Origin of the sequence: Auritidibacter sp. NML100628 (genome assembly GCF_003185985.1) — a bacterium.
In the GTDB taxonomy this organism is placed as follows: domain Bacteria; phylum Actinomycetota; class Actinomycetes; order Actinomycetales; family Micrococcaceae; genus Auritidibacter; species Auritidibacter ignavus.
The window spans coordinates 1-57,671 of the sequence record NZ_QHLP01000012.1 but is presented as its reverse complement, the minus strand read 5'-3'; the positions used below and the strand labels follow the sequence as shown (position 1 = coordinate 57,671).

Here is a 57,671-nt window from a genome sequence, read left to right as displayed (position 1 = left end):
CCAGGTCGAACTTGCCCAACTCGAATACCTCCTCCCGCGTCTTCGCGGTTGGGGCGAGTCGATGTCCCGGCAGGCCGGTGGTCGTGCCGCATCCGGTGAAGGGATCGGCTCCCGTGGTCCCGGTGAAACCAAGATCGAGTTGGACCGTCGCCGCATTCGCGACCGGATGGCTAAACTACGGCGTGAAATCAAAGCCATGAAACCTGCCCGGGACACCAAGCGTGCCCGCCGGCAAGCCCGCCGGGTGCCCTCAGTGGCCATCGCCGGCTACACCAATGCTGGTAAATCCTCCTTGCTCAACCGACTCACCCGCGCCGGTGTTCTGGTCGAAAATGCCCTGTTTGCAACCCTAGACCCCACCGTACGGCAGGCCGAAACTCCCGATGGCATCGGCTACACCCTCTCAGACACCGTCGGGTTTGTCCGGCAATTACCCACCCAACTGGTGGAGGCCTTCCGATCGACGCTGGAAGAAGTCGCCGACGCGGACCTGATGCTACACGTGGTGGATGCTTCTCACCCGGACCCGTTTGGTCAGATTGAGGCAGTCCGCACGGTTCTGAACGACACCGAGGTCGCCGGCGTGGACGAGCAGATCGTGTTCAACAAAGCAGATCTGGCTGATCCTCTCGTTTTAGCAGAGTTGACTCGCAAATATCCCGACGCCATGGTGGTCTCAGCTGCCACCGGCGAAGGGATTGATCAATTGCAACACCGCATCGCCGCACGCATCCCGCGTCCCAACGTCGAATTGAATCTGGTCGTTCCCTACACCGATGGCGCAGTCGTCTCCCGGCTACATTCGCCCGATACTGAAATTCTGCACGAGTCCTATCAGGAAGATGGCACCGCGCTTCGGGTGCTGGTTCGCCCCGAAGATGTGGAGGATTTGCGGGACTATGTCCACGACTAACCGGCTCGATACCCAGCCCGTCACGCAGGCCGACCATCAGGTCATTGACTGGCTGCACCATGTCGTTGAATCTCTGGGAGGTACGCGGCGGGTCGGTCAAGAAGCTATGGCTCTGGCCGTCTCACGAGCCCTGGAAAACCAACGCCACCTGCTGGTGCAGGCCGGTACCGGCACCGGGAAATCACTGGCATATCTGATCCCGGCTCTTCAACGCGCCCAGACCAGTGACCGGCCGGTGATTATTGCCACGGCGACGTTGGCTCTGCAGGCCCAGATTGTAGCCAAAGATGGCCCTCGGGCCGTCGAGGCACTCGCCAAGCACACCGAGAGCACACCCAAAGTGGCCTTGTTGAAAGGTCGGGCCAACTACCTGTGCAAGAACCGTCTGCACGGGGGGCTGGCCAGCGAAATGAGCACGCCTCCTTTGGTGGATGAGACCCAATTCGCGGCCGCCGGTGCCATGGCGGAGACGTCTTCTCGACTCGGGACCGAGGTGATGCGTCTGCGCGAATGGGCTGAGACAACCGACACCGGTGATCGCGATGAACTGACCCCGGGTGTCTCCGACGACGCGTGGCGTCAAGTATCTGTCACCGCACGTGAATGCATCGGCTCGTCGTGCCCGTTCGTTGAAGAGTGTTTTTCCGAGCTTGCTCGTCACGAAGCCGAAGAAGCCGACATTGTGGTCACCAACCACGCTATGCTGGCCATTGCCGCCTTCGAAGGGATTCAGGTGCTTCCCTCCTCAGAAGCCATCATCATCGATGAGGGCCACGAGTTTGTCGACCGGGTCACATCGGCGGTGACCGGGCAACTCTCGGCATCGCTGATTACCTCGGTGGCGAACAGCGCTCAGCGGGATGCAGGATTGAGCGTCACCGACCTGAAAGCTGCGGCCTCCAGCGTTGAGGATGCCTTTATCAACGCCGAGTCCGGTCTGCTCACACCTGGCCTCAACCAGGTTCAAGAACTGGCCATCGAATCGGTCCGGAGTGCCACGCGCACTCTGCTCAGCGAGCTGAAAGACTCTAACACCGCGTCCAGTTCGGCACAATCCGCTGACGAGACCGCATCCCAGGCGCATCTCGTCCGGGCGCGACTCCAAGAGATCTTGGACGTCTGTGAGCGCATCCTCGACCAACCGACTGAGGAAGATTCTGCCCCCTGGGTGGTCTGGGCCACCAGACCTCAACAATTTACCCCGGGCACCGGGTGGCACCCGATTGACGAACACGCAGCACCCACCCTGTATGTGGCCCCGCTATCAGTCGCTGGCAAACTGCGTCATCACCTCCTAGAAGAGAAGACTTGCGTGCTGACCTCAGCCACGCTGAGCATCGGGGGACGATTCGACGAAGTCGCCGGAGACCTGGGTCTAGCAGGGACAGGGGCTCCCCCCTACACCACGTTGGATGTCGGCAGTCCGTTCAACTACCCGAGCCAAGGTATTCTGTATGCGGCCAAAGATCTGCCCGCTCCGTCGTTCAGCCTGGCAGAGCGGACCGCGGACCGTCTCGAATCATTGCTCCGGGCTTCACAGGGTGGCGCACTGTGTTTGTTCTCCTCCCGACGGGCCGCCGAAGACGCCGCTGCGGAAATGCGCCAACGCCTCGGCGATAAGTTCCCTATTTCATGCCAAGGCGAGGCCACACTGTCCAGTCTCGTGACCGAGTTTGCTGCCGATGAGCAGCTGAGCCTCTTCGGCACGCTGTCGCTGTGGCAGGGCATTGACGTTCCGGGGCGGTCATTACGTTTGGTCACTATCGATCGCATCCCCTTCCCACGTCCTAACGACCCGCTGACCCGGGCCAGGACACAGTGGGTCGTCCAGCACGGGGGTAACGGGTTCATGAAGGTCTCGGCTACACACGCGGCCGTACGTTTAGCTCAGGGCGTCGGCCGGCTGATTCGTTCCACCCAGGACAAAGGTGTGGTAGCCATTCTCGACCCTCGGATCGTCACCGCCCGATATGGTTCCTTCCTGCTGAAATCCCTTCCTGATTTTTATCGAACTGTTGACGAGGAACTTGTCACACATGCCCTGAATCGGCTGGCAAATCTGGCATAAAGCGGTCAGACCTGAGATGTTGTGTGTAAGGGTCTGCCCATGTGCCATGCCGGAACCGATCCCGGAGTCGCAGATGGTGGGGCCTCATCACATCACTACCGGGTAGAAAGGGGGACACATCATGTCATCTGGTACGCCGCAATCGGGACATACCGGTGTCGAACAGTCCGACAAAAAATCCCAACGGCGCCAACGCGACGAGGAAGTAGCCCGCGAAGAAACCAGAATCGTTCGGAGCAATCTCTACGAAGCGCTCCAAGCACGCAACGATGACTCGATTCTGGCGCACTTGAGTATGAAACCCCTCTGGTTCGTGCTCGCCTTCGTGGCTATGGGCGTAGTGTTGTTCATGCCGACTCCCGATGGGCTCTCCATCGCCGGGCAACGAGCACTGGCGATCTTGGTGTTCGCGGTGATCATGTGGGTCACCGAAGCCGTCTCCTACCCGGTCAGCTCCGTGATGATTCTCGGACTGATCGCTTTACTGATCGGTTTCTCACCAGAGTTAGACCCCGAGACCGGGGCGGAGCTGGAGGAGCTCTACGGCACTGGTGGTGGCTTAAGTTTTGGGCTTCACGGCTTTTCTACCTCCGCCTTGGCCCTGGTGGCCGCCGCCCTCGCGCTGGCTGCCGCCATGCAAGCAACCGGGCTACACAAACGCCTGGCGTTCTATATCCTGAAGTTTGCTGGTGAAAAAGTCAGCCACATCCTCGTTGGGGCGATCGTCATCTCGATCATCTTGGCATTCTTCGTCCCCTCCGCGACCGCTCGTGCCGGTGCGGTCGTACCGATTCTGATCGGCATGGTGGTGGCCTTTGGACTGCCGGTGCAGTCCAAACTCGGTGCTTTGCTGATCATCACCGCCGCCAATGCGGTCTCGATTTGGAACGTCGGCATCAAGACCGCAGCCGCCCAGAACCAGGTAGCTGTTGGATTCATCGAAGGAGAATACGGTGCAACGATCTCATGGCCGGAATGGTTCGCCTACGCCGCCCCGTGGTCCGTGCTGATGTCCGTGGCGTTGTACTTTGTGATGCGCTGGGTCATCAAACCCGAAACCAAAGAACTCTCCGGCGGGAAGAAAGTCGTTGCCGACGGTCTGAACGAGATGGGCAAGATGACCGGTCGCGAGATTCGACTGACCATCATTGCCGTGGTGATGTTGGCGCTATGGGCTACTGAAGGAGTCATTCACGACCTCGACTCCTCGACGATTACCATCCTAGGTATTGCGATCATGCTGATCCCGCGGGTCGGCGTGATCTCCTGGAAATCACTGGAAAAAATGGTCAACTGGGGGACCCTGGTGGTCTTTGCTATCGGTATTTCCTTGGGGAACCTGTTGCTCCAGACCAATGCAGCCGCCTGGCTGTCGGATGCGATTTTCTCCAATATCGGACTGGCAGAAATGCCATTGTTGGCCACGATCGCCCTCGTAGCAGCCTTCAATATCTTGATTCATCTGGGGTTCGCCTCGGCTACTGCACTGGCCTCGGCCCTGATCCCGGTCTTCATTGCACTGGCCGGTTCGATCCCCGGGCTACCGAACGAAGGTCTTGGTTTTGTGCTGATTCAGCAGTTCGTGATCAGCTTCGGCTTCATCCTGCCCATCTCGGCACCACAGAACATGTTGGCCTACGGTACCGGCGCGTTTACCTCGAAACAGTTCATCAAGGCCGGTATCCCGTTGACCATCGTGGGCTACCTGCTGATTCTGCTATTCTCGGCCACCTATTGGCAGTGGATCGGGCTGATTTAGGTCTTCCGCTAGAGCCAGCCGCCCCGATAATAAGGACAAACCATCGCAGGTGCGACAGAACCCGTTGGTGGTCCTGTCGCACCTGCGATGGTCAAGCGGTGGTTCGGCTGATACAGGCTATACCGAGCGCAAGACCGAGACGACTTTGCCCATAATGGTGGCGTGATCACCGAGGATGGGTTCATAGTTGGTGTTTTGAGGCAGCAACCAGGTGTGACCATCCCGTTGCCGGAAAGTCTTGACAGTGGCTTCGTCGTCGAGCAAGGCAGCGACAATTTCGCCGTTATCGGCGGTATTCTGTTGGCGGATCACGACCCAATCGCCGTCACAAATCGCAGCGTCAATCATGGAGTCACCGCGCACCTTGAGCATGAACAATTCACCCTCGCCCGTGAGCTGTTTCGGAAGCATCATGTAGTCTTCGACCTGCTGGTCGGCAAGAATCGGCCCACCGGCAGCAATACGGCCCACTAGTGGCACCGCCACGGCTTCGGCTGGTCCCATATTCATGCGAGTATGCAGGGCCATCATTTCCGCGGCATTCATCGGAACTTCTGGAGCCATGTCGTGCTCATTGTCGGTGTCAGTTATCAGATAGCCGTACTCATCTCTGAGGACTTCGATACCGCGTGGAATGTGCGGATCGCGTCGGATATAGCCATACTCGGTCAACTTCTTCAGCTGATAAGTCACCGAGGACAATGACTGTAGATGGCACCCGGTACCAATCTCTCGCATTGACGGCGGGTAGCCCCTCTCGGTGATGGATGCCCGCAAAAAGTTCAGTACCTGGCGCTGGCGCCCACTGAGTTTTGGAACGTGCTCCGCTGGGGTCGTGGACTCAGCAGAGTCCATTTGCTCGCTCATCTAGGTCCTCCGTTCTAAAAATGTCCGTGCCCTCTGATGAACTAGCACCATGAGCCTCGAACGGATTTTTCCGATAACTGGTGGCCGTTGCTGAAATTCTATCGGATTACCGAACAGATTCATAGTTGTGTTCGAGAGATTCATTGCATCGTTCGAACAAGCATGTTAGAAAAGATGTACTAGCAATTGTGTTCGGCAAGAACACGTGGATTCGTACTGATTTTGCACGATGAGATAGGGAAGATCATGACTATCGCTAACCATGCTTCAACCTCGGTGAATGCCATGTCGCTGACTCGTCGCGGGCGTCTGGTCTTCCGCGCTGTCCCTCTGGCTGTGGTTGGTACACTGCTTGTGGGTTTCTTCGCGATGGTGCTGTTTGGTTGGGGTAACCCCTCAGCCGAGGCAAGCCACCAGTCCCATCAAGCCGGTATGGTGACGCTGACTGTCGGGTATGGCGACACGCTGTGGTCTATTGCCGGTGAGATTGCTCCGGAAGAGCCCCGTGCCGATGTGGTCACCCGTATTGCGGAACTCAATGACTTGGAAACCTCCGATATCGCGGTGGGAGATAAGCTGTTTGTCCCGCGTTATCAGTAAGGCTCAGGGCCGGCTAAGCTGGAGGGGTGGATTCTCAGAAAAGCTTCGACCCCACAGCCCTGCAGCGCTTACCTTTACGAGACGCGCTACGCGGTCAGTCTCCCTACGGAGCCCCTCAAATTGAGGTTCCCTACGCGTTGAACACCAACGAAAACACTCACCCTGTCCCGCCGGCGGTAGTGGATGCAATTGGGAAAGCAACGCTTCAGGCTGCGACAACGCTGAATCGTTACCCGGACCGGGAATTCACGGAACTTCGAGAACAGCTGGCGCAGTATCTCGGACACGGTCTGAGCCGGGAACATCTGTGGGCTGCAAATGGCTCCAACGAGATTCTTCAGCAAATACTGCAAGCTTTCGGCGGGCCGGGGCGAAGTGTGCTAAGTTTTCCGCCCACGTATTCGATGTATCCTCTGTTGGCGTTGGGAACTGAGACAGCGTACGTCTCTGGCGTCAGAGCCGAGGACTTCACGCTCAGCCCTGAATCAGCTGCCCAACAAGTACGTGAAACACGACCGAACCTGGTCTTGTTGTGTTCGCCTAATAATCCCACCGGCACCGCGCTAGGTCTTGACGTGGTAAAGGCTGTGTATGAGGTGGCGGCCGAGATTAATGCCCTGGTGGTCGTTGACGAGGCCTACGCGGAATTTGCGCTGGAGGGCACCGCATCCGCACTGAGTTTGCTTCCGTCCCGTCCGTTGCTGATCGTGACCCGGACCATGTCGAAGGCCTTTGCCCTTGCCGGGGCTCGCCTGGGCTACTTAGCCGCGGCGCCAGAAATCACCGATGCTTTGCGTCTGGTGCGTCTGCCGTACCACCTCTCGGCAACGACACAGGCCACCGCATTAGCAGCCCTGGCCCACCGGGAAGCCTTGCTGGAAAACGTGGAAGCCATTCGAACTCAGCGTGATCGTATTGTGGCGGACTTGACCGAGATGGGCCTGAAGCCGCATACTTCTGACTCGAATTTTGTGTTCTTTGGGTGGCTCGAAAATGCTCGCGCGGTGTGGCAGAGCTTGCTTGATCGTGGAGTCTTGGTGCGCGATGTCGGGATCGCGCACCATCTGCGCGTCACTGCGGGGACGGAAGAAGAAACCTCGGCATTCCTCAAAGCTCTCAGAGACATCGTCACCCATACGGACGAGCTCCCGCTGTAGAGTGAGCAGTGTTAACCACTAGTCCAACCGGGAAATCCAGGAAGGCCACGATCCCTTGGGTGCAGAACTACTTTCGGGCCGTCGTGCCAGCATGACACGCACGACCTCTGAGTCCAACGTGTATGTCGAAGCAGATCTAGACGGTACCGGTCAATCGCAGATTTCCACGTCGGTGCCTTTCTATGACCACATGCTTACTGCGGTTTCGAAGCATTCCTTGATAGATCTGACGGTGACCGCTAGTGGCGATACACATATTGACGTCCACCATGTGGTCGAGGATGTTGCGATTACCTTGGGCGAGGTGTTAAAAACTGCTTTAGGGGATAAATCCGGAATTCGTCGTTTTGGCGATGCCCTGGTTCCGCTCGACGAGTCTCTAGCCCGGGCAGTAGTGGATTTGTCAGGACGGCCCTACGTTGTCCACACTGGTGAGCCAGCAGGGCAGGAATATCACCTGATTGGTGGACACTTCACCGGATCGATGACTCGCCACGTTTTCGAATCCATTGCCCATCACGGTGCCCTGTGCCTGCATATGGATCTCATTCGAGGCCGTGACCCTCACCATATTGTGGAAGCGCAGTTCAAAGCGTTCGCCCGTGCGCTCCGGACTGCCGTCGAGCCCGACCCTCGGATGCAGGGCACGATTCCCTCCACTAAAGGGGCCCTATGAGCCAGCAGGGTCGCGCCACAACTGTGCAGAAGAAAACGGTCGCCGTGCTGGACTACGGCTCGGGGAACATCCACTCCGCCGTTCATGCCTTGCGTCGGCTTGGCGCCAAGGTCGAGGTCACCGCTGACGCCGAACAGGTCCTGAACGCTGATGGCCTTGTCGTCCCCGGGGTGGGATCCTTCGATGCCGTCGCCAACGGCCTGCGCGCCATCGAAGCGATGCGATGGATCGGGCGCCGGATCGCTGGCGGGCGAGCTGTGTTGGGGATCTGTGTGGGCCACCAGATTCTGTTCGAAACCGGTGTTGAACATGGAATTACTACCGAGGGTATGGGGGAGTGGCCCGGCACCGTTGAGAAGCTACCTGCTGAGGTGTTGCCCCACATGGGATGGTCGGAAATTCGGGCTCCCGAGAACTCGGTGCTTTTCGCTGGTCTGCATCGGGAACGATTCTATTTTGTGCATTCCTATGCCGTACGACGCTGGGAGTTCGACCAGAACTCCCAACACATGCGACCACCGCAAGTCACCTGGGCACACCACGGGAGTGATTTCATCGCTGCCATTGAGAACGGCCCACTATCCGGTACCCAGTTTCACCCGGAGAAATCTGGTGATGCAGGAATGCAGTTGCTCAACAACTGGATTGGAACGCTTTAATGCCGGTATGGTCAACATTGTTGATCGCGCTGGGAGGGATTCTGCTGGGCGGATCGTGGTCATCGTATCGGCAGAAATTTCCCCTCTGGGTCACGGTCAGTTTCGTGGTGGTGGGCATCATGGCTATTCTCGCCGGATTCCTGACTGTTCCCGCTGTTGAATGATCGCCCGAACCCAGCACCTTCGCGCCCAACACCCCACAACAAGGAAAACCACCCATGTCTGAACGCTCTACCTCGTTGACCCTGTTTCCGGCCGTCGACATTAAGAACGGCCAAGCCGTTCGTCTCGTCAAAGGCGAGGCCGATCAAGCCACCGATTATGGTAACCCGCTCCAGGCAGCACGCCGTTGGGCTGAGGCGGGTGCCGAATGGATCCACCTGGTGGATCTCGATGCGGCCTTCGGGACCGGGGATAACCGGCAGATCATTCGTGATATCGTGACCGAGTTGCAGATTAACGTCGAAGTCTCCGGCGGTCTGCGTGACGACGCCAGCCTCGACGAAGCCATCACGATGGGCGCAGCTCGCGTCAACCTCGGCACCGCTGCCCTGGAACGCCCCGGCTGGACCGCTGAGGTCATTGCCCGTTACGGTGAAAAAATCGCGGTGGGACTCGATGTGCGCGGCGAAGAATTAGCCACCCGAGGCTGGGTGCAGTCCGGGGGGAACCTCTGGGAGGTATTAGACACCCTGGAACAGGCTGGTTGCGACCGGTATGTGGTCACCGACATCACCAAAGACGGCACCCTGACCGGCCCGAATACCGAGTTGTTGGCTAGCATTGTCGAGCGGGTCCACAAGCCGGTCGTCGCCTCCGGTGGCATTTCCACCCTCGATGATCTCGCCACGCTGTACCAGATGAGTGGCTCCGGGGTGGACGGTGCCATTATCGGCAAGGCACTGTATTCGGGACAGTTCACCTTCCAACAGGCTTTGGCCGTCGCAGGCGGGGCCGACCCGGCCCAGGTGCAGGAGAATTCCCCCTCGTGACCACCGCTGGCCGAGACAACGTGACAGGACCCGGTGACCGCCACCAACGGTCCACCTCCCGGCAGTTGCCCGCCCACATCCAGGCAGCCATTCAGCGGAACCTGGCCCATCAACATCGTGACGCTCAGGGACGACCGGCAGATTCGGCAGGAACCGCTTGGAAGGGCCGGGACCTCAGCGGCGCCGGGATCGATGGATCCCAGAATCCGCTACACGCCTTCGACACCGATGACGGCACCACCGATCAGGCGTGGACGACCATCGCCGAACAACTCCTGGCCCGTGAAGCCACAGAGATTGACGCCATTAAAGCCCTAGCTAAGATGAGGGTTTTTGCGGCCGTGGTGCCGAGAGCGACCGAGGTATCTCAGCACGACCACGCCACCTACGGGGATAAAGTAGCCGACGTCGCGCTGGTGAGCCTGCAGGCCAAAGATGGCAGACAAGCCCTCCCGGTGTTCACCTCGGTACCGGCGCTGACCTCGTGGAATCCGCAGGCGAGACCGGTGGCGGTATGGATGCCCCGGGCGTGCCTGGCGGCTGTGGATGAAGGCGATCAATTGGTGGTGGTGGACCCAGGAGAAGACCTGACCTTTGTGGTGCGACGTCCGGCCGTGTGGGCGCTAGCCCAACAGCGAGACTGGGTGCCGTCCTATCTAGACGAACAGCTCAGCGAACACCTGGCTGATTTTGTGGGTCTCGTACCGGGGCTAGCACGAATCGAAATGCTCCCGGGCCCCGGTGTTGGCAGCCTCACCCGCTCGGGCACGCCGGTGGCCGGTGGCGGGGCAGGCCCGGAACTTGAACTCCGGCTCGTGGCAGAGCAGTCGGTGGACTCTATCGGGCAGAAACTGATGCTCACCACGTTCGAAACGCTGATTGCCGATGACCCGATGCTGGCAGAACGTGCCGATAGTGTAGAGCTGCGACTCATGGGGCACCACCACTAGTCGTCAAGGTCCTCTGGGCGGTGTTGGACTCGAGAAAAGTTCCGAAACAGCGACCGCTGGTCAGCCTCATCAAGCAGATCGGTACGCATCTCTCAGACAGTGTCGAGATGGATCATTGAGGCCTTCCGGAACACATTGCGCCTTTGGTCGGTCAGCACGGTTTCCCTTAGACCGCTCGTCGGTGGGCAGGGACTGTTGCCGGGCGACCAACCCCCCGCTGGGGCAAGACCGTGACCGAATAGGTGAGCCAAGAGGGTGAGACGACCGTTTCACGAACTAATTCACTCCTTGTCAGCTTTTGCTCCTGCGCCTCGGCGAAGGCCAACAACACGTTGTATTCCGACACAGTTAGACCGTGGAAGTCTTTCAACCGGTACCCCGTGGCCGATGAGGCTCAGATGGACGTTGCAGGTACCCGCTCTGATGAGAGGGTGTAAAGCTGTTGACGTGGTGGAGGCATCTAGCCAGAGGCAGGATCAGGAGTAGCCTGCGAAACGGGTCCACCACTAACGATGGGGTCGTTGCCGGCATGTTGGCGACCAACCAAGAACTCATGCGTTGGTGCATCAGGAACATTTGACGCTGGTAGTCGCCAACCCAGTCGCGGAAGCTGAGGGTACGTTCAATGACCTGCTGGGGCGAGCCGACGGTGAGAGTGGTCATAGAGGTGAACTCTTCCATCGACGGGCCGTGGCCATAGACTGGCGCGTTAGCAAAATAAGGACGGACCTCACGCCAAGCATCCTGTGAGTTCTTCCGCATCAAGGCCTGGCTACCCAGCACCACGTAGACCTGGTGGGCCTGGCCATGTCCGTAGTACGCATAGCGTTGCCGTTAGATTTCGACCATTCGGATGACGTGTTCTTTATTCCAGAAGATGTTGTTGTGGAAGAATCCGTCACCGTAGTAGGCGGCCTGTTCAGCTATGTCGACGGAACGAATCGAACCGTGCCAAACGAATGGGGCAACCCCGTCGAGCGGACGCGGGGTGGAGGTGAACTTGTGCAACGGGGCCCGAAAACGCCCAGACCAGTCGACATTCTCTTCTCGCCACAGCTGGTGGAGTAACCGGTAGTGCTCTAAAGCTAGAGGGATGCCCTGCCGGATGTCTCGGCCAAACCACGGGTCTACCGGACCGGTATTACCCCGTCCCATCGTCAGGTCAACTCGACCATCAGCTAAGTGCTGGAGGTAGGCGTAATCTTCGGCCAAGCGCACCGGATCCATCGTGGTGATCAGGGGTGTAGCGGTGGAAAGAACGAGATGATCTGTGGTCGCTGCCAGAAGGGTGATCCCCTCGTAGGGTACCCATGACCGTGAAGTAGAGTTGCTATCGGACCATCACCTATCGAGTCGTAACGGAGTGTTACCCGTGGGCCATCATCCCCATCAGTCCTCGGCCTCATCATCGCTCACCGACAGCAACAGTCGGCGTGTTGTTGTGGGAGCTGCCATCCTCGATGACAAGCATGAACCTGGACAGATGATGCTGGCACGTCGCAAAGCACCAAAGTCCTTGGCCGGCTATTGGGAGTTCCCTGGTGGCAAGGTTGAGGCCGGTGAGGATCTCGAACAGGCACTACGCCGTGAGCTTCAGGAAGAACTCGATGTTGAGGCTGAAATATTGGATCGCATCGAATCTCCAGAGCCGCAGGGGTGGCTGTTGGGCAACGGGATGCGGATGCAGGTCTATACCGCAGTGATTATTTCCGGTAAGGCCACGGCGCTGGTCGAACATGATCAATTGGTCTGGGAACAACTCGACTCTACTGCGTTGCACGCGTTCGAATGGATTCCCGCGGACCGTCCTATCGTCGACGCGCTCCTCGAGCAGCTCAGCCGATGAGTGCTGTTTCGATCGTGATAGAGCGCTGGCTACGGCCCCGACGTTTCTAAAACAGCGCCTGTTGATTCGTGCCGGGAGTCTGTGTGGTTGTGGGCCTCGAGTTGACCGGGCGGATTGGTAAATGCGTGCGAAAGTGCACGTCCGGGTCCTTTTCCGATTCGTGCACTGCGCCGATACCGAGCCCGTGCTGGTGGGCCAGTTGTCGTGTCTTGGCTCGTAATTTGTTGGCATAACGTGCCGGAGCATAAATCCGGCCACTGTACATGGATTGAAAACCGGCCAGCAGATGCGGGTACTGTGACTGGATAAACGACATGAACCACTCGCGAGAGCCTGGTCGCAGGAAGAGGGGAGTGGTTTGGATGCTGGTGGCACCGGCGGAGGCCACTGAGCTAAAGAGCTGCTCCATGGCGTTGATTGAGTCGGTCAGCCACGGGATGATCGGCATGGCCATGATTGAGACATTGGCTCCTGCTGATGAGAGCTTCTCAATCAGTTTCAATCGTGCGCTCGGAGATGGCGTTCCGGGCTCAAAAATCTCGGTCAACTGTGGATCAATCATTGCCAGGGAGACCCCAATATCTAGGGGGATCTCTGGGGCTAAGGATCGCAAGAGTGGAATGTCTCGGGAGAGTAGAGTGCCTTTGGTCAGGAGGGAAACCGGAGCGCCGGCTTTGCCAAGTTCAGCCAGTAGCCCCGGCATGAGTTGATATCGGCCCTCTGCGCGCTGGTAAGGGTCAGTATTGGTGCCGAGGGCAACGGTCTGTCCATCCCACTTGCCCCTTTTGAGTTCTTGACGTAGCGCGTCGACAATATTGACCTTGACCACGATCTGTCGGTCGAAGTCTTCGCCGTAGTTGAAATCGAGATACTCGTGTGTGCCCCGAGCGTAGCAGTAAACGCAAGCGTGAGTGCAACCACGATACGGATTGATCGACCAACGGAACGGCATGTTGGATGCTTCGGGCACCTTGTTGAGCGCTGACTTGGTGATGACCTCGTGGAATTCGGTATGAGCAAACTCGGGGGTTGGGGAGGATAACTCCAGGTCGACCATCGGGTGTTGGACACCACCTGACGGGGTATCTCCGTCGGCAATATCCAGCTGCTCGTGGTCGACCTGGAGGGTCTGCGCTTCCCATCGCATATAGAACATTATAGAACAAATTGATCGAAAGCGCATACTCTCTTCGGACAAATGAACGATAGGGGGTGTACGCGCAGGAAGAGGCGGCGATAGCTTCGTGTCGGCGTGAGTTAGCTGGATCACTCGAGTGTCTGGTATCTCAGACGGTTATCTGGGGCTGAGCTTATTACTGATCTCCAAGAGGTGCTGTACTGGTGTGTGTACCCGATTCACCACTGTCGTATGCACCTCGTCGAACGGTGATGGAGGGACGACCAGAAGGTGAGGTGGGCTGAGGCCCTCTCGACTCGCGCGAAAGCATGAAGGAGATTACCTCGATGTGAAACACACATGCCACGACGGTTTTGGTACGCGTTTCCCACACTGTGGAGATTGAGACCGTGATTTCTGTCTCCAGTGGTTGGTTTGTTGGGCAACAGAGAAAACTGCTGTGGCTAGCAGACCGCGTGAGTAGCTATCACGTCGCTTGCTACAAGACGCGGCAGGACCATTGCCGAGAAATGCGTAAGCCGCTGGGCACGATTTTCGGAGAATATACTGAAGATGACCCGGCTAGGACCTCAACTGGGTGTGGCGTACTCACGAGGGTAGTCCAACCGGAGGCGGTATTGTCGCCGGTGAATCCGCCTGGAAACGTCAAGTCGTGGCACCTGAAGACGATGGAATCCAACTGTTAGCTGCTCCGCGACGTCCTCCTCGGCGCGGGGGGATATAACAAGAATTTTGGAAAACTACTGATCACCACGTCTCGGAAGATCGGAGACGAGAAAGCGGTTGGACCATCGATCCGGCCCAGACAGGAGCTGACATGACTGTGCACAGTGAAACGTCAGAAACACAACATACCCACACGGCGGGTAACGCTTTCCGCGTCATTTTTTACAGCGCGTTGGGTATTTTCATTTTCTTCGTTCCCTTGACTATCAACGGAGAAAACTCGATCCTTATTGAACACATCGTCTCGTGGTTCACCGACTGGCTCGGTCAGGCGGTGCCATACATCATTCTGGCACTCGCTGTGGCCGGAGCGGTGCTCACCGTGATTCAGGGCAAGTGGATGACGAACGTCGTGGATGCGGTCTTCGCCGTGTTTGCCGTCTTGGGCGCTCTTTTTTCAGCCATGGTGGTCTTTGACTTCGGACCGAACTGGATCATCGGCGAGGACATTGCACCGTCGATTTTTAACCCGGTGGCATCACAGGTCGGAATCCTGGTGCCGATTGGTGCGATCTTCTTGGTGCTACTGACCAATTACGGGCTGATGGAATTCATCGGTGTTTATGCCCAGCCGATCATGCGCCCAGTGTGGCGCACGCCTGGTCGCTCCGCCGTGGATGCGGTCGCATCGTTCGTGGCCAGCTACTCGGTCTCGATGCTGATCACCGATCGGATGTACAAGAAAGGACGCTACACCGGCCGGGAAGCAGCCATTATCGCGGTGGGCTTTTCCACCGTGTCGGTGACTTTCATGGTCGTGATTGCACGCACCCTGGACCTGATGGACATGTGGCTGTGGTACTTCTTCTTGTCGCTGATCGTAACCTTCCTGGTGACCGCCATTGTCGTCCGCATTCCTCCGCTGGGCACCATTCCGAATACAGCGTATCCCAACGTGGAATTGGAAACCGAAAGCATTGTCAAGAAGAATAAGACCAAAGTGGCCTGGTCTGAAGCGCTGGCGATCGCTGATGCTGCACCCAATATCTTTGTGAACCTCGGCACCAACTTCCTGACCGGGCTTCGTATGGCCACGAATATCGTCCCATCCATCATGGGTGTGGGAACGGTGGCTTTGATCCTGGTGCACTTCACACCGATCTTCGACTGGCTAGGATACCTGCTCTTGCCGTTTACGTGGATCGTGGGCATGAGCGAACCGCTTCTGGCCGCCAAAGCATCGTTCCTCAGTGTCGCTGAAATCTTTTTGCCTGCGACCTTCCTGAGTGGCGATGAAGATCTTGCGTTACGACTGCTGATTGCCGTCGTCTCAGTTTCGGTGATCGTGTTCCTCTCCGCACTGATTCCGACCGTGATGTCGACGTCGATTCCAATCAGCCTCTGGCAAATGCTCGTGGTGTGGTTTGAACGCGTCGTGCTGACCATTCTGATCGCTGGCCCCTTGTGCCACGTGGTGGTGATGTTGCAATAGTGAAAACAGGCAGTGTCCTTTCGCAACGGAAGCCGGAGCAGTACTCGTCATCTCGCGTGCCGGCAGCTCAGCACGTTCTGGAGATCTTGCTGATGCTGTCTAGACAACGTGGTCCCGTGAGTGCACAACTGGTCTCGGATCAATTGCACATTCCGCGTTCGACCGTCTATCACCTGTTGAACACGGCCATAGCGCAGGGGTTTGTCATCCACTACCCAGAAGAGAAGAAATACGGTCTGGGGCCTTCCGCGGTCGAATTGTCTCACTCCTATGTGCGTTACGAGCCGGTTTCACGTCTGGCCTCGCCACTGCTGGCCAAGCTGGTTGACGAGACACGGGCCAACGGACATCTGTCGACGCTCTACGGGCGTAACGTTGTCTACTTGTTGAATGAACGTGCCGAGGGCCGGCCGGTGCTGGTCAACCACGTCGGCGTGCGCCTGTTAGCTCACGCGACCGCCTCGGGACGGGCCATGCTGGCACAGCTACCCGAAGATCAAGTGGCCGCCATGTATTCACTCAAGAGCGCGTTTGCCACGGGGGAGCACGGCCAGTCGGAGGGAGAACATAAGCTCGATGACGAATCGCTGGAGTTTCCCGTCCGCAATATTGACCTGCTGAGAATCACGACGCTACAGAAATTGCAGGAGGAGTTAGGCGAGATCCGTCAGAGAGGCTACGCCAGCGAGCATTCAGAAGTCACCGAAGGTTTTTCCTCAGTATCAGTGGCGATCTGTGACCGCAATGCCTGGCCGGTTGCTGCGATGACGCTGACCTATATCCCGGCCAAGACCACACCAGAACAACACGACAAGCTTGTGACGGCTCTGCGCCGTTACGCGAACATATTAGAAAAACGGCTGATGTAGTCCTCCGGGTGACTACCAGTGTGCTACCCGAGAAAGGAAAAATACGATGTCCTTTACCCGTCATGACCCGTCCCGTGAAATTCATGCGCCTCGAGGCACCGAGATCTCCGCGAAGTCCTGGCAGACTGAAGCTCCGATGCGCATGCTGATGAACAACCTCGACCCCGAGGTGGCTGAACGTCCTGAAGACCTGGTCGTCTACGGCGGAACCGGCCGGGCAGCTCGTAGCTGGGAAGCCTACGATGCCATCATCGAAAGCCTCAAAGAACTCGAAAACAACGAGACGCTGCTGGTGCAGTCCGGTAAGCCCGTTGGGGTGCTCAAGACCAACGAGTGGGCACCGCGCGTGCTGATTGCCAACTCGAACCTGGTCGGCGACTGGGCCAACTGGGAAGAATTCCGCAAGCTCGATGACGCTGAGCTGATGATGTACGGACAGATGACCGCTGGATCGTGGATCTACATCGCGACCCAGGGGATTCTGCAGGGTACCTACGAAACCTTCGGTGCGATCGCGAAGAACCGTTTCGAGGGCAGCTTGGCCGGAACCCTGACCCTGACCGCCGGTTGCGGTGGTATGGGTGGAGCACAGCCACTAGCCGTGACCCTTAATGGCGGTGCCGTGCTGATCGTGGACGTTTCCGAGGAACGGCTACGTCGCCGTCAGGGCAAGCGCTACCTCGACGAGGTCGAAACCGATCTGGAAACCGCGCTGAAAAAGGTCCTGGAAGCCAAGGAGCAGAAGAAAGCCCTGTCTGTGGGATACGTGGGCAACGCCGCTGAAGTGTTCCCCGAGCTATTGCGTCGTCACCGTGCTGGTGAAATCAGTATCGACATTGTGACCGATCAGACCTCGGCACACGACCCGCTGTCCTACCTGCCCGTCGAGTACACGATTGATGATTGGGATCGGGAAGCACAGGCTGATCCGGAGGGCTTCACCAAGAAGTCCCGCGAGTCCATGGCCGCCCATGTGCAGGCCATGGTGGAGTTCCAGGACGAAGGTGCTGAGGTCTTCGACTACGGCAACTCCATTCGCGACGAGGCTCGCAAGGCCGGCTACGAGCGTGCCTTCGAATTCCCCGGCTTCGTCCCGGCCTATATCCGTCCGCTGTTCTGCGAGGGTCTTGGCCCGTTCCGCTGGGTTGCTCTCTCCGGCGATCCGGAAGACATCAAGGTCACCGACCAGGCCTTGAAGGAGCTGTTCCCGGACAACGAGCACCTGCACACCTGGTTGGATGCTGCTGAAGAATACGTCGAATTTGAGGGGCTACCGGCACGTATTTGCTGGTTAGGCTACGGTGAGCGGCACAAGGCCGGCCTGCTGTTCAACGAGCTGGTGGCCTCAGGCAAGGTCAAGGCTCCGATCGCTATTGGTCGTGACCACCTGGACTCCGGTTCGGTGGCCTCTCCGTACCGCGAAACCGAGTCCATGCTCGATGGCTCCGACGCCATTGCCGACTGGCCTCTGTTGAACGCGCTGACCGCTACCAGCTCGGGTGCCACCTGGGTCTCGCTGCACCACGGAGGTGGTGTGGGCATGGGCCGCTCTATCCACGCCGGCCAGGTCGGTTTGGCTGACGGTACCGAGCTAGGCCGGGCCAAGCTGGAAGCACTGCTGACCAACGACCCGGCAATGGGTGTCATCCGTCACGTGGACGCCGGTTACAGTCGCGCAGCCGAGGTTGCTCAGGAACGTGGTGTCAAGGTTCCGATGGAGCCGAAGATCCGCGACTAATCGCCGTTGAGTAATGGCCATGTGAGCTGCCTGGACGCGTCTGTGTCGGTCCTTCTGGACGACACGGACGCGCCCCGGTCTGATGGGTTACAACGTGGGCGAGCCATCGGCCGTGGCCATGGGCGCTACACCCTCACCGACAGTCAAAAACATCCGGCAGATCTGCAAAGGCCCCGTATTATTTTTATCGTTGAGAGGAATGAGTGTTTCGATGAGCTCGAAGAATAACGAGTCGACCGCAATCTTCAATATCTCCGAATTACATACTCAGGATGCAGAGTCACGCGTCATCAAGGATGCCGGGATTGTTTTCGAAGACGGAAAGATCGCCTGGGTAGGCCCCTCTAAGGATGTGCCCGCCGCTGACGTGAGTGTTGACGCCGACGGCAAAGCCGCTCTTCCCGGCTGGGTTGATTCCCACACTCATATTATTTTCGATGGCGACCGTAGCGCCGAATTTGAGGCTCGAATGGCAGGAGAATCCTACTCGGCTGGTGGCATTAACGTCACCACCGAAGCGACTCGGGCTGCCAGCGATGAGCGACTGAGCGGGCTGGTGCGTGATCGGATTCGTCAGGCCGTTGACGGTGGCACGACCTATCTGGAGACCAAGACCGGGTACGGGTTGCAGGTTGCCGAAGAAATTCGGCACGCCAAGTTAGCACACCAGCTGAAAGAAGACGGGGAGCTCGATACCGTCACCTTCCTCGGTGCCCACCTGGTCCCGGCGGGCGTGGACGCCGATGAGTACCTGGCCGACGTCAACGGCCCGATGCTGGAAGGTGTGACGCCATACGTGGATTGGGCCGACGTATTCTGTGAACGGGGCGCCTTCAACGAAGACCAATCCCGGAGCGTATTGCAACACGCCAAAGATGCTGGTCTGGGTTTACGGGTACACGGAAACCAGTTGGGAGAAGGCCCCGGTGTGAGACTCGCCGTGGAGATGGGAGCCACCAGTGTGGACCACGTCAACTACTTGAGCGATTCGGACGTCGAGGCCCTGGCAGGATCCTGGAGCGATTATGATCGGGACAATGGCACCGGACAACGTGGCACTGTGGCAACCTGCTTGCCGGCCTGCGACCTGTCCACCCGCGAACAGCTGGCTCCGGGCCGTCGCCTGCTTGATGCGGGTGCCGTGATTGCGTTGGCCTCCAACTGCAACCCGGGCACCAGCTATACCTCGTCGATGAACTTCTGCGTGGGTACCGCTGTGCTCCAGATGGGGTTGAGCTTGCACGAAGCTATCCGGGCTGCCACACTGGGTGGCGCCATCGCCGTGGGGGCTGACGATGAAGTCGGCTCCCTGGAAGTCGGAAAACGAGCCGATCTTCACCTGCTGAACGCCCCCGCTGCCATCCACTTGGCCTACCGCCCTGGAATGCCCATGACGCATTCGGTCTGGCGTCGCGGCGTTCGTGCAGTGTAAACCGTCCGTGAGCTTCGTGATTTGAGAACAGGGGTAGATTGTATGGCTCTTATTGACACCATGAACAAAGAGAACTGGAGTGGCCGTGTCGACGGGGACGGGCCAGAGCACCTGCGGTGGCACCAAGCCGTCCGTCCCTTCTCGGCTACAGCCGAATCAGGAACCGCACTGCTAGGGTTCCGCTCCGATGAAGGCGTGAAACGCAATATGGGTCGTCCTGGAGCCGTGGAAGGACCTCAGTCCTTACGCCAGGCATTAGGTGGATTCGCGCTGCCGGAACCGATCAGCGTCTACGATGCCGGAGACATTGACACCGGGGCTGAGCTCGAAGAAGGTCAGAAAGAATTCGGTGACAATCTGAGCACACTGCTGGACCAAGGCCACTTCACCGTCGGATTAGGCGGTGGCCATGAAATTACCTGGGCCAGTTTTCTGGGTGTTTCCCACTTCCTGCGTGCCGGTGACGCCTCAGACCGTTCGCTGTCAGGCTCGGCAAAATTAGGCATCGTGAATCTGGATGCTCACTTTGACAACCGGGACGCCGGCTTTGCGACCTCCGGAACCGGATTCTTTCAAATCGCTGAGCATGAGCATCTTGCCGGCCGTGACCTGCACTACGCCGCCCTGGGCATTGCTGAGCAAGCCAACACCAAAATTCTGTTCGACCGCGCGAAATCTGAGAATGTGGCCGTCCTCCTTGACCGGGAGGCCACCATCGATCACAAGAGCGCTGTGACAGAGTTTGTGGAGTCGTTCCTGGCCGATCTGGATGCGGTCTACCTGACCCTGGACTTGGATGTGCTTTCGGCCGATGTTGCTCCGGGCGTCAGCGCTCCGGCAGCTGTTGGTGTCTCACCCCATGTGATTGAGCACGTGATCGGTCGGGTGGCCCGCAGTGGGAAACTACTACATTTCGATGTCGCCGAGTTGAGCCCAAAGCACGATATTGGTGGGCGCACCGCGAGAACTGCGGCCCGGATGATTCACCGTGCCGTGATCGAAAAGCAGTAATGTTCGGATAGAGCCTTCCGGGCCTTCGGGTCCCAAAAACGCTCAGACGGCGACAGGGTCAGTCCAGCCACACAGAGGGGGCTGGACTAACCTTGTTTAAAGAGCCCTAGAGTGCCCGGCTGTGCACTCGATGAACGAGCAACACCCTAGACGCAAAATGAGGCCATTCGATACAGTGTTGAACGACACGGGGTGCCTGAGAATGGGCTGAGAATACACCCGAGAACCTGATCGAATTAATCTTCGCGGAGGGATGTCATTGCGGTGCTGGTACCGAATCTTGGTACCTGTGAAGCGAGTCAACGTCAGGCCTTATTCTGAGTGCGCGATCGTGTCCTGAGTTTTTCTGTGCAAGAACGGAAAGGACAACAGGACGAAATGAGCCAACGCTTTAGTCAAGAACTCCTTGAAGCCAATCGCGACACCTGGGATGAAGCGATTAATCACCGGTTCGTGACCGAGCTTTTCGAGGGAACAATCGATGACGCCGTGATGGCCGGATATCTCGACCAGGACTACCGCTTCTTTGAAGCCTTCTTACAGTTACTCGGCGCCGCCATCACCACCGCGGACCGGCTCGATGCACGGTTACGATACGCCAGCTTCGCCGGAGAAATGGTCAATAGTGAAGACACCTACTTCCAGCGAGCCTTTGACGCACTGGGCGTTACCGATGAACTCCGCGCATCGACTCCAGACACCCCGAGTGCCGGCGGTTTCGTCGATCTGATGCGGGAAGCGGCATCCTCACAAAACTACAGTGCGGTGGTCGCGGTGCTGATGGTCACCGAGTGCTTGTACCGAGACTGGGCGGCCCGAGCTCCCGAAAACCATTCGGAGAGTTTTGTTCATCACGAATGGATCACCTTGCACGACAACCCGGACTTCTTGAGTTTCGCGACCTTCCTCGAACAGGAGGCCGACCGTTCCGGGGCGCAAGATGCCGAGACCGCCCACGACTTTTTCCGCCGGGCGGTGGAGCTTGAGCTCGGCTTCTTCAACGACACCTATAAGTACCCGCTGAAAGGAATCCACGCATGACGTTGTTCAACGATCTGAAGCAGGCCAACCTGGAGGTGTGGCAGTCCTATACTCGTCACGAATTGATCCAAAAGTTGGCCGATGAATCCCTAGAACTCGAAGCCTTCCAGCGCTACCTGATTCAGGACTACCACTTCCTGATTCACTTTGCCCGCGCCTATGGGCTGGCCGTGTATAAGCAACTCACGCTCGAGGGCATCCAACATTCGATGGATGGGCTGAAGAACATTGTCTGGGAAACCGGATTACACACCTCGATGACCGCCGAGTGGGGGATCAGCCCCGAGGAACTGAACGCGACCCCTGAGGACCTTGGCACGGTGGCCTACACCCGCTACGTGCTCGACACCGCGCTGACCGGTACCCTGCTGGACCTGTACGTCTCCCTGGCACCGTGTCTGATCGGCTACGCCGAAATCGGTGCCGAGATTGCACCGGCCCTGGAAAAAAATCCCGACCACCGGTATAAAGAGTGGATCGAAACCTACATTGATCCACAGTTTGTCAAAGCCTCGGAACAAGAGGTTGACAACCTCGACGCGCTGGCTGGCGAGGGGCCGTTGTCTGACCAGCGATTCGCCGAGTTGTCACACATCTTTGCCACCGCCTCACGCTTGGAAGCCGAGTTCTGGCAACAAGCACTCTAAGTGGTTAGGCCCGTAGGGCGAGGTGATTGACGGGCCCGTGCCCGGTCTGCGGAGCATAGGAGAGTTCCCACTGTGCTCCAGCGGCCAGGGCGCGGGCCAGATCAGTTTGGCCCTTCTTGATCCACGCCAACAGATCCTCGGAGCTTGGCGGGGTCTGAGCGGATACGTTCAGGGCCGCCCGGGCTGCGATTGCTGACGACAACGTGCAGCCGGTGCCGTGCGTATTGCGGGTGCTAACACGGGGGATCGGTAGCGAATAAGCTTCACCGTTGATGACGACCACATCGGTCATCTCCTGGGTGTCGTGGTAGAGGTGACCACCTTTGACCATCACCGCTCCAGTTCCATGCTGAGCCAGAACGTGGGCCTGTTCAGTCATCTGTTCGAGACTTTCGGCCTCAGCATCGGCATCGGAGAGCCACGCAGCTTCGGGAAGGTTGGGGGTCACCACATCCGCTAACGGAAGCAGGTGCTCGACCATCGCCAGAGCGGCATCGTCATCGGACAAGCTATCTCCGCTGGTGGCTACCAGTACCGGGTCGACGACGAGAACACCGAATTCTTCACGCCGATCGGCAATGATCTTTGCGACGGCTTTGACCATCTCGGCCGAGCCGAGCATCCCAATTTTCGTGGCGTCAATGGGCAGATCATCCAGCACCGAGCTGATTTGAGCCCGCAGATCATCGATACCAATGGGGATCACCTGTTGAACGCCCTGGGTGTTCTGTGCGATCAGCGAGGTAATAGCGGAGGTTCCGTACACCCCGAGGGTGGTGAAGGTTTTCAGATCGGCCTGAATGCCGGCTCCTCCCGAGGGATCTGTTCCGGCGATGGTTAAGGCGGTGGCTGGTCGAGATGTCATCGGTCCTTGCCTTCCTTTCGTTCCTTCCGTGTTTTGCTGTGTCTTGATGATTCGAGGGCGAGTAGTGGAGGGTGAAGCGTTGTGCTGGGACAGTTATTCACGGTGCAACGCCGAGAATAACTGCGCAGCCACCTGGGCGGGATCGCTGGCTGCAGCGATAGCAGAGACCACACAGATCCCGTCCACGCCGGTTCTGCGATAGATGTCAGCCGCATTGGTGGTGTTGATGCCACCAATGGCAACACATTTCACCTTGGAGCCGGCTGTTGCCTGAACGCACTGGCTGATCCCGGTGAGACCTAAGGGCGTGGCAGCATCGGGTTTCGTGGGGGTTAGAGCAAACGGGCCGATGCCTAACACATCAGCCAGCTGGTGGTTTACGGCCTCTCGTACCTGTCGGGGGGTTGACGTAGATAACCCAATCATCACCTCCTCCCCGAGGACGGCACGAGCTTCAGAGATTGGGGTATCGGTTTGTCCCAGGTGTAGGTGACAACCGAGCTGGCGGGCCACGTCCAGCCGGTCGTTGACGAAGAACCTGACCTGCTCGAACCGTTGCTGCCCCAGCTGGTTGCGCACGGCGTGCTGGCAGGCCACGGTCAGTTCGGCGAACTCCTCGTCGGAAAGCGTCTTATCTCTGACCTGGACGACACCGGCCCCGCCTTTCACCGCCTCGACCACGACGTCGGGAACCGCAGTGAGACCACCGGAGTATTCGGTATCGGTGATGTAGTAGAGCCGCCAGTCGGTGGTGTCAGCGAGATGGGTGGAATGCCGTGACATACTTTAGGCCTGTTCGGAGTCGAGGGTGATCAGCTCGAGCACGTCGTCGGCGCTCAGGGTGTGGAGGGCATCCAACCAAGCCACGGCAAAATGTCCCGGTGCGCTCGCGGTCTGTCCCGCAACGGTCCCAGCCGCCGAGACCAAGGCATGAGACGCCACCACGGCAGCGTGGTGTTGGGCAGGCAACTGCGCGACGCCCAGAGTTGCGGCAGTCAGGGCGCCCAAAGCGCATCCGGTGCCGATGACCTGTTGCAACATCGGGTGCCCGCCGGTGATGTGGGTACGCGCTGCTGTGGAGACGACCAGGTCGGTGGGCCCCGAGGCGGCCACGACTGCTCCACTACGGTGGCTCAGTTCTGCTGCAGTAGTGGTAACCGACTCCACGGAGTCGGTGGAGTCAACTCCACGCCCGCCGGAACCGGTTCCCGCTAGAGCCGCGATTTCTGAGGGGTTGCCACGGATCGCAGCGGGGCGGGAGTCCAGGATAGAACGGGCAAACTGGGTGCGGACGCTCAACCCGCCGACCGCAACAGGATCGAGCACCCACGGGGTGTTGGCTGACTGCGCGGCGCTGACCGCTGAGGTCATGGCCTGGCGGATATTGGGGGTCAGTGTGCCGACATTGACCAGAACCCCGGAAGCGACGTGGGCGAACTCGCCGGCCTCCACAGCGTCTTCCACCATCGCCGGTGCTGCCCCGGCCGCCAACAAGGCATTGGCGGTAACCTGTTTGACCACGTTATTGGTCAAACAATGCACCAGCGGATGGCCGGTTTTCACCTGGGTCAGGATGGCGCGCACGTCGTCGTGAATCGCCTGAGGGGTCAATTTATCTGCCACAGTGACTATTCCTTTCCAGCAAGGGGATGAACCACAACGGCCAATACGGTGGGCGTTAACGCGGTGGCACCGTGCCGAAAGAAACCCGCAGACAGCTCGGGCAGACAAGAAAGAACCATCCGGGAAGAGCACAGGGTACGCACAGTGACCACAGTGACCCGGTGCAACCGGTGAGACGTCCCTTCGCCAGTACGAGCTGGATCAGGTTCAACGGGTATCTTCTCAGCTTCCGTGTGGTGACGTGAAGCACCCCGCGTCATGGAGCTCAGTCTAACTCATCGCGGTTGATACTGGCTAGCAGAGCCGCAACAGAGGGTGCCGGAGAGGTCGCTGGATAGGCAAGCGCCAGAGGTAGCTCGACCGGCGGATCAAGCTCCAAAATCACCGCGTCGGGTCCTGTGACGCTGGGCTCCTGCAAGGTCGAGCGAGGCACGAGTGAAGCGAACTGGGGGGAGGTCGCCACAGCAAGCAGTGCTGGGAGAGTGGTCGTTTCCAACGCCGGCTGCAGCTCGACCCCCACACGCGCCATGGCTCGATCGAGCATGTTTCGTGCCTGCATGGCAGGAGACAACACGGCAAGCGGAATGTGGGCAAGATCGGATAAGCAGATGGAAGGTGAGGGAGACTGTGCCAGGTCTACCACGTGCGGGTATTGGTCCAGCAACTCCCGGCTGGCCAGGAGCTGATATCGGTCCTCTGCCACACGATGGGTATAAAGGTCATCTGCTGCGCCCAGATCAAGGATGATCCCTGCATCGAGCTCGCGGTGGCGCAATCCGTGGAGGATATGATCATTGGGCCCGGAATCGACACTGACGGTGACCGTCGGATGTGTTTTTCTCAGGGTGGTCACCAGCTGTGAAGCGATGGCCAGCCCGGTAGGAACGGTACTGAGGCGAAGCGGAATCGTGAGGTGTTGCTGGAAGTACTCGAGCTCAGCGACCATCGAGCGATGATCGGCCAGGATGCGCTCGGCCCACTTCAGCACCACGTGCCCCTGCTCAGTGATCCCCTCCATGGCGTGACCGCGGCGGATGAGTTCCACACCCAGCCCGGACTCCAGCTTCTTGATCGAGGCAGACAACGTTGACTGCGAAATGAAACAGGCTTCTGCAGCACGTGCAAAATGTTGTTCTCGTGCCAAGGCCACAAAATAGGCCAGCTGGTTCAGGTGCATTGCCGGTCACTCCTCGGACGTTTAACGACCGCGGGCCGGTAGCCAGTATGGCTACCGGCCCAGGATATGACCGAGTTTAATCGATGGGGCTTGTCAGGGCCCGGTTACTTCGACTGGCGGTACGAGGAGGCACCGGTTCCGGCGTAGTCTCCGCCGTCAACAATGAGGTATTCGTCGCGGATCTGACGGTTGGCAAGGAAGTCTTCCAAGATCTCACGAGTACCGGCAGCATAACGAGCCTGAGCCGACAGCGACGAACCCGAGGTATGCGGAGTCATGCCATTATGTGGCATGGTGCGCCATGGGTGATCTTCCGGTGCCGGCTGCGGGTACCACACGTCTCCGGCGTAGCCGGCCAATTGCCCCGATTCCAGAGCGCGGACGACGGCATCGCGATCCATGATGGCACCGCGGGCGGGGTTCACGATGTAGGCGCCATGTCGCATCGTGTTCAGCAGTTTTTCATCGAACTTGCCCTCCGTTGACGGTGTCAGCGGAGTGTGAATGCACAGCACATCAATGTTCGGTACCAGCGCTTCGGCAGACTCGTGGAAGGTCAGATTGTACTTCTTCTCGTAGTCTTCGGGCAGACGATGCTGATCGAAGTAGTGCAGTTTGACATCGAAGGGTGCCAGGCGCTCGATGACAGCCCGACCGATGCGCCCGGCCGCCAGCACACCAACATCCATTCCCTCCAGATCGTAGGACCGAGACACAGCTTCAGCAATGTCCCAACGACCGTTGCGGGAGATGTCGTGCTGGTGCAGATAATCACGCACCAGGGCCAGCACCATCAACACGGTGTGTTCGGCGACCGAAATTGAGTTGGAGTAGGTCTCCTCTGCCACGGTGATTCCGCGCTTGGCGGCCTCATCCAAATCAACGTGGTCAGAGCCAATGCCGGCGGTAAGAGCCAGTTTGAGATTCTTGGCTTTCTCCAGGCGCTCCTTGGTCAGGTAGGCCGGCCAGAACGGCTGGGAGATCACAACATCGGCGTCGGGTAGCTCACGGTCAAATTCGGAGTCTTCCCCCTCTTTATCAGAGGTCACCACCACATCGTGGCCTTCAGACTTCAACCAGTCGACGATACCCAGCCCACCGGAGACGCACCCCAGCAACTCACCCGGGGTGAAATCGATATTGTCAGGGGTTGGTAGGGACTGGCCATCTGGGTATTCGCTGAGCTCGGGGATGCTCTCGCGGGCGTACTGGGGAGGGTATCCATCAGCAGGATCGGGGTAGAGGACCATGAGAATTTTCGCCACAATAACCTCCTTGTTGTTATTGATCTATGGGCTGTGCCTCTAATCCTTACCCTATGGAGCGCGTCACAGGCGGTCCAATAGAAATCTCCGATGCGATGATCGGAAACCCCGATCAGCCGGCCCGGGCGATAATCCTGCGCGCGTGAGCGATGAGCGGACCGTCGACCATGGTGCCCCGGAAGGAGAACACTCCCTGGGGGTGATCCTCGACAGCTGCCAGCAAAGCACGAGCATATTCTTGATCTGCTGCGCTGGGGGTGAAACCCTCCCGGATCGTTGCCACATGCGAGGGGTGGATACAGGCTTTGGCGCTAAAGCCGGTCGCTACAGCGTCTTCGACTTCCACTCGCAGACCCTGCAGATCCTGGATATCGGCCCAGATCGAATCCACACAGGCTACCCCGGCACTTGCGGCGGCCACCATCACCTGGGACCGGGCAAAACGGGGGACATCCCGGTAGGTTCCGTCAGCATGACGTGAGGAGGAACCGCCCATGGACGCGATGAGATCCTCAGCACCCCACATCATGGCCACCACCCGCGGATGCTCGGCGATCGCTGTCGCGTAGGCCACACCACGGGCGGTTTCCACCAGGGCCACCATCCCCACATGGTCGTCCAGACGAGACGCTACGGCATCGAGCTGATGGACCGATTCGACCTTCGGGACCATCACCGTGGTCACCGAACTACCGGCCAACGTCGCCAGGTCGGCCCGACTCATCTCGGTACCGACAGAATTGATCCGCACTATCGTGCGGGCTGCCAGCGTCGCATCCTGCGCCACGGTCGTGGCCAGATGTTCTTGCAGAGCGTGACGGGCCCGGTCTTTGGCATCAGGGGCAACCGCATCCTCCAGGTCGAGGATCACCGCATCAGCCCGTTCGGCCGCTTTGATGTATCGCTGCGGACGGTCGGCAGGGCAGAACAAGATCGCTGGCCCCAGCGTGAAGATATCGCGTGGTTGGTTCATGGACGCTGTCCTGACTGCTCTCGCCGATGTTCAGCTTCGTTCTTCCACAGCAGCGTGGAGCGCACACACTCGGCGACCACCGTGCCATCCTGATTAACACCTACGTGCTGGAACTTCACGATGCTCTGATGCGGGCGGGAAGCAGAATCCCGTTTGTCCAGGATTTCGGTGCGGGTATACAGCGTGTCACCGTGATACATCGGGTGAGGGAATGCGACAGTGTCGAAGCCCAGATTAGCCACAATGGTCCCTTGAGTCAGTTGGGCCACTGAGGCGCCGACGATGGTTGCCAAGGTCAGCATAGAATTCACCAGGGGTTGGCCGAAGGACTGTTGGGACGACCAGTGTGCGTCCAAGTGCAGCGATTGGGTGTTCATGGACAGAGTCGTGAACAGCACGTTGTCGGCCTCGGTGATGGTTCGACCCGGGGCATGCTGATAGATTGTGCCGACCTCCATCTCATCGGCGTAGAGGCCCCGTTGCACCACCACCGGCGGTGTCTGATCTGCGGTACTCACAAGCAGGCTCCTTTTTCACATAGCATTCGGTTTGTCGATGCTCAAGGGGATTACATGCCCAAGGACCGAGCGATCAGCATCAACTGGACCTCGGTGGTGCCTTCGCCGATCTCCAGGATCTTCGAATCGCGGTAGTGGCGAGCGACCAGAGACTCGTTCATGAATCCGTAGCCGCCGAAGACCTGAGTGGCATCTCGAGCGTTGTCCATGGCCGCCTCGGAGGCCACCAACTTGGCGATCGAGGCTTCGGTTTTGAACGGTCGGCCCGCGACCAATTTCTGTGCTGCATCATAGTAGGCCAGCCGTGCGGTGTGGGCGCGAGCCTGCATCCGGGCGATCTTGAAGCTAATGGCCTGATTGCGGGAAATGGGAGAGCCGAAGGTGATGCGCGTATTGGCGTACCGGACCGCTTCATCCACGCATCCTTGGGCAACACCGGCCGATAACGCGGCAATGGCCACCCGGCCCTCATCCAGGGTGTGGAGGAAATTAGCAAAGCCACGGCCCCGTTGACCCAACAGGTTTTCTTGTGGCACTCTCACATCATTCAGCGTCAACGGGTGGGTGTCGGAAGCATTCCAGCCCACCTTGTCATAGGCCGGTTCGGCGGTGAAGCCCGGGGTGTCGGTCGGCACGATGATCGTGGAGATTTCATGGTCCCCAGTCACCGCAGTCACGGTGACCACCGAGGTGATGTCGGTTCCGGAGTTGGTGATGAATTCCTTATTTCCATTAATCACCCAGTGGTCGCCGTCTGCACGAGCAGTGGTGCGGGTGCCACCGGCGTCGGACCCGGCGCCCGGCTCAGTAAGACCGAAACCGGCCAGCTTTCGGCCGGCAACCAGGTCGGGGAGCCAGCGTTGCTTTTGCTCCTCCGTCCCGAAACGGTAGATCGGCATCGCGCCCAGGGAAACTCCCGCCTCCAGCGTAATGGCAACGGATTGATCGACTTTGGCCAATTCTTCCAATGCCAAGCACAGGGCGAAGAAATCCCCGCCCATGCCCTCATAATCCTCGGGGAAGGGGAGACCGAAGAGGCCGAGTTCTCCCATCTGAGCAATGACGTCGTAAGGGAAGCTGTGCTCGCGGTCATGCTGTGAGGACACAGCAGCGACGACGTTCTGTGCGAAGTCGCGGACGGTAGCAATCAATTCCTGTTGTTCATCGGTGAGATCGAGGGACATCGCCAAGGTCCTTTCGTGGTGGTCATCACCAGCTAATTTGCGGGCTCGTTTTCTGGATTCTTGTCATCGTCAGGGGTGATGCTGGCCAGCACTTGGCCGAGCTTGACCTGTTCGGTTTCTGCTGTGTGGATCGTGACGACACCATCGAAGGGAGCGACCAGCCGGTGCTCCATCTTCATAGCTTCCACGATCACCAGCGTGTCGCCGGCTGATACCTGGTCTCCGGAGGTCACCGGCACCGACATCACAGTGCCGGGTAGCGGGGAGCTCACGTCCGGGTTGGAGATAAGCCCGGCAGTGCCAGCCTGCTGGGCTTGGACCTCGTTTCTGGTGATGGCCTGTCGGTCACTGATGGTCAGCAGTCCGGCAAAGTTCGGGGTGAAACACCACAGCTGACTTTGCCCGGCGCGTTGTGTGGCGACGACCGCGTGCACCCTGGTGGTCATTGACTCTGGTGTGGATAATAGGTACTCATGGTCTCCCACCTGCTCGACGACCGTGGAGGGGTCCAAGGTGACGTCGAAGTCTTCGGTGTCCCCGGAAGCCGTACGATAGCTGACGTGCCGGCGGACGCTTGTCGGCGCGGCCATGCTGCGCCACCCATCGCAACGCCATCCGGAGGACAGGCTGGTGGTCGGAGCCGGTTCAAAGTGGTAAGCCAATGTGGCTACAATCTGTGCGTCGTCGGCTCCGGGCCCCGGGAAATCCATCTCCGGCAGGATCCGTTCGATCATGGTGGTATCTAACGCCCCGGCTCGGACCCGGCTATCATTGATCAACTGTCGTAAATAGCTGATATTGGTCTGGACCCCGAGCACCACCATGTTCTTCAACGCCCGATCGAGACGGTCTAGCGCCTGGTCACGGTGTTTGCCGGTCGCGATGACCTTGGCAAGCATCGGATCGAAATTCGTGCCGATGACACTGCCACGACGCAACCCGGAATCAACCCGCACCCCGGTGCCGGCCGGTTCGGCCAGTTCGAGGATGGTCCCGGTGGAGGGCAGGAAGCCGGCGGCAGGAACCTCGGCATACACCCGAGCCTCGACCGAATGACCGCGCAACTGAATCTCGTCCTGGGTGTAGGCTAGTGACTCGCCGGCGGCGATGCGGAGCTGCTGTTCCACCAGATCGATGCCCGTGATTTCTTCGGTGACCGGGTGCTCGACCTGCAGGCGAGTATTCATCTCCATGAAGTAGAAGGTGTCCGGGTCGTGATCGGAGACTAAGAACTCCACGGTTCCGGCACCGCGATAATTTACAGAGAGAGCGGTATCGCAGGCGGCCTGACCAATTCTGGCACGCGTCTGGTCGGTCAAGACCACCGAGGGGGCTTCTTCAATGACCTTTTGGTGCCGGCGCTGCAAGGAGCATTCTCGTTCGCCCAGGTGGATGACATTGCCGTGCTGGTCGGCGAGAATCTGGACCTCAACGTGGCGTGGGGAGCCGATGAGCTGTTCAATAAAAAGCGTGTCATCGCCAAACGAAGCGTGGGCGATACGTCGAGCGGTGGCCAACATTTCCGGCAACTGGTCCAAGGACTCGGCAACGTACATGCCCTTCCCGCCACCGCCGGCAGACGGCTTGATCAGCACTGGAAAAGTCATCGAACAGGCTTTGTCGACCAGCTCCTCATCACTGAGGCCGGGTTCAGAAATCCCTTGAATGAGTGGGACCCCGGCGGCACCGACGTGCTTTTTTGAGGTGATCTTATCGCCCATGATCTCCAGGGCCTGTGCATCGGGACCGATGAACGTGATCCCTGCTCGAGCACAGGCTCTGGCAAAGTCCGCATTCTCTGACAGGAAGCCGTAGCCGGGATGGATAGCGTCAGACCCCGTCTCCACCGCAGCGGCCACGACCGCGTCGATGTCCAAGTAGCCGGTGGTGGCCTGGTGGTCGGGTAAATGCACGGCTCGGTCGGCGAGTCGGACATGCAATGCCTGGGCATCCGGCGTGGTATACACCGCCACAGCGGTCATGCCCATCTGGTGAACGGTCCGGATGACCCGGCACGCAATTTCGCCTCGGTTAGCGATCAGGACGGTGCGGAAGACTGAAGCGGTGGGTTGATCCATGAGTCATCTTTCACTGTGCGGTGCAATATGGCTGGCGGTAGGTCAGGGCAGGGCGCTGAACAGACAGAGTCCAGGTCACGACTACATGCGGAAGACTCCGAAACCAGTGGGTGGCAGATCGGGCTGACGGCACACGTCCAGCGCCATCGCCAGAACCCGACGTGTATCGCGCGGGTCAATGATTCCGTCATCCCACAGTCGCGCACTGGAATAATACGGTTGGCCCTGGGCTTCGTAGCTGGCCTTGATGGGTGCGGTGAACTCAGCCTCTTCTTCGGCCGACCATTCGGTGCCGGCGGCCTCGTGCTGGTCCCGCTTGACCGTAGCAAGCACACCGGCAGCCTGGTCGGCGCCCATCACCGAGATCCGGGCATTGGGCCACATGAACAAAAACCGTGGCGAATATGCCCGTCCACACATCGAATAGTTCCCGGCGCCAAAAGACCCACCGATGACCACGGTGATTTTAGGAACCCGTACGGTGGAGACCGCCGTGACCATTTTGGCCCCGTTTTTGGCGATGCCTCCGTGTTCATAATCCTTACCGACCATGAATCCGGAAATATTTTGCAGAAAGATCAGTGGGATGCCACGTTGGTCGCATAATTCGATGAAGTGGGCTCCCTTGAGCGAGGATTCAGAGAAGAGAATCCCGTTATTGGCTACAATCCCCACCGGGTGACCTTCGAGTCGAGCGAAGCCGGTGACCAGCGATGTCCCGTAATCGGGTTTGAACTCGTGGAACGAATCCCGATCAATGACGCGGTCGATGACCTGGTAGGCATCAAAGGCCTGATTCAGATCCTGCGGGATGATCCCGGCTAACTCGTCGGGGTCCGCCGCAGGGGCGCTCGCGGTGATTTTCTGCCAGGCCCGGGGATGCGGAGGAGGTAGCGTCGCGACAATATTGCGAATGATTTGTAACGCGTGGTCGTCGGATTCGGCGATGTGATCGGCTACTCCGGAGGTCTTCGTATGGACCTCGGCGCCGCCCAGCTCCTCGGCACTGACTTGTTCACCCGTAGCTGCTTTCACCAGGGGCGGACCACCCAAGAAGATCGTGCCCTGGTTGCGGACAATCACCGACTCATCACTCATGGCCGGCACGTAGGCCCCACCTGCCGTACATGAGCCCAGCACCGCAGCTAATTGTGGGATCTTCTTCGCCGACATCGTGGCTTGGTTGAAAAAGATCCGGCCGAAATGCTCGCGGTCGGGGAAGACCTCATCCTGCATCGGCAGATAGGCACCGCCGGAGTCCACCAAGTAAATACAGGGCAATTCGTTCTCTAATGCGATGGTTTGGGCACGCAGGTGCTTTTTGACCGTCAGCGGGAAATAGGTTCCCCCCTTGACCGTAGAATCATTGCAGACCACCATCACCGGTCGTGCGTGAACCAGTCCGATGCCGATAATAATTCCTGCTGACGGAGCTTGATTATCGTAGACATCCCAGGCCGCCAGCGCACCAATTTCCAAAAAGGGGCTGCCATCGTCGAGCACGCGGGTTACGCGGTCCCGTGGGAGCATGCGACCACGATCCAGATGGCGTTGCCGGGCCTTCTCTGACCCGCCTCGGCGCACGGTTGCCAGTCTCTGGCGCAATTCGTCCCAAAGTCCGTGGTGAAACGCAGCGTTGGCCTGAAACTGTTCAGATCGAGTATCGACCGGGCTACTGACCTCCGCCATGGGACCTCCTGCGACAAATTGGGTTAATCGCCATTCACTGAATCTTAGGATAGTGATATGATTCACATTTGTCTAGATGGCGGATCTCTGCAGTGAGAAAGTCCCGTATAGGAGTCACGATGACCACTGAAATTCAGGGGCAACGAACCCGTCGAGCCCAAGATAAAGCCCGCCGGCGACAGTCGCTGCTAGATGCCGCGGCGCGATTATTCGCAGCTCATGGGTATGCGCAAGTGTCCCTGGCTGACGTGGGGGCCGAAGTCGGTGTGACAGCTCAGGCGATCTATCGTCACTTCGATTCCAAGCAACATCTGTTGGGCCAAGTGTTGGTCGATGTGAGTCGAACCCTGTTGGAAGGTGGCCGGTGGATTCAAAGTCATTATCCGGATCCGACGCCCCAGCTGGATGAGCTCATTAGTTTTCATGTGCGCTTCGCTTTGGATGCGCCGGAGGTGATTCGGATTCAAGACCAAGAAATGGCGCAGTTGGCCAATGAGGATCGACAACAGGTTCGTCGGACACAGCGAGAGTATGTTCGCATCTGGTCGCAGGCTCTGGCTCAGTTACACCCCGCTGATACGACCAAGGAGATTCGCACGCGGGTCTACGGGATTTTTGGGCTGATTAACTCCACGGCGCACTCGCTCACTGGCGGCTACCGGGCTCAGCGAGCTGACCAGCGACTGGCGCACCTGTTGGCCGTGATGGCGCATGAATCGGCTCATGTGGGGCAGTCGCCTCTCCCAAGGAGCTGTTATTGTGATTTATGACACATGCTGGTACCTTGGCGTCATTAGAACACCGATCTGGTCGCCAGATCCAGGATGATCAGGAGCCCCCGATGACCGAGTTGCTGACGCTGTCTCATGCTATTGGCCCCCGCGATGTCGCGCAGTTGGAAACCACTATTTTTGACAACCTGAAGGACACCGTCGAAAGATTTCCCGATCGTGAAGCTCTCGTCGATGTAGTGCAGGGTAAACGCTGGACCTACGCAGAATTCCACACCGCCGTCCGTGGTCTCGCCACCGGGTTGTACCGTGCGGGAATTCGTCCCGGAGAACGAGTCGGGATTTGGGGAACTAACCGCTGGGAATGGACCATGACCCAGTACGCCACCGCAGAGATCGGGGCGATTCTGGTCAACATTAATCCCTCCTATCGCCAGCACGAACTCAACTACGTCGTCCAGCAAGCCGGCATCACCTCGGTGATTTCCTCCGAAGCGTTGCCGAAGAGCAACTACCCCGCGATGCTGAACCGGGCCGAAGAAGAGCTGGGAGACTTCCAGGTCAAGATCATCATGACCACTGAGTCCTGGGCTCAGGTCTACGACACCGTGGCCGACGAGGAACTGCTGGCCGCGGTTCAGTCTGGGCTCGGCCCCGACGACCCGATTAATATCCAATACACCTCGGGAACTACTGGCTTTCCGAAAGGGGCCACCCTCACGCACCGTAATATCCTCAATAACGGCTACTTTGTGGGCGAAACCATCAACTACACCGAGCACGACCGGGTGTGCATTCCGGTGCCGTTCTATCACTGTTTCGGAATGGTGATGGGCAATCTCAACTGCACCACCCACGGGGCGACAATGGTTATCCCAGGCATGTCTTTTGATCCTGTAGCCGTGTTGCGAGCGGTTGAACAAGAACGGTGCACTGCCCTCTACGGGGTGCCGACCATGTTCATCGCCGAGCTGGCGCTGGCGGGGTTCTCAGAATTTGATCTCTCCAGCCTGCGGACCGGACTCATTGCCGGATCGCCCTGTCCCGAAGAAGTAATGCGCAAAATCATGGGACAGATGCATATGGAAGAAATCTCCATTTGCTACGGCATGACCGAGACATCCCCGGTCTCGACCCAAACCCGGCCTGACGATACGGTGGACCGGCGCGTGTCTACTGTCGGTCGCCCCGGCCCTCACGTCGAAACCAAGATTATCGACCCGGCCACCGGAAAAACGTTGCCGGTTAACCAGGATGGCGAAGTCTGCACCAAAGGTTACTTGGTGATGCAGGGGTACTGGAATCAGCCTGAAAAAACCGCTGAGGTGCTGGATGACCAAGGATGGATGCGGACCGGTGACCTGGGGCGAATGGATGAACACGGCTACGTCAAAGTAACCGGTCGGCTCAAAGACATGGTGATTCGTGGCGGTGAGAACATTTATCCACGGGAGATTGAAGAATTTCTTTACACGCACCCCGATATTTTGGACGCTCAAGTCATTGGTGTGCCCGATGAGAAATATGGTGAAGAATTGATGGCCTGGGTTCAACTTCGCGAAGATGCCGAACCGTTGACCGCCACGCAATTGCGCGAATTCTGTGTCCCTCATCTCTCCAGCTACAAAATCCCCCGGTACGTTCACCTGGTGAAGGAATTCCCCACCACGGTGACGGGGAAAGTGCGCAAGATCGAGATGCGGGAACAAGCCAAACAACTCCTGGCTGATCACCAGGTTGATGATTCTCGTGCCGTGCTGTGAGCAGGGTCTCAGGTTCGCTAAGATACGAACTGTTAGACGGACGTTCAACACGCAGACTGCACGAATCTGAGGAGAAGATCCCGCATGACTAGTTCGGTGATTATTTCAGGTGCCCGCACCCCGATGGGGCGTCTGCTGGGCTCGTTGTCCAGCATTCCGGCTCATCAGCTGGGCGCCGTGGCTATCCGTGGCGCACTAGAAAAGGGTGGCGTAGACCCCACTAGCGTCGACTACGTCATCATGGGACAGGTCATTCAGGCAGGCGCCGGACAGAACCCGGCCCGCGGAGCTGCCATCGCTGCTGGGATTCCCCCATCCGTTCCTTCGATCACCATCAACAAGGTCTGCTTGTCGGGGCTCAATGCTGTGGCAACCGCTGATCAGCTGATCCGCGCCGGTGAAGCAGAGGTCGTCGTGGCCGGTGGCATGGAGTCGATGTCCTTGGCCCCGCATCTGTTGCCCAAGTCCCGGACCGGAGTCAAATTCGGCGATACAGCACTGGTGGATTCGATGGCTTACGATGCGCTGTATGACCAGGCCACCGAACAGGCCATGGGAGCACTGACTGACTCCTGCAACCTCGGAGAATTCGAAGTGTCCCGTCAGGATCAAGACCGTTTCGCCGCTACCTCGCACCAACGGGCTGCCGCCGCCCAGCAGAACGGGATCTTCGATGACGAAATCATCAGCGTTCAGGTACCCCAGCGAAAGGGGGAGCCAATGGTGGTTTCCCAGGACGAGGGCATTCGCCCCGAGACTACCCCGGAGTCGCTGAGCAAGCTACCCCCGGCATTCGGCAAGGACGGCTCCATTACCGCCGGCACTGCCTCACAGATCTCTGACGGGGCCGCCGCCTTGGTGGTGATGTCTCAGCAGAAGGCCGAAAGTCTCGGTCTGCAGTGGATTGCTGAAGTTGGCGCTCACGGTATGGTGGCCGGCCCCGATTCATCGTTGCAGGCACAACCCGCCAACGCCATCTCGAAAGCATGTGCCAAGGAAGGTCTGACAACCGAAAACCTTGACCTGGTGGAAATTAATGAGGCTTTCGCCGCGGTGGGGCTCGTCTCTGCGCGACAACTCGGCGTCAGCGAGAAGATCGTCAACGTCAACGGTGGGGCCATCGCCTTGGGGCACCCGGTCGGAATGTCCGGCGCACGCCTGGTGCTCACCCTGGCTTTGGAACTGGGCCGCCGTGGCGGTGGCGTGGGTGCGGCCGGTTTGTGTGGTGGCGGTGGTCAGGGCGACGCCCTGATTCTGCGCGTCAGCGCCTAAGCCGGCACAGGATTGAGCCAGGGCTCGAGGCTCAGGGCCGCACCGGAGCGCGTCGTCGGTAACCGCCATCGGTAAGGCCGGCGGCGCGTTCAAAAATATTGCCATTAGCTGTGTCCCCATAACGGTACAGTGACCACAACACCGCCAGCCCGTAGAGCGGTAGGAAGGGCAAACCTAGGCATAACGCCCACTGCGTCGCATGGCGTGATTCATGGGTCAGAAGTGCGGATGAGAGCCGCACTCCGGGACGGACCAGCACCAGGTTGCCCAGGGTGATACACCCGCCGGAAGGCCATGGCCACCGATAGTTCATCGCCAGCATTAACCGATCGGGACCGGGCAGAAGTGTGGTCCCGGCAATAACCGCCACAATCAAGCCCAGCACCGTCGAGAGGTTAAGCAGATTGAACGTCGCGCGAAACATGATCTGTAATCTACCCGAGAAGATTTATCTGTGACTCCCCCTGATCATCTTCCTCGGGAGCTCTAGGATAGCGGTGTAGTCCATGTCATAGACCACGTCGTACTCAATCCACTGAGCGCAGACCATCGAAAGAGTACTCGGGGGAGGACACCCCATGACGAACGTTATTCCCGAACACGCCATCGAAGAAGAAGTCACCATTACCAAAGATAACGGCGAACCGTTGGTGGTGACTCGTTTCAGCAACCCGGATGGGTCGCAGCCTCGTGCCGCAGTGATCATTTCCCCGGCCATCGCGGTCCAGGCCAGGTTCTATCGGCGCTTCGCCCGGTGGCTGACGACCCACGGGCTTGTGGCCTACTTGTACGATCACCAGGGGTATGGAGGCTCTTCCCGTGGGCCGTTGAAAGATGTCACCGCGGATTTTCTCACCTGGGCCCAGGACCCCGGAGCAGTTGTTGATTACGTCGCCGAGCACGAGACAGTTCCGGTGCGATGGCTTGGCCACAGCCTTGGTGGACAAATGCTCGCCTTTGCCCGACACGAGCATCTAGAAGCTGCCACCATCGTCTCGGCCGGAACCGGATATTGGAAATACTGGCAGCACTATGGTGCCGGAGTACTGTTGCCGCCGGTGATGTGGTATCTCTTGGCTCCGGTCGCCGTGCGAACTGTCGGCTACTTCCCGGGAAAGAAGTTGGGCATCCTCGGTGATATCCCACCGCAGGTGATGAGACAGTGGGGGAGGTGGTGCACTATGCCTCGCTACATGCTGACCGAATATCCGGAACTGGCCAAAAAATTTGCGGGCTATACCGGACCACTTACCTTTATCACCTTCGCCGATGACCGCACGATGCCCTTACCGGCCAGCCTGTCGTTGATGAGCTGGTATTCCCGGGCTGACCTGGAACATCACCATTATCATCCACAGGATTTAGGACAAGAGCGCATCGATCATATGGGGATTTTTAAAACACACAATGCTCCATTGTGGCAGCAAATCTTTGCCGATATTATTTCCTGATAAATCCTATTCCTGAGAGCAACGGTCCTTAACTGTTGGAAAGCTGGATGGTTCACTGTACTATTTCAAGTATGAACACACTCGCAAAGAAACGCGCCAGCTTGAGCCTGGGCCTGATCGCTGTTGCCAGTTTGTCGTTGACCGCTTGTGGCGGACCGCCATCGGTGTCCGAGGTTAAAGCGGATGCGGTGGAGCATTTCCAAAATGCCGAATCCGCGCGTGTTGACGTTGAGGGGACAAGCTCAGAAGAGCTCGACTTCGGCTTTGGAGACGTAACCGGGTACTTTGAAGGTTTCTCGGAAACCGGTGACATGCGAGGTGAGCTGAAGTCCGAGGAACATGGCTTCACCGTTGAGATGCTGGTCGTCGACAACTCGACCTACATCAAGGGTGACGATAACTTCTGGAACTACTTCGATAGCACCGGCATGGTCGCCTCCACTCTGGATACCTCGAAGTGGATCGATACCGGAACGGTTGATGAACAAGATTTCTCTGCCTTTACCGAGGACTTCCGGGAGACTTTGGAAAGTATGCCTGACGAGGACGTGGCCGTCGAAGAGGCCGAACTTGATGGGGAAGAGGCCTATAAGTACTCCGGTGAAGATACCGAGGGGGAACCGATCGACCTGTACTTCAACACCGATAACCAAGTGATTCGTGGTGAATCTCAGGCTGAGGGCGGGGAAACCACCATGGACTTCTCCGCCTATGGCGAAGTGGAGGAGATCACTGCTCCTGATGCGGATGAAATTCTCGATATCCCTGGAGCTCCCGGCAGTTTCTAACCGCAGTTAGACAATATCCTGCATGGCTGATCCGGAGTCGACTCGCCGTGGCGCCTCGACTCCGGATCAGTGTTTAACCAGACCATTCCGAGACCGAGACCTTCTCGGTGTGCCGAGGGAGTAGCAAAAGCCCCTAAACTAGATGAGGGTCGAAGACCCATCCGTAACAGTCGAATCTAGGTGAAGGCGTGTGCCCATGACAGATCGTTCATCAGCTAACGATGACCAGCTGATCTCGCCGGCCGACCAAGATGCGGTCGACCGTGCTGTGGCTGAAGCTCTCGAAGCCTTCGAAGCAGCGGGATCACTCGACGAGCTCAAAGTAGCTCGTCTTGCTCACACCGGAGAAAAATCTCCGCTTACGCTGGCCAATAAGCAGATCGGTAGCTTGGACAAATCTGAGAAAGCAGCCGCCGGCAAGCGCATGGGGCAAGCTCGAGCTCAGGTTAATAAGGCGTTGGCTGCACGTACCGAAGTGCTCGAAGCTGACCATGAACAGCAGGTGTTGCTGGAAGAAACCGTAGATGTCACCACCGCGGTGCGTCGTCGTCGCCTGGGAGCCCGCCACCCGCTCAACGTGCTCCAAGATCGAGTCTGCGACATCTTTGTCGGGATGGGATGGGAAATCGCCGAAGGTCCCGAAGTGGAATCCGAGTGGTTCAACTTTGACGCGCTGAACTTCTTACCGGACCACCCAGCCCGGGAAATGCAAGACACTTTCTTTATTGATCCTCCCGAAGATCACTTGCTGTTGCGGACTCATACCTCTCCGGTTCAGGTCCGGGCACTCATCGAACGCGGAGCTCCCACCTATGTGCTGTGCCCCGGCAAAACCTTCCGCACCGATGAGCTAGACGCCACGCACACGCCGGTTTTCCATCAGTTCGAAGGACTGGCCGTGGACAGCGGGCTGACCATGGCAGACCTGCGTGGCACCCTGGAATACTTCGCCCGCGTCATGTTTGGTGACGAGGCAGCCATCCGGTTGCGCCCCAACTACTTCCCCTTCACCGAGCCCAGTGCGGAAATGGACATCTGGCACCCCGGTGCCAAGGGAGGCCCACAGTGGATTGAGTGGGGTGGTTGTGGCATGGTGCACCCCAACGTCTTGCGGGCAGCTGGTGTCGACCCTGATGAATATTCCGGATTCGCCTTCGGCATGGGTGTGGAACGCACCCTGATGTTTCGGAATGATGTTGCCGACATGCACGACATGATTGAAGGCGACATTCGCTTTTCTCAACAGTTTGGATTGGAGATCTAAGGTATGCGGATTCCACTGTCTTGGCTTCGTGAATTCACCCAGCTTCCCGCTGGCGCTACTGCCGAAGATCTCATGGCCGATCTGGTCAGCGTTGGACTCGAAGAGGAAGACGTGCACCGTCCCCTCGATGAGCTGTCCGGACCGATTGTGGTCGGCAAGGTCTTGGACAAAACCCCGGAAGAACATTCCAACGGCAAAACCGTCAACTGGTGTCACGTCCAGGTCGTGCCTGACGGAGCCAGCCAAACTCTGGAAGGCGAGGGCATCGCACCCGATGGCGTCCAGGGCGTGATCTGCGGAGCACACAATTTCGAGCCCGGAGACAAAGTTGTCGTCACCCTGCCGGGAGCCGTCCTTCCCGGTGATTTCCGCATCTCCGCGCGGAAAACCTACGGTCATATCTCAGCCGGCATGATCGCCTCCGAGAAAGAACTCGGTCTGGGCGAAGGCCATGAGGGAATCATCGTGCTGGGGGACTGGGGGTTGGACCCAGAGCCCGGTACCGATGTGATCGAGCTACTAGGCCTCGACGACGAAGCCGCCGAAATTAACGTCACCGCTGACCGGTCCTACGTTCTTTCCCTGCGTGGTGTCGCTCGCGAGTACGGTCACGCCACCGGGACCACGAGTATCGACCCGGCAGAATCCGTGCACCCTCCTGTGCCCAACGATTCCGGGTATCCGGCCGTGCTGGATGATCAGGCACCGATCCACGGCAACCCGGGAGCAACCCGTTTTGTGACCCGCACCGTAACTGGCGTGGATACTACCGGTGCGACTCCGGTGTGGATGGCACAACGACTGCGACTGGCTGGCATTCGTTCGCTGTCGTTGCCGGTGGACATTTCCAACTATGTCATGCTGGAGATGGGACAGCCCCTGCACTTTTACGATCGTGACCGGCTGAACGGCGCTCTGCGCGTCCGGCGTGCCGCGTCCGGAGAAACGCTCGAAACCCTCGACGGCAAGAGCCGCACACTGGATCCCGAAGACCTGTTGATCGCTGACGACTCCGGTCCGATCGGGCTGGCCGGCGTGATGGGTGGTTTGGCCACCGAAGTGACCGAACAAACCACCGACATTGTGATCGAGTCTGCCCATTTCGATCAGGTTTCTGTCGCCCGGACCAAGCGTCGCCACAAGCTCCCCTCAGAAGCCTCGCGTCGCAACGAGCGCGGTGTGGACTGGGAGATTTGCGACGAAGCCGCCGAACGCGCCGTCCAGCTCCTCGTGGAACTGGCCGGTGGTGTTGCTGATGAGGGTGTCACCGATATCGGCGAACGTCCCGAACCGACCGTCGTTGAGATGGCAGCTGATTTCCCAACCCAACGCATCGGGTACGAGTTCACCACCGAGCAGATTGACGAGGTGTTGGAACAGATTGGGTGCCAGGTTACCCAGCAGACCGATGATCAGTCTGGCGCCACCTACCGGGTCACCGTCCCATCCTGGCGGTTTGATCTGACCATTGCCGAAGACCTGACGGAAGAAATTGCTCGCCTAGTTGGCTACGACAAGATCCCATCACGGTTGCCCGTAGCACCGGCCGGGCGTGGTTTCACCCCGCGCCAGCGGTTGCGTCGCAACGTATCGGAGACCCTGGCGGCCTCGGGACTTGTGGAAGTCCTGTCGTATCCCTTCGTGGCTGAGTCGGACAACCGGTTCTTTGGTTCCACCGACGAGCAGGCCGGTGCCCAACAACAGATGGTACATCTGGCCAATCCCCTATCTGCCGAGCTGGGATGGTTACGCACTTCGATGTTGCCCGGTTTGGTAACCACCCTGCACCGCAACATATCTCGCGGTTTCAAAGACGTGGCGCTGTTTGAAACCGGCTTGGTGTTCCACCCGGAGGCCTCCTCGGACCCTGTGTCGGAGATTCCCGGCGTCGGTGTCCATCCCGCACCCGAGGTATTGGAACGCATCGTCAACAGCGTGCCCCACCAACCTCACTACGTGGCTGCGGTGTTCGCCGGTCACGCGGCAACACCCGGACCGGGCTTCGAACCGACCCCCTACGACTGGGAAGACGCCATCGGTACAGCCCTAAACATCGCCGATGCCGTCGGTGTGACGTTAGAGGTTCGTCAGGGCGCCCATCAGGCCTTCCATCCCGGCCGTTGCGCTGAATTGGTCACCGCCAGTGGATCCGTGCTCGGTTATGCCGGCGAGTTGCTCCCCAAATACGTCCAGCAACAACACCTGCCAGAACGTGTCGCGGCAGTGGAACTGGACCTGGATCGGTTGCTCGATGAGGTCCCCGAGGTAGTGGAAGCCCGTGCAGTCAGCCCCTATCCTGCGGTCACTCAAGACGTGGCGTTGGTGGTGGATGAAGCCATGCCGGCTGCCCAGGTGAAGCGTGTGTTGGAGGAGGCCGCCGGTGAGCTCTTGGAAGAGATCGCCCTCTTCGACGTCTACCGTGGCGCCGGAGTGGAGCACGGCAAGAAGTCCCTGGCCTTCAATTTGCGTTTCCGGGACCACCACAAAACACTCACCAATGATGAAGCCTCTGAAGTGCGGTTGGCTGCCGTGGCTCGCGCGGAACAAGAGTTAGGAGCGCACCTACGATGAGCGACCCAGACCCGTGGGAACTCGAACGTGAGGTACCGCCCAGCGACGAGGACCGCAAACGGGGTCAGATCCAACGGATTGCCGTCGGCGTGATCGCGCTGGTCGTCATCGCCGGGCTACTCTACGCCACGATTTCGGGGCTGTTCGTCTAAATCAGCCAGATCGGCTCACGGGCCGACGCCCCCGGGACGCGGTGAGCCCCGCGGTGATGAGAGACTACACCGTCAACACGGTCTTGCCCGTCGTCTGACGAGACTCCAAAGCGGTATGTGCGCGTCCCACCTCGGACAGTGGCACGGTTTGGTCGATTCGCAAGGTCAACCAGCCCTGCTCGAGTCCATCGAAGAGTTCGCGGGCTCGTGAGGCAGTTTCCTCGGCTGTGGCGGTGTAGTGGCTCAGGGCTGGACGCGTGATGTACAGCCCGCCGGCGGAGTTCAGCCGTTGCAGGTCAAAGGGCGGTACTTGCCCCGAAGCTCCACCGAAGAGCACCATCATGCCACGAACCTTCAGCGCCTCCAAAGAGCCGTCGAAGGTGGAGGCTCCGACACCGTCATAGACGACATCGACACCTCGACCACCGGTAACTTCAGCAATCTCTTCTGCGAAATTCTCGTAGTCGAAACAGTGCTCTGCTCCAGCTTGGCGGGACAGTTGCCTCTTTGCATCGGTGGAGGCAGTGGTGTAAACGGTAGCGCCCCAATGCACACACAACTGGGTGAGTAACAACCCCACGCCACCAGCGCCAGCATGGATGAGAACCGCATCACCGGGGGCAACGGGGAATGTCGAACGAGCGAGATAATGAGCGGTCAAGCCCTGCAGAGGTAATGCAGCTGCGGTGACCAAATCCATCGCATCGGGCACGGGTAATAACTGGGAAGCAGGGGCCACAAAGTGCTCGGCATAGGTGCCCCGACCTGCGGCGGTAGCCACCCGCTGCCCGAGGGTCACGTCGGTGACGTCCTCTCCGAGAGCCACCACGGTCCCGGCGCCTTCGGTGCCCGGGATAAAGGGGTAGTCCACCGAGTACACGCCGGAACGTTGATAGGTCTCAATGAAGTTGAGCCCCACAGCGGCCGTGGTGATCAGGACTTCTTCGGGGCCGGGGGCGGGGACAGAGGTTTCAGACCATGAGAAGTTTTCCACGCCACCGGCATCGGAGACGATAGCGGCGTGGTGGGTGGTGGGGATCTCAAAATGTTCCATAGTCACTACGCTAATCCACAGCTTCTGAGAAATCAGTCACAAAAGACATGACACGTACTGAATGCATAAATATGTCACAGAGTGCATAATCGGGTGGTGGTGACGTAGGCTGGCCCCTATGAGTATTTCTGTAGCCGTTTCGGGTGCCTCCGGATACGCCGGTGGCGAAGTGTTGCGCCTGCTAGTCAATCATCCCGAAGTGACCATTGGAGCCATCACCGCCCATTCCAACGCGGGACAGCGACTCGGCGAACTCCAACCCCACTTGATTCCCTTAGCTGATCGGGTCTTGGAAGAGACCACGGCCGAGGTTTTATCTGGTCACGATGTGGTGTTCCTGGCACTGCCACATGGCGCCTCGGGCGAGATTGCAGCCCAGCTACCAGAGAACACCCTGGTCATCGATGCCGGCGCTGATCACCGCCTGACATCTGAACAAAGCTGGGAGAAATTCTACGGAACCGATTACGCCGGACACTGGCCCTATGGTCTGCCAGAACTACCGAGTCAACGCGAGATGCTACGGGGAACTCGGCGGATTGCCGTACCCGGTTGCTATCCGACCTCGAATTTGCTGGCCCTGAGCCCCGGGTTCAGTGCTGGACTGTTGGAAACCACCGATGTGGTCATCGTGGCTGCCTCCGGCACGTCCGGGGCCGGGAAATCGCTGAAACCTCATTTGCTGGGTTCGGAAGTGATGGGGTCGATGAGCCCCTATGGAGTGGGCGGCGTGCACCGGCATACTCCAGAAATTGAGCAAGGATTGACCTGGGTAGCCGGTGAACCGGTGCAGGTGTCCTTCACCCCGACCCTGGCGCCCATGGCCCGCGGGATCCTGACCACCGCTACCGCTCGGCTCCGGCCCGGAGTCTCGGCGACCTCGGTCCGGCAGGCGTGGGAACAGGCTTATGCTGACGAAGCGTTCGTGCATGTGTTGCCCGAAGGACAGTGGCCAGCTACCGCTATGGTGGTGGGTTCGAATCATGTGGTGATGCAACTGGCTGTTGATGAGCACGCCCAGCGCGTGATTGTCAGTTGTGCGATCGATAACCTCACCAAAGGCACTGGCGGTGGTGCAATTCAATCGATGAATATTGCCCTGGGACTTGAGGAGTCCCGTGGACTGACCCAGACAGGAGTTTCCCCGTGAGCGTAACACAAGCCAAAGGGTTCCGGGCCGCCGGTGTTGCCAGCGGTATTAAAGAATCCGGGGCAAAAGACCTGGCCGTTATCATCAACGACGGACCCGATCAGCAGGCGGCTGGAGTTTTTACCTCCAATAAGGTCAAAGCCGCTCCGGTGAAGTGGTCCCTAGAGGCGCTGAAATCCAGTGGGTATCAGGCCGATGCGGTGGTGCTCAACTCCGGTGGTGCTAATGCCTGCACTGGAAAGATTGGCGACCAAGACGCCTCTGACACCGCGCAACGAGCCGCTGAGTTGTTGGACACAGTTGCCGACCGAATTCAGGTGTGCTCGACCGGGCTCATCGGCGAACGGCTGAAGATCCGGGAACTCGTGGACGGTCTTGACGTGGCACTGGACAGCGCGAGTGTTGCGGGAGGCGATGATGCCGCCGAAGCCATCATGACCACCGATACGCGCTCCAAGACTGCGGTGGCCACGACTACCACCGGATACCACATCGGTGGCATGGCTAAAGGGGCTGGAATGATTGCGCCCGGGATGGCCACGATGCTGGCGGTGATTACCACCGATGCCCAGCTCGAGGCCGGCCAATTACAGAGCATGTTGCAACAGGCAGTGGCTCTCAGCTTTAACCGTGCCGATTCGGACGGGTGTATGTCGACCAACGACACCGTGTTATTGCTGGCCAACTCCGCCAGCGGGGTCAGACCCGATCCAGCAGAGTTCCAGGCCGGGCTCAACGAGGTCTGCGCCCTATTAGCTCGCCAGATTATCGCGGATGCCGAAGGTGCCCAGCACGATATTGCCGTCACCGTCGTCAACTCCAGCACCGAAGCCGAAGCTGAGACAATCGCCCGGGCCGTGACTCGCTCCAACCTATTCAAGACTGCCATCTACGGCCAGGACCCGAACTGGGGTCGCGTGATCTCGGCGGTGGGTACCGTCGACGGTGATTACGATCCCGATCAGATTGATGTCACCATCAATGGCGTCCAGGTTTGCCGGGCCGGGGGCATGGGCGAGGACCGCTCTTTGGTCGATCTCTCCCCACGGGAGGCACAGGTGATCATTGACCTCCACGCCGGTGAACACACCGCTACTATCTGGACTAACGATCTGACCTACGACTATGTTGCGGTCAACGCCGAATACTCGTCCTGAATCCCGTTAGCATTCCAGCCTTCATGTATTTTTTTGCTGCCCCATGACTGATGACGAAAGGTCCCTTCTCGTGACCGAAGATGTGCAAGCCCATCGCCACGACCGCCGGATTGCTGCTCAAAAATCCCAGGTGCTTATTGAAGCCTTACCCTGGATTCGGGGTTTTTCTGGAACCACTGTGGTGGTCAAATACGGTGGCAATGCGATGGTGTCGGAATCCCTTCGGCAGGCTTTCGCTGAAGACATTACCTTCTTGCACCACGCCGGCATCCATCCAGTGGTGGTCCACGGTGGTGGCCCCCAAATCAACGCGATGCTGGACCGGCTGCAGATTGATTCCGAATTCCGAGGAGGATTGCGGGTCACCACCGAGGAATCCATGCAGGTCGTGCGTATGGTGCTGACCGGTCAGGTGGGCCGAGATCTGGTGGGCTTGCTGAATTCTCGTGGCCCCTACGCCATGGGCTTGTCCGGTGAAGACGCCGCGATCTTCCGGGCTCGCCGTCGGAAGGTAAAAATCGCGGGCGAATCAGCCGATCTGGGACTGGTCGGGGAGATCGACCACGTTGCTCCGGAAGCGATCCAGACCATCATTGACTCCGGACATATCCCAGTGATCTCCTCGGTCGCGCCCGAGTTCGACGACAACGGAGAGCCTACCGGCCAGGTCCTCAACATCAATGCCGATACCGTAGCCACCGCTGTCGCGGTAGCCTTGGGAGCCTCTAAGCTATTGATTCTCACGGATGTGGAAGGGCTTTATAGCAACTGGCCAGATCGCGACTCCCTGGTGTCCACCATCGGAGTCAGCGCTCTGAAGGAGTTGCTCCCCACGCTGGAATCGGGCATGATCCCGAAGATGAGCGCCTGTGTCGAAGCCGTCGAAGCCGGAGTTCCCCAGGCTCACATCGTAGACGGTCGGGAAGAACACTCGATGCTGTTGGAGATCTTCACCTCCGCTGGAGTCGGCACCCAGGTACTTCCCGACGACCACCCAGAAGTTCTTGCCCTCAACACCACAGGAGGCCACTGATGACGGACCTGGATTCCACTCATCCCGACTCCATGCAACGGGACTACTTGCAGCGTTATCAGCAGACTGTCACCGGAGTTTTTGGCACCCCGCAACGGGTGCTGGTGCGTGGTCGTGGGGCAACCGTCTGGGATGCAGACGGTGCAGAATACCTGGATCTGCTCGGCGGAATTGCCGTGAACATTCTCGGTCACGCCCATCCGCGGATCCTGGCCGCCCTGTCGGCGCAAGCGGCAACTTTGGGCCACATCTCCAACCTGTTTACCTCACCGGCTCAGGTTCAGCTGGCCGAAAAACTCCTCGAGTTAGCCCAGGCGCCCGACGGGTCCGTGTTCTTCTCGAACTCCGGTTCTGAAGCAAATGAAGCCGCCCTGAAAATTGCTCGCGCCTACGGCAAACAGCTCAGCGAGCACAAGACCCGCATCATCTGCGTGGAGCAGGCCTTCCACGGTCGTACCCTAGGGGCGGTGAGTGTCACGGCTAGGCAGGCCTACCGGGATCCTTTCGAGCCGCTACTACCGGCGATCACCCGAGTGCCTGCCGGCGATCTCGACCAGATGGTAGCCGCTGTCGATGAGACGGTGGCTGCGGTGTTGATCGAACCGGTTCAAGGCGAATCCGGCGTCCACGGGTACCCGGCCGGATACCTTGCTGCGGTGCGCGACCTCTGCGATCGGCATGGCGCGCTATTGATCTTCGACGAGGTGCAGTCCGGGTCTGGACGCACCGGAACCTGGTTCGCTTATCAAAATCCGGCCGTGACTGGGCAAAAACGTCCTGTGGTGCCCGATGTGATGACCTTGGCCAAATCTCTGGGCGGAGGATTCCCCATCGGGGCGACGGTGTGTCTGAACAAGGCCACCTCGATGGCACTGAGCGCCGGTCAACACGGCACCACCTTCGGTGGCAACCCGCTAGCTTGTGCGGTAGCCCTGGAGGTCCTGCACACCCTGGAAGAGGAGAACTTGCTGGAGCGGGCCCAGGCCATCGGGCGCTCCATGGCCACACATCTCACCGAGATCGAGGGGATCGAGACTGTGCGAGTCTACGGCGCCTGGGCCGGGATCGATGTGTCGATACCCGACCAGCCAGCCGACCAGCCACGCCCCGCCCGGGACGACCTCAACACACCGCACCTGGCGGCTCGAGTCGTCACGGCTGCCGCCGAGGCAGGTTTTCTCATCAACGCCACCTCGCCAACCACGTTGCGGTTGGCTCCCAGCTTGGTGGTCACTGACGAGCAGCTGGACTCGTTCTACCAGCGGCTCCCCGCGCTTGTCGCGACAGCCAGCCAGAATCACACCCGGTAGACCGCTACGGCGTTACCGCAGGAGACAAGAAAAGAGACATGATGAGTACAACACCGACCACCGCCACCACGCAGGAAGCAGGTGCCGGGGTGCGTCACTTTCTGATCGACACCGATCTGAGTCCCGAAGAACAAGCCGAAGTTCTCCAGCTCGCTCAGCAGATCAAGGCCGAACCGTATCGTCACCGCCCGTTGTCCGGCCCCCAGACCGGGATTGTGATGTTTGATAAAACCTCAACCCGTACTCGGATCTCTTTTGCCGCCGGGATCGCCGAATTGGGCGGTCACCCGCTAGTGATCAACCCGGGCGAGTCCCAGTTGGGGCATAAAGAAACCATCGCTGATTCTGCTCGCGTGTTTGAACGTATGGTGTCGGTGGTCATCTGGCGCACCTATGCTCAGGCCGGGCTGGAGGAACTGGCCGAGTACTCTCATATACCGGTCGTCAACGCTCTGACCGATGATTACCACCCCTGCCAAATCCTGGCGGACCTGCAAACGGTGATCGAGCACAAAGGTCGTGCCCGTGGGCTGACTATGGCCTACTTGGGGGATGCCGCCAACAATATGGCGAACTCCTACCTGCTCGGCGCAGCGACCGCAGGCATGCACGTTCGGGTCGCCGGTCCCAAAGGATATGTTCCCCGCACCGAGATCGTGCAGGCAGCTCAGCAACGAGCTAATCTCACCGGCGGGTCGGTGACTGTCACTCACGACCCTGCAGAGGCGTTGCACGGTGCCGACGTGGTAATTACCGATACCTGGATCTCCATGGGCCACGAGGAAGAGAAAGCACAGCGCCTGAGCGTCTTCAGCGACTACACGGTCGATCAGGCAGCCATGGCTCAGGCCGCTCACGATGCGATCTTCCTGCACTGTCTGCCGGCCTACCGCGGTGTAGAAGTAGCAGCCGAGGTGATCGATGGGCCTCAGTCGGTGGTCTTTGATGAAGCCGAAAATCGGCTACACGCTCAGAAAGCTCTGGTGGCCTGGTTACTCTATGCCTCGGGGCGGGCTGAGATTCCTGCAGATGTGTCCCTTCCGGAAGCGCACCGATCGGCTCAGCGACTGGGCAGAAACGTTTAGGTCAGTCTCATGGACAGACGCGCTAGCACACCGCGCAGTAACCCCAACACGCCGGGTACTAAGACGGCCCGGCAGGCCCACATCCGGTCTCTGTTGGCCGACTATCCGGTCAGTTCCCAGGCTCAATTGCGGGCCATGCTCGCCCAACAGGGAGTGGAGGTCACCCAGGGCACGCTCTCCCGTGATCTGGTCGAACTCGGCGCCTCCCGGGCCCGGGACGCCGGGGGAGGACTGGTGTATGTGGTTCCGGACCTGGGGCCTCACGCCGATGCGCAGCAGCGTTCGCAGAACGCGCAGACCGGTGATCTCGAGCAGACACCGTTGAGTGGCCCTCGGGCCAAAGCGCTGGCTCGGCTGGCTGGGCTCTGTCGGGAACTGTTGGTCTCCGCCGAGGCCTCCGGGAACTTAGTGGTGGTCCGCACCCCGCCAGGAGCCGCACAATTTTTGGCCTCCTGCATTGACCAGGCGCGTCTGGACGAGGTGCTAGGTACCATTGCCGGCGATGATGCGATTCTCGTGATCGCCCGTGAAACTACGACCGGTCATCGACTTGCCACGATGTTCTTGAATATGGCCGGTGGCCAGCTCGGCGAATAGCGGGCGCTCCGAGGGCTAGCGTTGGTGCTGGTCCAGCACGTCCTTCATAGCGGGCAGGTCCATGAACTCTACGGTGGCTCGTGCTGACTGGGCACCCAGCTCAGGGTCCGCACCGGCCTCGAGTAGTTGTTGGACCAGGCCTTTGTCCTGCAGGAATACCGCGCAGGTCAGTGCGGACTGACCCCGCTGATTCGTGGCGTTGACATCCGCACCGCGTTCCAGCAGGGCGCTGACCACCTCGGGCTGGTTGCGGTAGGTCGCCAGAATCAGGAACGTATCACCATTGGCATTGGCGAGATTGACCGGGATCCCTTGATCAATCGCCGAAGACAGCATCTGGACTTTCCCCTCGCGAGCCGCATCGAACAGCGTATGCAGAAACTCGATCTGCTCGTCACTCAACTGGGGTTCGGGACCGGAATGTTCCGGGGTCGGTGTTGCAGAATCAGCCATGGTCCCACTCTAGAACACCCTGCCGGTGGCTTGAAGTCGCCCGTAGACCGATGATCTCTCCCAGCGTGTTTTTTCAGACCACAAAGTCGCTAAAGTGGAGGTGGTAACTTTTTGATTCATCCGACACAGTTCTGAGGGGACAACACACACGCATGAGCGGTTCCTCCACATCTCCAGGCCAACCCGCACCGCGCCACGGCACCAATCAAGGGTCGCTGTGGGGAGGGCGATTCTCCGGTGGCCCCAACCAAGCCGTGGCAGCGCTGAGTAAATCCACCGACTTCGACTGGCGACTGGCCCGCTACGATATCGCCGGTTCGCGTGCCCACGCCCGCGTGTTGTACCGTAGCGGGTTGCTCACCGAGGACGAACTTGCCGGGATGCTCGAGGCCCTGGACACGCTGGAAGCCGATGTGCTTTCTGAAAAATTTCAGCCAGCCGAGACTGATGAAGACGTTCATGGTGCCCTGGAACGTGGACTGTTAGAACGCGCCGGCGAAGAACTGGGTGGAAAACTGCGAGCCGGTCGGTCGCGCAACGACCAAATTGCGACCATGGGCAGAATGTACCTACGTGATCATGCCCGCATCATCGGTGGCCGGTTACAGACGGTCGTGCAAGCATTGGTTGATCAGGCAGAGTCCCACCCCTACGCGCCCATGCCGGGGCGTACTCACCTGCAGCACGCCCAACCGGTGTTGCTGTCCCACCACCTTTTGGCCCACGCCTGGGCGATGCTACGCGATCTGCAACGTCTGCAAGACTGGGATGTTCGCGCCGCGGTATCGCCCTATGGCTCCGGCGCACTGGCCGGGTCGACCCTGGGATTGGACCCCAATAGGGTTGCCACAGAGTTGGGATTTGATTCCGCGGTGTTCAATTCCATTGATGGTACCGCTGCTCGGGATATTTTCGCTGAATTCCTCTGGATCGTGGCCATGATCGGCATCGACCTCTCCCGAATCTCCGAAGAAGTGATCTTCTGGGCGACGAAAGAAGCCAATTTCGCCACCTTAGCTGATACTTTCTCGACCGGCTCGTCCATCATGCCACAGAAGAAGAACCCCGACGTCGCTGAACTCGCCCGGGGTAAATCCGGACGGTTCATTGGTGATCTCACCGGCCTGTTGACCACGCTCAAAGGTCTGCCGTTGGCCTACAACCGGGACCTGCAGGAAGATAAAGAGCCCGTCTTTGACGCCGTGGACAACCTGGAAATCTTGTTGCCGGCGGTCTCTGGCATGATTGCTACCTTGGAATTCAATACCGAGAAGATGGCCGAACTGGCCCCGGAAGGTTTCGCGCTGGCCACCGATATCGCCGAATGGCTGGTCCGACGGGGCGTACCGTTCCGGGTTGCTCACGAGTTGTCTGGCGAAGCCGTCAAAATCGCCGAACGACGCGGAGTGGAACTCTGGGATCTCACCGATGAGGAGTTTGCCTCCGTCTCCGTACACCTCACTCCCGCAGTGCGGGAGGTGTTGACGACCCACGGTTCCCTCAGCGCCCGCAACGCCCAGGGCGGAACCGCCCCGGAGGCGGTGGCTCAACAGCTGGAAGAATTCAAAGCACAATTACATCGTGTCCGTGACTTCATCGACTCCAACCCCACCGGCCTGCTGTAGTCCAGTGCCGGTGAAACAGGTGACATATGCACGTTGATCAGTCCTGCTCCGACGCCCACGATCACCTTCCTGAAACCTACCGGGATGAACTCGCCCGGGAACAACGCTATGTTGAGCAGCTCTACGCTCGGCTTGACCAGCTACGCGCTGAAAAGCGGGAACAACTAGCCCGGGTGCGTAAATCCGGCGCGCAAGGATCCTTGCAAAACCAATCCGAGCGTGATGCCTTTGCCACCCAGTACGAGGACCGGATCGCTCAACTCGACGCCGTCGAAGATCGCCTGGTATTCGGCCGGCTTGACACCGAGAACGAGGACCCACGCTATATCGGACGGATCGGTCTGAGCTCGGCGGATCACTCCAGGCTACTGATCGACTGGCGCGCCCCGGAATCAGCTGCGTTCTACCAGGCCACCGCGCAGAACCGTGGGACGGTTCAACGACGCCGTCACCTGTTGATGTCACGCCGACGGGTCGTGGGCTTTGATGATGACGTGCTTGATGCAGATCTGGTCGATGAAGATATCCAGTATCGTTCCTCGGCATTGCTGAGTGCGGTCACCGCCCGGCGCACCGGGCGCATGGGCGTTATTGTGGCGACCATTCAAGCTGAACAAGATGAGATCATCCGGTCCCCACTGTCCGGCGTCTTGGTGGTTCAGGGAGGCCCCGGGACCGGCAAGACGGCCGTGGCTCTGCACCGGGCTGCGTATTTGCTGTACACCCACCGGCAACGCTTGGAGTCCTCCGGCGTCCTATTGGTGGGCCCCTCGGAAGCGTTCATGAATTACATTGACCAGGTGTTACCTTCCCTGGGCGAAAACGGTGTGGTGATGAGTTCTCTGGCGGAGCTGTATCCCGGGCTTAAAGCCGTTGCCGAAACCTCTCGGGACGTGGCTCGCATCAAAGGACGTGCGGTGATGGCTGACGTGATGCGCCACGCGGTCCAGGCCCGGCAACGCCGGATCACTACCCCGCGTGAGTTGAAGGTTGAAACCATTACGCTGACCCTGACACCCCAGGTCGTCGACGCTGCGCTGAAGAAAGCACGCCATTCCGGACTGGCCCACAACCAAGCCCGAGAAGTCTTCGTCAACGAGGTCGTCGACGCTCTGAGCGATCAGATGATCGCCGAACTTGCCGCCGGGTCCGCAGGCAAGAACGAGGCCGACCGGTCCTATGTGCCCACCGAAATCCGCCAGTCTGTGGATGTGCGGCGCATCCTGAACATGTGTTGGATGCCGTTGAGCCCAGAAAAAGTTCTCGACGAGTTACTGTCCACCCCGCGCCTACTCGTCGATGCGGCTTATATGCTCGACAACCACGAGCTACTGGCGTTGCTCCGTGAGCCCCACGCGCCTTTTACGGTCTCTGATGTGCCACTCTTGGATGAACTGGCTGAACTGCTCGGGGCGGTGGACGCCACTACCCGCGCGGTACAGCGCGCCGAGCAACGTCAGTACGAACGTGACCTCGCCAATGCTGAAGCAACGTTGGAGAATGTGCACCAGAGCCTGGAAGACCTCGGAGTCGATGGTGTCGTGACTGCCGAGGCCCTGGCCCGGTCACAAGGACCTCAGCACGTCCGGCGTAGCGCTGCTGAGCACGCTATCACCGATCGGGGCTGGACCTACGGGCACGTCATTGTGGATGAAGGTCAAGAATTGACCCCGATGCAGTGGCGGGTGCTGTTCCGCCGATGCCCGATCAAGTCTTTCACCATCGTTGGCGATATTGCGCAGTCCTCCAACGCCGACACCACCACGTGGCGGCAACGTCTGGAGCCCTTCGCGGATCAGGTGACCCGCGAGATGGAACTGAGCGTGAACTACCGAACACCGGCCACCATTGCCGACTTGGCCGCCGAAGTTGCCACCCGTCACGGGGCGAACATCTCCACTCCGAAAGCGCTTCGCGCCGGTGAGGACCGTCCACGTATTGATGTTGTTGGTGTCGGTGATCGAGACAGGCATCTGCATGAGGTGATTAATCGGTTGGCCACCGACCTGCCCGCGGCACTGATCGCCGTCGTGGTGCCCGACGCACTCATTGACACGACCGGTCAGAACTTGTCGTCGGCCTTTCCTGAGCGCATCTGGTGGGGACAAGGACTCCGTCACGACCGGGATCTGGTCCTGGTGACAGCCTATGAATCCAAGGGACTCGAATACGACGCCGTGGTGATCGTCGAGCCCCAACAGATTGTGGCCGAAGCCGAGGGCTCGATCGGTGACCTCTACGTGGCCATGACCCGAGCCACCCAAATTCTACGGATGATCACCACCGACGATCCCGAGGAGCTTCCCGCACCATTGGAACAACACTGTCACGCCGTTGAAACAGCCTGAGCCTAACTACTCCAAGCACTGACTGTGGGGAAGATGCACCAGAGTCCAGATAGAAACTGGTATGTTGTGGTGTGTGACTACTCCAGGTGAAATTTCCGTGCCACAAGCCAATGATCCGTCCTTTGACAATATTTGGCAGGAGCTGAAGTGGCGAGGACTGGCACATGTCAGTACCGATGAACAAGCGCTGGAAAAGGTGCTTGCTGGAGAACCCATCACCTACTATTGTGGCTTCGACCCGACAGCAGCGTCGCTTCATCTTGGGCACCTGGTTCAACTGCTGGTGATGCGCCGACTGCAGCTGGCGGGACACAAACCCCTGGCGCTGGTCGGAGGATTCACCGGCCTGATCGGAGACCCGCGACAAACCACAGAACGGACTCTGAACGATAAGACCCTCGTGGCCGAGTGGGTCAATTCTCTGCAAGACCAGGTGTCGAACTATCTGGAGTTCGACGCCGGAGACAATGCCGCCACCATGGTGAACAACCTGGACTGGACCGGGCAGCTTTCGGCCCTGGATTTCTTACGCGATATTGGTAAGTTCTTCCGCGTGGGAACCATGATCAAAAAAGAGATCGTAGCCAACAGACTCGAATCTGAAGAAGGCATCTCCTACACCGAGTTCTCCTACCAGATCTTGCAGGGCTACGACTTTCTGGAGCTCTACCGTCGTTACGGTTGCGTGCTACAAACCGGTGGTTCTGACCAGTGGGGAAACCTCACCTCCGGAACCGAGTTGGTCCGCAAAGTTGAAGGTCAACATGTCCACGCCTTCGGGACTCCGTTGATCACCAACGCGGACGGCACCAAATTCGGTAAATCTGAAGGCAATGCGATCTGGCTCGATCCTGAGATGTGTTCGCCCTACACCTTCTACCAGTTCTGGCTCAATACCGCCGATGCAGACGTGATCGACCGGTTGAAAGTCTTCACGTTCCTCACCCGGGATCAGATTGCAGACTATGAGACGAAGGTCAAAGAGCAACCACATTTGCGTGAGGCCCAGAAAATTTTGGCATGGTTGGTGACTAGTCTGGTGCACGGCGAAGAACAAACCCGACAGGTCATTGACGCTTCGGCTGCGCTCTTCGGCCGCGGCGAATTGGCTCAAATTGACGAGCAGACCTTAGCTGCGGCAGGTGCCGAACTACCACAGCCGGAGCCAGGAGCCCTGGACTCTTCCGCGCTCACCATAGTTGACTTGCTCGTTGCTACAGGCCTGGAAAAATCCAGGTCCTCGGCACGGCGAACCGTCAGCGATGGTGGCGCCTCCGTCAATAACGAGAAAATTCCCGACCCCGAAGAGCAGTTTGGGGCCGAAAAGGCCCTGCATGGGAAGTACCTCTTCGTGCGTCGAGGCAAGAAGAATCTAGCCTTCGTGGACCTCAGCGCGCTCTAGGGCGAAAGAACCAGCTGACTAGCCCCAACGCGAGAGCGGGGTCACAGAAAATAGTTTTCGCGCACACCGTCGCTATCAGCCTAAAATCGGCGGAATCATGCGGTAGAACCCGACGGTTCCGCCGATTTTGTTTTTTGCACGAGGTGTGTGTAAAGTATTCATTGCTGTCAGAGACCAAGCCCGCTGAACGAGCGGCCAAGAAGAGACAGCATCGAGAACAGAATTTGCAACGCAGAGAGATCATCTGCTAAGCTACGAATCCGGTTCTCTTCCACGTTGGGTTCGAATTCGCTTCTGAAAATCAGGTGAAGATCTGATTTGACGAGGTGAACATCGAGTGACTATCGTGGAAATCCTGAGAAATGGGAAGTTGAAAACCTCTTCTTCTGTTTCTACGAACGGTTGTTTGATAACTCGATAGTGTGCCAAGTTTGTTGATGCCAAATTTTTTTGTTTGGTTGCCATGGCCTCTTTTTTGCCTCGTTGGTTTTGGGGTTGTGGTTTGGCCAGTGGTGGGTTTTTCCGGCCTGCCTTTTGATCGTTCTTTCTGGGGCGTGACTTCATTTTTGTTG

At 58.8% G+C, this 57,671-nt stretch carries 51 protein-coding genes, 1 pseudogene and 2 riboswitches (1 of these 54 running past the window's edge); of the genes and pseudogenes, 35 read left to right on the top strand and 17 right to left on the bottom strand.

Features of this window, described 5'->3' with window-relative positions:
• The 3 genes from hflX to DCC24_RS08890 all read left to right on the top strand — a co-directional run.
• Positions 1-913, top strand: the 3' portion of a protein-coding gene (gene hflX / locus DCC24_RS08900; protein ID WP_110099595.1) for a GTPase HflX. It extends 647 nt beyond the left edge of the window; 913 of the gene's 1,560 nt are visible here — the last part of the coding sequence; its start codon lies beyond the left edge, outside the window; the stop codon is at positions 911-913.
• Positions 900-2,981 carry an ATP-dependent DNA helicase gene (locus DCC24_RS08895; protein WP_110099568.1) on the top strand — a complete coding sequence of 694 codons (2,082 nt, stop codon included), beginning with the start codon at positions 900-902 and terminating at the stop codon, positions 2,979-2,981. The genes hflX and DCC24_RS08895 overlap by 14 nt, the downstream gene beginning before the upstream one ends.
• A gap of 121 nt (positions 2,982-3,102) precedes the next feature.
• A complete protein-coding gene (locus DCC24_RS08890) occupies positions 3,103-4,740 on the top strand; it encodes a DASS family sodium-coupled anion symporter (protein WP_110099567.1) in 1,638 nt (545 codons plus the stop codon).
• Positions 4,741-4,857: 117 nt separating this feature from the next.
• Here DCC24_RS08890 and lexA read toward each other — a convergent pair whose 3' ends face one another.
• Positions 4,858-5,607: a transcriptional repressor LexA gene (lexA, locus tag DCC24_RS08885; RefSeq protein ID WP_233242791.1), complete on the bottom strand. Its 750-nt coding sequence runs from the start codon at positions 5,605-5,607 to the stop codon at positions 4,858-4,860.
• A 246-nt stretch (positions 5,608-5,853) separates the two neighbouring features.
• Between lexA and DCC24_RS08880 the strand changes: the two genes are divergently transcribed.
• The 7 genes from DCC24_RS08880 to DCC24_RS08855 all read left to right on the top strand — a co-directional run bounded on the left by DCC24_RS08880 (position 5,854) and on the right by DCC24_RS08855 (position 10,641).
• Positions 5,854-6,207: a LysM peptidoglycan-binding domain-containing protein gene (locus tag DCC24_RS08880; protein ID WP_110099565.1), complete on the top strand. Its 354-nt coding sequence runs from the start codon at positions 5,854-5,856 to the stop codon at positions 6,205-6,207.
• A gap of 26 nt (positions 6,208-6,233) precedes the next feature.
• The gene (locus tag DCC24_RS08875; protein WP_233242790.1) at positions 6,234-7,364 is read left to right on the top strand and encodes a histidinol-phosphate transaminase; all 1,131 of its coding nucleotides are present in this window, start codon (positions 6,234-6,236) and stop codon (positions 7,362-7,364) included.
• Positions 7,365-7,455: 91 nt separating this feature from the next.
• Positions 7,456-8,040 (top strand): imidazoleglycerol-phosphate dehydratase HisB, encoded by a 585-nt coding sequence (hisB, locus tag DCC24_RS08870; RefSeq protein ID WP_180342530.1) that lies wholly within the window; start codon positions 7,456-7,458, stop codon positions 8,038-8,040.
• A complete protein-coding gene (gene hisH, locus DCC24_RS08865; protein ID WP_110099563.1) occupies positions 8,037-8,699 on the top strand; it encodes an imidazole glycerol phosphate synthase subunit HisH in 663 nt (220 codons plus the stop codon). The genes hisB and hisH overlap by 4 nt, the downstream gene beginning before the upstream one ends.
• Positions 8,699-8,863, top strand: a complete 165-nt coding sequence (locus DCC24_RS12200; protein ID WP_166769923.1) for a hypothetical protein — start codon at positions 8,699-8,701, stop codon at positions 8,861-8,863. The genes hisH and DCC24_RS12200 overlap by 1 nt, the downstream gene beginning before the upstream one ends.
• A gap of 54 nt (positions 8,864-8,917) precedes the next feature.
• On the top strand, positions 8,918-9,691 hold the full coding sequence (priA, locus tag DCC24_RS08860) for a bifunctional 1-(5-phosphoribosyl)-5-((5-phosphoribosylamino)methylideneamino)imidazole-4-carboxamide isomerase/phosphoribosylanthranilate isomerase PriA (protein WP_110099562.1): 774 nt from the start codon (positions 8,918-8,920) through the stop codon (positions 9,689-9,691).
• Positions 9,688-10,641: an SseB family protein gene (locus tag DCC24_RS08855; RefSeq protein WP_233242789.1), complete on the top strand. Its 954-nt coding sequence runs from the start codon at positions 9,688-9,690 to the stop codon at positions 10,639-10,641. Before priA ends, DCC24_RS08855 begins: the two co-directional genes overlap by 4 nt.
• A gap of 460 nt (positions 10,642-11,101) precedes the next feature.
• Here the strand turns inward: DCC24_RS08855 and DCC24_RS08850 are convergent.
• Positions 11,102-11,925, bottom strand: a pseudogene (locus tag DCC24_RS08850) (LLM class flavin-dependent oxidoreductase); the annotation flags it as partial.
• An 88-nt stretch (positions 11,926-12,013) separates the two neighbouring features.
• Here DCC24_RS08850 and DCC24_RS08845 point away from each other — a divergent pair.
• Positions 12,014-12,487 (top strand): (deoxy)nucleoside triphosphate pyrophosphohydrolase, encoded by a 474-nt coding sequence (locus DCC24_RS08845; RefSeq protein WP_233242905.1) that lies wholly within the window; start codon positions 12,014-12,016, stop codon positions 12,485-12,487.
• A gap of 46 nt (positions 12,488-12,533) precedes the next feature.
• On the opposite strand, the gene DCC24_RS08840 is transcribed toward DCC24_RS08845, so the two are convergent.
• Positions 12,534-13,634, bottom strand: a complete 1,101-nt coding sequence (locus DCC24_RS08840) for a radical SAM protein (RefSeq protein WP_233242906.1) — start codon at positions 13,632-13,634, stop codon at positions 12,534-12,536.
• A gap of 808 nt (positions 13,635-14,442) precedes the next feature.
• Here DCC24_RS08840 and DCC24_RS08835 point away from each other — a divergent pair.
• From DCC24_RS08835 to DCC24_RS08805, 7 genes are all read left to right on the top strand, one after another.
• Positions 14,443-15,783: a YjiH family protein gene (locus DCC24_RS08835; RefSeq protein WP_110099561.1), complete on the top strand. Its 1,341-nt coding sequence runs from the start codon at positions 14,443-14,445 to the stop codon at positions 15,781-15,783.
• Positions 15,756-16,652 (top strand): IclR family transcriptional regulator, encoded by an 897-nt coding sequence (locus DCC24_RS08830; protein ID WP_334228565.1) that lies wholly within the window; start codon positions 15,756-15,758, stop codon positions 16,650-16,652. The genes DCC24_RS08835 and DCC24_RS08830 overlap by 28 nt, the downstream gene beginning before the upstream one ends.
• A 46-nt stretch (positions 16,653-16,698) precedes the next feature.
• Positions 16,699-18,390, top strand: coding sequence for a urocanate hydratase (locus tag DCC24_RS08825; RefSeq protein ID WP_110099559.1), 1,692 nt, complete (start codon positions 16,699-16,701; stop codon positions 18,388-18,390).
• A 211-nt stretch (positions 18,391-18,601) separates the two neighbouring features.
• Positions 18,602-19,822, top strand: a complete 1,221-nt coding sequence (hutI, locus tag DCC24_RS08820; RefSeq protein WP_110099558.1) for an imidazolonepropionase — start codon at positions 18,602-18,604, stop codon at positions 19,820-19,822.
• A 42-nt stretch (positions 19,823-19,864) separates the two neighbouring features.
• On the top strand, positions 19,865-20,833 hold the full coding sequence (hutG, locus tag DCC24_RS08815) for a formimidoylglutamase (RefSeq protein WP_199446257.1): 969 nt from the start codon (positions 19,865-19,867) through the stop codon (positions 20,831-20,833).
• Between the two features lie 178 nt (positions 20,834-21,011).
• Positions 21,012-21,104, top strand: a riboswitch (TPP riboswitch).
• A gap of 107 nt (positions 21,105-21,211) precedes the next feature.
• Positions 21,212-21,874 carry a TenA family protein gene (locus DCC24_RS08810; RefSeq protein ID WP_110099589.1) on the top strand — a complete coding sequence of 221 codons (663 nt, stop codon included), beginning with the start codon at positions 21,212-21,214 and terminating at the stop codon, positions 21,872-21,874.
• Positions 21,871-22,521: a TenA family protein gene (locus tag DCC24_RS08805; protein WP_110099557.1), complete on the top strand. Its 651-nt coding sequence runs from the start codon at positions 21,871-21,873 to the stop codon at positions 22,519-22,521. Before DCC24_RS08810 ends, DCC24_RS08805 begins: the two co-directional genes overlap by 4 nt.
• A gap of 4 nt (positions 22,522-22,525) precedes the next feature.
• On the opposite strand, the gene thiD is transcribed toward DCC24_RS08805, so the two are convergent.
• From thiD to DCC24_RS08755, 10 genes are all read right to left on the bottom strand, one after another.
• Complete coding sequence (gene thiD, locus DCC24_RS08800; protein WP_110099556.1) at positions 22,526-23,386, bottom strand: bifunctional hydroxymethylpyrimidine kinase/phosphomethylpyrimidine kinase; 861 nt, start codon at positions 23,384-23,386, stop codon at positions 22,526-22,528.
• A gap of 93 nt (positions 23,387-23,479) precedes the next feature.
• The gene (thiE, locus tag DCC24_RS08795; RefSeq protein ID WP_110099555.1) at positions 23,480-24,169 is read right to left on the bottom strand and encodes a thiamine phosphate synthase; all 690 of its coding nucleotides are present in this window, start codon (positions 24,167-24,169) and stop codon (positions 23,480-23,482) included.
• 3 nt (positions 24,170-24,172) lie between these two features.
• On the bottom strand, positions 24,173-25,009 hold the full coding sequence (gene thiM / locus DCC24_RS08790) for a hydroxyethylthiazole kinase (RefSeq protein WP_233492045.1): 837 nt from the start codon (positions 25,007-25,009) through the stop codon (positions 24,173-24,175).
• Positions 25,010-25,170: 161 nt separating this feature from the next.
• Positions 25,171-25,273, bottom strand: a riboswitch (TPP riboswitch).
• A gap of 1 nt (position 25,274) precedes the next feature.
• On the bottom strand, positions 25,275-26,186 hold the full coding sequence (locus DCC24_RS08785) for a LysR family transcriptional regulator (RefSeq protein ID WP_110099554.1): 912 nt from the start codon (positions 26,184-26,186) through the stop codon (positions 25,275-25,277).
• A gap of 104 nt (positions 26,187-26,290) precedes the next feature.
• The gene (locus DCC24_RS08780) at positions 26,291-27,451 is read right to left on the bottom strand and encodes an NAD-dependent formate dehydrogenase (RefSeq protein ID WP_110099553.1); all 1,161 of its coding nucleotides are present in this window, start codon (positions 27,449-27,451) and stop codon (positions 26,291-26,293) included.
• Between the two features lie 112 nt (positions 27,452-27,563).
• Entirely contained in the window at positions 27,564-28,424 is an 861-nt protein-coding gene (locus tag DCC24_RS08775) for a CoA ester lyase (protein WP_110099552.1), read from the bottom strand.
• Positions 28,421-28,942 (bottom strand): MaoC family dehydratase, encoded by a 522-nt coding sequence (locus DCC24_RS08770; protein WP_334228547.1) that lies wholly within the window; start codon positions 28,940-28,942, stop codon positions 28,421-28,423. The genes DCC24_RS08775 and DCC24_RS08770 overlap by 4 nt, the downstream gene beginning before the upstream one ends.
• 50 nt (positions 28,943-28,992) lie before the next feature.
• Positions 28,993-30,126 (bottom strand): acyl-CoA dehydrogenase family protein, encoded by a 1,134-nt coding sequence (locus DCC24_RS08765; RefSeq protein WP_110099551.1) that lies wholly within the window; start codon positions 30,124-30,126, stop codon positions 28,993-28,995.
• Between the two features lie 32 nt (positions 30,127-30,158).
• Positions 30,159-32,204: a biotin carboxylase N-terminal domain-containing protein gene (locus DCC24_RS08760; RefSeq protein ID WP_110099550.1), complete on the bottom strand. Its 2,046-nt coding sequence runs from the start codon at positions 32,202-32,204 to the stop codon at positions 30,159-30,161.
• An 81-nt stretch (positions 32,205-32,285) separates the two neighbouring features.
• Positions 32,286-33,893 carry a carboxyl transferase domain-containing protein gene (locus DCC24_RS08755; RefSeq protein WP_110099549.1) on the bottom strand — a complete coding sequence of 536 codons (1,608 nt, stop codon included), beginning with the start codon at positions 33,891-33,893 and terminating at the stop codon, positions 32,286-32,288.
• Positions 33,894-34,012: 119 nt separating this feature from the next.
• On the opposite strand from DCC24_RS08755, the gene DCC24_RS08750 reads away from it, so the two are divergent.
• The 3 genes from DCC24_RS08750 to DCC24_RS08740 all read left to right on the top strand — a co-directional run bounded on the left by DCC24_RS08750 (position 34,013) and on the right by DCC24_RS08740 (position 37,659).
• Positions 34,013-34,663 carry a TetR/AcrR family transcriptional regulator gene (locus tag DCC24_RS08750; RefSeq protein ID WP_110099548.1) on the top strand — a complete coding sequence of 217 codons (651 nt, stop codon included), beginning with the start codon at positions 34,013-34,015 and terminating at the stop codon, positions 34,661-34,663.
• 71 nt (positions 34,664-34,734) lie between these two features.
• Positions 34,735-36,387 carry an AMP-binding protein gene (locus DCC24_RS08745; protein ID WP_110099586.1) on the top strand — a complete coding sequence of 551 codons (1,653 nt, stop codon included), beginning with the start codon at positions 34,735-34,737 and terminating at the stop codon, positions 36,385-36,387.
• Positions 36,388-36,471: 84 nt separating this feature from the next.
• Entirely contained in the window at positions 36,472-37,659 is a 1,188-nt protein-coding gene (locus DCC24_RS08740; RefSeq protein ID WP_110099547.1) for an acetyl-CoA C-acetyltransferase, read from the top strand.
• Positions 37,660-37,690: 31 nt separating this feature from the next.
• Here DCC24_RS08740 and DCC24_RS08735 read toward each other — a convergent pair whose 3' ends face one another.
• Positions 37,691-38,083, bottom strand: a complete 393-nt coding sequence (locus tag DCC24_RS08735) for a hypothetical protein (RefSeq protein WP_110099546.1) — start codon at positions 38,081-38,083, stop codon at positions 37,691-37,693.
• Between the two features lie 154 nt (positions 38,084-38,237).
• Between DCC24_RS08735 and DCC24_RS08730 the strand changes: the two genes are divergently transcribed.
• The 5 genes from DCC24_RS08730 to DCC24_RS12080 all read left to right on the top strand — a co-directional run bounded on the left by DCC24_RS08730 (position 38,238) and on the right by DCC24_RS12080 (position 43,885).
• Positions 38,238-39,110, top strand: a complete 873-nt coding sequence (locus DCC24_RS08730; protein ID WP_110099545.1) for a serine aminopeptidase domain-containing protein — start codon at positions 38,238-38,240, stop codon at positions 39,108-39,110.
• 71 nt (positions 39,111-39,181) lie between these two features.
• Entirely contained in the window at positions 39,182-39,898 is a 717-nt protein-coding gene (locus DCC24_RS08725; protein WP_110099544.1) for a hypothetical protein, read from the top strand.
• A gap of 196 nt (positions 39,899-40,094) precedes the next feature.
• A complete protein-coding gene (gene pheS / locus DCC24_RS08720) occupies positions 40,095-41,162 on the top strand; it encodes a phenylalanine--tRNA ligase subunit alpha (protein ID WP_110099543.1) in 1,068 nt (355 codons plus the stop codon).
• A gap of 3 nt (positions 41,163-41,165) precedes the next feature.
• Entirely contained in the window at positions 41,166-43,733 is a 2,568-nt protein-coding gene (pheT, locus tag DCC24_RS08715) for a phenylalanine--tRNA ligase subunit beta (protein ID WP_110099542.1), read from the top strand.
• On the top strand, positions 43,730-43,885 hold the full coding sequence (locus tag DCC24_RS12080; protein WP_158278436.1) for a hypothetical protein: 156 nt from the start codon (positions 43,730-43,732) through the stop codon (positions 43,883-43,885). The genes pheT and DCC24_RS12080 overlap by 4 nt, the downstream gene beginning before the upstream one ends.
• Positions 43,886-43,949: 64 nt before the next feature.
• On the opposite strand, the gene DCC24_RS08710 is transcribed toward DCC24_RS12080, so the two are convergent.
• Positions 43,950-44,939, bottom strand: coding sequence for a quinone oxidoreductase (locus DCC24_RS08710; RefSeq protein ID WP_110099541.1), 990 nt, complete (start codon positions 44,937-44,939; stop codon positions 43,950-43,952).
• A gap of 118 nt (positions 44,940-45,057) precedes the next feature.
• Between DCC24_RS08710 and argC the strand changes: the two genes are divergently transcribed.
• Genes argC through DCC24_RS08680 form a run of 6 tightly spaced genes read left to right on the top strand, consistent with a single transcriptional unit; the run spans position 45,058 to position 51,271 of the window.
• Positions 45,058-46,089 carry an N-acetyl-gamma-glutamyl-phosphate reductase gene (gene argC, locus DCC24_RS08705; RefSeq protein ID WP_110099540.1) on the top strand — a complete coding sequence of 344 codons (1,032 nt, stop codon included), beginning with the start codon at positions 45,058-45,060 and terminating at the stop codon, positions 46,087-46,089.
• On the top strand, positions 46,086-47,246 hold the full coding sequence (gene argJ / locus DCC24_RS08700) for a bifunctional glutamate N-acetyltransferase/amino-acid acetyltransferase ArgJ (protein ID WP_110099539.1): 1,161 nt from the start codon (positions 46,086-46,088) through the stop codon (positions 47,244-47,246). The genes argC and argJ overlap by 4 nt, the downstream gene beginning before the upstream one ends.
• A gap of 43 nt (positions 47,247-47,289) precedes the next feature.
• Positions 47,290-48,279 carry an acetylglutamate kinase gene (gene argB / locus DCC24_RS08695; protein ID WP_110099538.1) on the top strand — a complete coding sequence of 330 codons (990 nt, stop codon included), beginning with the start codon at positions 47,290-47,292 and terminating at the stop codon, positions 48,277-48,279.
• The gene (locus DCC24_RS08690; protein WP_110099537.1) at positions 48,279-49,589 is read left to right on the top strand and encodes an acetylornithine transaminase; all 1,311 of its coding nucleotides are present in this window, start codon (positions 48,279-48,281) and stop codon (positions 49,587-49,589) included. The genes argB and DCC24_RS08690 overlap by 1 nt, the downstream gene beginning before the upstream one ends.
• A gap of 38 nt (positions 49,590-49,627) precedes the next feature.
• Positions 49,628-50,674, top strand: a complete 1,047-nt coding sequence (argF, locus tag DCC24_RS08685) for an ornithine carbamoyltransferase (RefSeq protein WP_233492044.1) — start codon at positions 49,628-49,630, stop codon at positions 50,672-50,674.
• A 9-nt stretch (positions 50,675-50,683) separates the two neighbouring features.
• Complete coding sequence (locus DCC24_RS08680) at positions 50,684-51,271, top strand: arginine repressor (RefSeq protein WP_110099536.1); 588 nt, start codon at positions 50,684-50,686, stop codon at positions 51,269-51,271.
• A gap of 15 nt (positions 51,272-51,286) precedes the next feature.
• Here the strand turns inward: DCC24_RS08680 and DCC24_RS08675 are convergent, their stop codons facing one another.
• On the bottom strand, positions 51,287-51,724 hold the full coding sequence (locus DCC24_RS08675) for an ankyrin repeat domain-containing protein (RefSeq protein WP_110099535.1): 438 nt from the start codon (positions 51,722-51,724) through the stop codon (positions 51,287-51,289).
• 152 nt (positions 51,725-51,876) lie between these two features.
• Here DCC24_RS08675 and argH point away from each other — a divergent pair, with 152 nt between their 5' ends.
• The 3 genes from argH (at position 51,877) to tyrS (ending at position 57,099) form a co-directional block, all read left to right on the top strand.
• Positions 51,877-53,349, top strand: a complete 1,473-nt coding sequence (gene argH, locus DCC24_RS08670; RefSeq protein ID WP_110099534.1) for an argininosuccinate lyase — start codon at positions 51,877-51,879, stop codon at positions 53,347-53,349.
• 26 nt (positions 53,350-53,375) lie between these two features.
• Entirely contained in the window at positions 53,376-55,697 is a 2,322-nt protein-coding gene (locus tag DCC24_RS08665; protein ID WP_110099533.1) for a UvrD-helicase domain-containing protein, read from the top strand.
• Between the two features lie 73 nt (positions 55,698-55,770).
• A complete protein-coding gene (gene tyrS / locus DCC24_RS08660; protein ID WP_233492043.1) occupies positions 55,771-57,099 on the top strand; it encodes a tyrosine--tRNA ligase in 1,329 nt (442 codons plus the stop codon).
• 301 nt (positions 57,100-57,400) lie between these two features.
• On the opposite strand, the gene DCC24_RS12330 is transcribed toward tyrS, so the two are convergent.
• On the bottom strand, positions 57,401-57,671 hold a 271-nt coding region (locus DCC24_RS12330), incomplete at its 5' end, for a hypothetical protein (RefSeq protein WP_233492042.1).

What these genes read in the sequence shown, in the direction of transcription:
- argH (WP_110099534.1), top strand. Translation starts at nt 51,877, where the DNA reads ATGAGCGGTTCCTCCACATCTCCAGGCCAACCCGCACCGCGCCACGGC.
- DCC24_RS08680 (WP_110099536.1), top strand. Translation starts at nt 50,684, where the DNA reads ATGGACAGACGCGCTAGCACACCGCGCAGTAACCCCAACACGCCGGGT.
- DCC24_RS08735 (WP_110099546.1), bottom strand. Translation starts at nt 38,083, where the DNA reads ATGTTTCGCGCGACGTTCAATCTGCTTAACCTCTCGACGGTGCTGGGC.
- pheT (WP_110099542.1), top strand. Translation starts at nt 41,166, where the DNA reads ATGCGGATTCCACTGTCTTGGCTTCGTGAATTCACCCAGCTTCCCGCT.
- thiE (WP_110099555.1), bottom strand. Translation starts at nt 24,169, where the DNA reads ATGTCACGGCATTCCACCCATCTCGCTGACACCACCGACTGGCGGCTC.
- hutG (WP_199446257.1), top strand. Translation starts at nt 19,865, where the DNA reads ATGGCTCTTATTGACACCATGAACAAAGAGAACTGGAGTGGCCGTGTC.
- lexA (WP_233242791.1), bottom strand. Translation starts at nt 5,607, where the DNA reads ATGAGCGAGCAAATGGACTCTGCTGAGTCCACGACCCCAGCGGAGCAC.
- DCC24_RS12200 (WP_166769923.1), top strand. Translation starts at nt 8,699, where the DNA reads ATGCCGGTATGGTCAACATTGTTGATCGCGCTGGGAGGGATTCTGCTG.
- DCC24_RS08840 (WP_233242906.1), bottom strand. Translation starts at nt 13,634, where the DNA reads ATGCGATGGGAAGCGCAGACCCTCCAGGTCGACCACGAGCAGCTGGAT.
- hutI (WP_110099558.1), top strand. Translation starts at nt 18,602, where the DNA reads ATGAGCTCGAAGAATAACGAGTCGACCGCAATCTTCAATATCTCCGAA.
- thiD (WP_110099556.1), bottom strand. Translation starts at nt 23,386, where the DNA reads ATGACATCTCGACCAGCCACCGCCTTAACCATCGCCGGAACAGATCCC.
- argF (WP_233492044.1), top strand. Translation starts at nt 49,628, where the DNA reads ATGATGAGTACAACACCGACCACCGCCACCACGCAGGAAGCAGGTGCC.
- DCC24_RS08835 (WP_110099561.1), top strand. Translation starts at nt 14,443, where the DNA reads ATGACTGTGCACAGTGAAACGTCAGAAACACAACATACCCACACGGCG.
- hisH (WP_110099563.1), top strand. Translation starts at nt 8,037, where the DNA reads ATGAGCCAGCAGGGTCGCGCCACAACTGTGCAGAAGAAAACGGTCGCC.
- DCC24_RS08825 (WP_110099559.1), top strand. Translation starts at nt 16,699, where the DNA reads ATGTCCTTTACCCGTCATGACCCGTCCCGTGAAATTCATGCGCCTCGA.
- DCC24_RS08675 (WP_110099535.1), bottom strand. Translation starts at nt 51,724, where the DNA reads ATGGCTGATTCTGCAACACCGACCCCGGAACATTCCGGTCCCGAACCC.
- DCC24_RS08805 (WP_110099557.1), top strand. Translation starts at nt 21,871, where the DNA reads ATGACGTTGTTCAACGATCTGAAGCAGGCCAACCTGGAGGTGTGGCAG.
- DCC24_RS08775 (WP_110099552.1), bottom strand. Translation starts at nt 28,424, where the DNA reads ATGAACCAACCACGCGATATCTTCACGCTGGGGCCAGCGATCTTGTTC.
- DCC24_RS08690 (WP_110099537.1), top strand. Translation starts at nt 48,279, where the DNA reads ATGACGGACCTGGATTCCACTCATCCCGACTCCATGCAACGGGACTAC.
- argC (WP_110099540.1), top strand. Translation starts at nt 45,058, where the DNA reads ATGAGTATTTCTGTAGCCGTTTCGGGTGCCTCCGGATACGCCGGTGGC.
- DCC24_RS08710 (WP_110099541.1), bottom strand. Translation starts at nt 44,939, where the DNA reads ATGGAACATTTTGAGATCCCCACCACCCACCACGCCGCTATCGTCTCC.
- DCC24_RS08750 (WP_110099548.1), top strand. Translation starts at nt 34,013, where the DNA reads ATGACCACTGAAATTCAGGGGCAACGAACCCGTCGAGCCCAAGATAAA.
- DCC24_RS08730 (WP_110099545.1), top strand. Translation starts at nt 38,238, where the DNA reads ATGACGAACGTTATTCCCGAACACGCCATCGAAGAAGAAGTCACCATT.
- DCC24_RS08880 (WP_110099565.1), top strand. Translation starts at nt 5,854, where the DNA reads ATGACTATCGCTAACCATGCTTCAACCTCGGTGAATGCCATGTCGCTG.
- DCC24_RS08760 (WP_110099550.1), bottom strand. Translation starts at nt 32,204, where the DNA reads ATGGATCAACCCACCGCTTCAGTCTTCCGCACCGTCCTGATCGCTAAC.
- DCC24_RS08755 (WP_110099549.1), bottom strand. Translation starts at nt 33,893, where the DNA reads ATGGCGGAGGTCAGTAGCCCGGTCGATACTCGATCTGAACAGTTTCAG.
- priA (WP_110099562.1), top strand. Translation starts at nt 8,918, where the DNA reads ATGTCTGAACGCTCTACCTCGTTGACCCTGTTTCCGGCCGTCGACATT.
- DCC24_RS08890 (WP_110099567.1), top strand. Translation starts at nt 3,103, where the DNA reads ATGTCATCTGGTACGCCGCAATCGGGACATACCGGTGTCGAACAGTCC.
- pheS (WP_110099543.1), top strand. Translation starts at nt 40,095, where the DNA reads ATGACAGATCGTTCATCAGCTAACGATGACCAGCTGATCTCGCCGGCC.
- argB (WP_110099538.1), top strand. Translation starts at nt 47,290, where the DNA reads ATGACTGATGACGAAAGGTCCCTTCTCGTGACCGAAGATGTGCAAGCC.
- DCC24_RS08665 (WP_110099533.1), top strand. Translation starts at nt 53,376, where the DNA reads ATGCACGTTGATCAGTCCTGCTCCGACGCCCACGATCACCTTCCTGAA.
- DCC24_RS08810 (WP_110099589.1), top strand. Translation starts at nt 21,212, where the DNA reads ATGAGCCAACGCTTTAGTCAAGAACTCCTTGAAGCCAATCGCGACACC.
- DCC24_RS08785 (WP_110099554.1), bottom strand. Translation starts at nt 26,186, where the DNA reads ATGCACCTGAACCAGCTGGCCTATTTTGTGGCCTTGGCACGAGAACAA.
- DCC24_RS08740 (WP_110099547.1), top strand. Translation starts at nt 36,472, where the DNA reads ATGACTAGTTCGGTGATTATTTCAGGTGCCCGCACCCCGATGGGGCGT.
- DCC24_RS08725 (WP_110099544.1), top strand. Translation starts at nt 39,182, where the DNA reads ATGAACACACTCGCAAAGAAACGCGCCAGCTTGAGCCTGGGCCTGATC.
- DCC24_RS08745 (WP_110099586.1), top strand. Translation starts at nt 34,735, where the DNA reads ATGACCGAGTTGCTGACGCTGTCTCATGCTATTGGCCCCCGCGATGTC.
- DCC24_RS12080 (WP_158278436.1), top strand. Translation starts at nt 43,730, where the DNA reads ATGAGCGACCCAGACCCGTGGGAACTCGAACGTGAGGTACCGCCCAGC.
- DCC24_RS08895 (WP_110099568.1), top strand. Translation starts at nt 900, where the DNA reads ATGTCCACGACTAACCGGCTCGATACCCAGCCCGTCACGCAGGCCGAC.
- DCC24_RS08765 (WP_110099551.1), bottom strand. Translation starts at nt 30,126, where the DNA reads ATGTCCCTCGATCTCACCGATGAACAACAGGAATTGATTGCTACCGTC.
- hisB (WP_180342530.1), top strand. Translation starts at nt 7,456, where the DNA reads ATGACACGCACGACCTCTGAGTCCAACGTGTATGTCGAAGCAGATCTA.